The sequence below is a fragment of the Streptomyces flaveolus genome, assembly GCF_014648815.1.
Classification (GTDB): Bacteria; Actinomycetota; Actinomycetes; order Streptomycetales; family Streptomycetaceae; genus Streptomyces; species Streptomyces flaveolus.
Window position 1 is genome coordinate 1 of record NZ_BMRV01000003.1, and the last position, 54,159, is coordinate 54,159.

The 54,159-nt window shown below is 73.1% G+C and carries 57 protein-coding genes and 1 pseudogene (1 of these 58 only partly in view); 24 read left to right on the forward strand and 34 right to left on the reverse strand.

Annotation, left to right across the window (positions count from 1 at the left end):
• Both IEZ05_RS07585 and IEZ05_RS07590 read right to left on the reverse strand, forming a co-directional pair.
• On the reverse strand, window positions 1-765 hold a 765-nt coding region (locus tag IEZ05_RS07585), incomplete at its 3' end, for a maltotransferase domain-containing protein (RefSeq protein WP_189229236.1).
• 53 nt (window positions 766-818) lie between these two features.
• Window positions 819-1,139, reverse strand: a complete 321-nt coding sequence (locus IEZ05_RS07590) for a DUF5133 domain-containing protein (protein WP_189229237.1) — start codon at window positions 1,137-1,139, stop codon at window positions 819-821.
• 262 nt (window positions 1,140-1,401) lie between these two features.
• Here IEZ05_RS07590 and IEZ05_RS07595 point away from each other — a divergent pair, with 262 nt between their 5' ends.
• Both IEZ05_RS07595 and glgX read left to right on the forward strand, forming a co-directional pair.
• Complete coding sequence (locus IEZ05_RS07595; protein ID WP_189229238.1) at window positions 1,402-1,917, forward strand: pep a2; 516 nt, start codon at window positions 1,402-1,404, stop codon at window positions 1,915-1,917.
• The gene (glgX, locus tag IEZ05_RS07600; RefSeq protein ID WP_189229239.1) at window positions 1,914-4,061 is read left to right on the forward strand and encodes a glycogen debranching protein GlgX; all 2,148 of its coding nucleotides are present in this window, start codon (window positions 1,914-1,916) and stop codon (window positions 4,059-4,061) included. Before IEZ05_RS07595 ends, glgX begins: the two co-directional genes overlap by 4 nt.
• A gap of 10 nt (window positions 4,062-4,071) precedes the next feature.
• Here glgX and IEZ05_RS07605 read toward each other — a convergent pair whose 3' ends face one another.
• Window positions 4,072-4,875 (reverse strand): VOC family protein, encoded by an 804-nt coding sequence (locus tag IEZ05_RS07605; RefSeq protein WP_189229240.1) that lies wholly within the window; start codon window positions 4,873-4,875, stop codon window positions 4,072-4,074.
• Between the two features lie 227 nt (window positions 4,876-5,102).
• On the opposite strand from IEZ05_RS07605, the gene IEZ05_RS07610 reads away from it, so the two are divergent.
• Window positions 5,103-5,423, forward strand: coding sequence for an ANTAR domain-containing protein (locus IEZ05_RS07610; protein ID WP_189229241.1), 321 nt, complete (start codon window positions 5,103-5,105; stop codon window positions 5,421-5,423).
• 58 nt (window positions 5,424-5,481) lie between these two features.
• Here IEZ05_RS07610 and IEZ05_RS07615 read toward each other — a convergent pair whose 3' ends face one another.
• Entirely contained in the window at window positions 5,482-6,273 is a 792-nt protein-coding gene (locus IEZ05_RS07615; RefSeq protein WP_189229242.1) for an RNA polymerase sigma factor SigF, read from the reverse strand.
• A 401-nt stretch (window positions 6,274-6,674) separates the two neighbouring features.
• On the opposite strand from IEZ05_RS07615, the gene IEZ05_RS07620 reads away from it, so the two are divergent.
• On the forward strand, window positions 6,675-7,199 hold the full coding sequence (locus IEZ05_RS07620; RefSeq protein WP_189229243.1) for a hypothetical protein: 525 nt from the start codon (window positions 6,675-6,677) through the stop codon (window positions 7,197-7,199).
• 19 nt (window positions 7,200-7,218) lie between these two features.
• Here the strand turns inward: IEZ05_RS07620 and hemC are convergent, their stop codons facing one another.
• The 3 genes from hemC to IEZ05_RS07635 all read right to left on the reverse strand — a co-directional run bounded on the left by hemC (window position 7,219) and on the right by IEZ05_RS07635 (window position 10,113).
• Window positions 7,219-8,154 carry a hydroxymethylbilane synthase gene (gene hemC / locus IEZ05_RS07625; protein ID WP_189229244.1) on the reverse strand — a complete coding sequence of 312 codons (936 nt, stop codon included), beginning with the start codon at window positions 8,152-8,154 and terminating at the stop codon, window positions 7,219-7,221.
• 65 nt (window positions 8,155-8,219) lie between these two features.
• On the reverse strand, window positions 8,220-8,996 hold the full coding sequence (locus IEZ05_RS07630; protein WP_189229245.1) for an NPP1 family protein: 777 nt from the start codon (window positions 8,994-8,996) through the stop codon (window positions 8,220-8,222).
• Window positions 8,997-9,132: 136 nt separating this feature from the next.
• A complete protein-coding gene (locus IEZ05_RS07635; protein ID WP_189229246.1) occupies window positions 9,133-10,113 on the reverse strand; it encodes an ATP-dependent DNA ligase in 981 nt (326 codons plus the stop codon).
• A 380-nt stretch (window positions 10,114-10,493) separates the two neighbouring features.
• Between IEZ05_RS07635 and sigJ the strand changes: the two genes are divergently transcribed.
• The gene (sigJ, locus tag IEZ05_RS07640; RefSeq protein ID WP_189229247.1) at window positions 10,494-11,435 is read left to right on the forward strand and encodes an RNA polymerase sigma factor SigJ; all 942 of its coding nucleotides are present in this window, start codon (window positions 10,494-10,496) and stop codon (window positions 11,433-11,435) included.
• Between the two features lie 112 nt (window positions 11,436-11,547).
• Window positions 11,548-12,750: an NAD(P)/FAD-dependent oxidoreductase gene (locus IEZ05_RS07645; RefSeq protein ID WP_189229248.1), complete on the forward strand. Its 1,203-nt coding sequence runs from the start codon at window positions 11,548-11,550 to the stop codon at window positions 12,748-12,750.
• A gap of 105 nt (window positions 12,751-12,855) precedes the next feature.
• Here the strand turns inward: IEZ05_RS07645 and IEZ05_RS07650 are convergent, their stop codons facing one another.
• Complete coding sequence (locus IEZ05_RS07650; protein WP_268255181.1) at window positions 12,856-13,092, reverse strand: hypothetical protein; 237 nt, start codon at window positions 13,090-13,092, stop codon at window positions 12,856-12,858.
• Between IEZ05_RS07650 and IEZ05_RS07655 the strand changes: the two are divergent.
• Window positions 13,054-13,677, forward strand: a pseudogene (locus IEZ05_RS07655) (TetR family transcriptional regulator). The gene IEZ05_RS07650 and the pseudogene IEZ05_RS07655 overlap by 39 nt on opposite strands.
• A 25-nt stretch (window positions 13,678-13,702) precedes the next feature.
• Here IEZ05_RS07655 and IEZ05_RS07660 read toward each other — a convergent pair.
• On the reverse strand, window positions 13,703-14,815 hold the full coding sequence (locus IEZ05_RS07660) for an FAD-dependent oxidoreductase (protein WP_189229249.1): 1,113 nt from the start codon (window positions 14,813-14,815) through the stop codon (window positions 13,703-13,705).
• Window positions 14,816-14,887: 72 nt separating this feature from the next.
• Between IEZ05_RS07660 and IEZ05_RS07665 the strand changes: the two genes are divergently transcribed.
• From IEZ05_RS07665 to IEZ05_RS07680, 4 genes are all read left to right on the forward strand, one after another.
• Window positions 14,888-15,568: a TetR/AcrR family transcriptional regulator gene (locus tag IEZ05_RS07665; protein WP_189229793.1), complete on the forward strand. Its 681-nt coding sequence runs from the start codon at window positions 14,888-14,890 to the stop codon at window positions 15,566-15,568.
• 111 nt (window positions 15,569-15,679) lie between these two features.
• On the forward strand, window positions 15,680-16,060 hold the full coding sequence (locus tag IEZ05_RS07670) for a DoxX family protein (RefSeq protein WP_189229250.1): 381 nt from the start codon (window positions 15,680-15,682) through the stop codon (window positions 16,058-16,060).
• The gene (locus IEZ05_RS07675; protein ID WP_189229251.1) at window positions 16,057-16,524 is read left to right on the forward strand and encodes a peroxiredoxin; all 468 of its coding nucleotides are present in this window, start codon (window positions 16,057-16,059) and stop codon (window positions 16,522-16,524) included. Before IEZ05_RS07670 ends, IEZ05_RS07675 begins: the two co-directional genes overlap by 4 nt.
• A 60-nt stretch (window positions 16,525-16,584) precedes the next feature.
• Window positions 16,585-18,927, forward strand: a complete 2,343-nt coding sequence (locus tag IEZ05_RS07680; protein WP_189229252.1) for a SpoIIE family protein phosphatase — start codon at window positions 16,585-16,587, stop codon at window positions 18,925-18,927.
• Between the two features lie 25 nt (window positions 18,928-18,952).
• Here the strand turns inward: IEZ05_RS07680 and IEZ05_RS07685 are convergent, their stop codons facing one another.
• Both IEZ05_RS07685 and IEZ05_RS07690 read right to left on the reverse strand, forming a co-directional pair.
• Window positions 18,953-19,573: a DNA polymerase ligase N-terminal domain-containing protein gene (locus tag IEZ05_RS07685; protein WP_189229253.1), complete on the reverse strand. Its 621-nt coding sequence runs from the start codon at window positions 19,571-19,573 to the stop codon at window positions 18,953-18,955.
• A gap of 55 nt (window positions 19,574-19,628) precedes the next feature.
• Window positions 19,629-20,459, reverse strand: a complete 831-nt coding sequence (locus IEZ05_RS07690; RefSeq protein ID WP_189229254.1) for an aldo/keto reductase — start codon at window positions 20,457-20,459, stop codon at window positions 19,629-19,631.
• A gap of 107 nt (window positions 20,460-20,566) precedes the next feature.
• Here IEZ05_RS07690 and IEZ05_RS07695 point away from each other — a divergent pair, with 107 nt between their 5' ends.
• Window positions 20,567-21,631: a LacI family DNA-binding transcriptional regulator gene (locus tag IEZ05_RS07695; protein WP_189229255.1), complete on the forward strand. Its 1,065-nt coding sequence runs from the start codon at window positions 20,567-20,569 to the stop codon at window positions 21,629-21,631.
• Here the strand turns inward: IEZ05_RS07695 and IEZ05_RS07700 are convergent.
• The 4 genes from IEZ05_RS07700 to IEZ05_RS07715 are packed head-to-tail and all read right to left on the reverse strand — an operon-like array spanning window position 21,594 to window position 26,230.
• Complete coding sequence (locus IEZ05_RS07700) at window positions 21,594-23,003, reverse strand: glycoside hydrolase family 32 protein (RefSeq protein WP_189229256.1); 1,410 nt, start codon at window positions 23,001-23,003, stop codon at window positions 21,594-21,596. The genes IEZ05_RS07695 and IEZ05_RS07700 overlap by 38 nt on opposite strands.
• Window positions 23,000-23,854, reverse strand: a complete 855-nt coding sequence (locus IEZ05_RS07705; protein ID WP_189229257.1) for a carbohydrate ABC transporter permease — start codon at window positions 23,852-23,854, stop codon at window positions 23,000-23,002. Before IEZ05_RS07705 ends, IEZ05_RS07700 begins: the two co-directional genes overlap by 4 nt.
• Before the next feature lie 13 nt (window positions 23,855-23,867).
• Entirely contained in the window at window positions 23,868-24,824 is a 957-nt protein-coding gene (locus tag IEZ05_RS07710; RefSeq protein WP_189229258.1) for a carbohydrate ABC transporter permease, read from the reverse strand.
• Window positions 24,821-26,230, reverse strand: a complete 1,410-nt coding sequence (locus IEZ05_RS07715) for an extracellular solute-binding protein (RefSeq protein ID WP_189229259.1) — start codon at window positions 26,228-26,230, stop codon at window positions 24,821-24,823. The genes IEZ05_RS07710 and IEZ05_RS07715 overlap by 4 nt, the downstream gene beginning before the upstream one ends.
• 177 nt (window positions 26,231-26,407) lie before the next feature.
• Between IEZ05_RS07715 and IEZ05_RS07720 the strand changes: the two genes are divergently transcribed.
• Window positions 26,408-27,964, forward strand: coding sequence for a glycoside hydrolase family 32 protein (locus IEZ05_RS07720; protein ID WP_189229260.1), 1,557 nt, complete (start codon window positions 26,408-26,410; stop codon window positions 27,962-27,964).
• A gap of 89 nt (window positions 27,965-28,053) precedes the next feature.
• Window positions 28,054-29,031, forward strand: coding sequence for a TauD/TfdA dioxygenase family protein (locus tag IEZ05_RS07725; protein ID WP_189229261.1), 978 nt, complete (start codon window positions 28,054-28,056; stop codon window positions 29,029-29,031).
• Window positions 29,032-29,044: 13 nt separating this feature from the next.
• Here the strand turns inward: IEZ05_RS07725 and IEZ05_RS07730 are convergent, their stop codons facing one another.
• The 3 genes from IEZ05_RS07730 to IEZ05_RS07740 all read right to left on the reverse strand — a co-directional run bounded on the left by IEZ05_RS07730 (window position 29,045) and on the right by IEZ05_RS07740 (window position 32,158).
• A complete protein-coding gene (locus tag IEZ05_RS07730; protein WP_189229262.1) occupies window positions 29,045-30,547 on the reverse strand; it encodes a metallophosphoesterase family protein in 1,503 nt (500 codons plus the stop codon).
• Between the two features lie 110 nt (window positions 30,548-30,657).
• Window positions 30,658-31,413: a dienelactone hydrolase family protein gene (locus IEZ05_RS07735; protein WP_189229263.1), complete on the reverse strand. Its 756-nt coding sequence runs from the start codon at window positions 31,411-31,413 to the stop codon at window positions 30,658-30,660.
• 124 nt (window positions 31,414-31,537) lie between these two features.
• Entirely contained in the window at window positions 31,538-32,158 is a 621-nt protein-coding gene (locus IEZ05_RS07740) for an L-threonylcarbamoyladenylate synthase (protein ID WP_171990798.1), read from the reverse strand.
• A 196-nt stretch (window positions 32,159-32,354) separates the two neighbouring features.
• Here IEZ05_RS07740 and IEZ05_RS07745 point away from each other — a divergent pair, with 196 nt between their 5' ends.
• Window positions 32,355-33,884 carry a helix-turn-helix domain-containing protein gene (locus tag IEZ05_RS07745; RefSeq protein ID WP_189229794.1) on the forward strand — a complete coding sequence of 510 codons (1,530 nt, stop codon included), beginning with the start codon at window positions 32,355-32,357 and terminating at the stop codon, window positions 33,882-33,884.
• A gap of 170 nt (window positions 33,885-34,054) precedes the next feature.
• On the opposite strand, the gene IEZ05_RS07750 is transcribed toward IEZ05_RS07745, so the two are convergent.
• The 3 genes from IEZ05_RS07750 to IEZ05_RS07760 form a co-directional block, all read right to left on the reverse strand.
• Window positions 34,055-35,095 carry an NAD(P)-dependent alcohol dehydrogenase gene (locus IEZ05_RS07750; protein ID WP_189229264.1) on the reverse strand — a complete coding sequence of 347 codons (1,041 nt, stop codon included), beginning with the start codon at window positions 35,093-35,095 and terminating at the stop codon, window positions 34,055-34,057.
• 72 nt (window positions 35,096-35,167) lie between these two features.
• Entirely contained in the window at window positions 35,168-35,947 is a 780-nt protein-coding gene (locus IEZ05_RS07755; protein WP_189229265.1) for an SDR family NAD(P)-dependent oxidoreductase, read from the reverse strand.
• Between the two features lie 11 nt (window positions 35,948-35,958).
• Window positions 35,959-36,624, reverse strand: coding sequence for a TetR/AcrR family transcriptional regulator (locus IEZ05_RS07760; RefSeq protein ID WP_189229266.1), 666 nt, complete (start codon window positions 36,622-36,624; stop codon window positions 35,959-35,961).
• Window positions 36,625-36,782: 158 nt separating this feature from the next.
• On the opposite strand from IEZ05_RS07760, the gene IEZ05_RS07765 reads away from it, so the two are divergent.
• Both IEZ05_RS07765 and IEZ05_RS07770 read left to right on the forward strand, forming a co-directional pair.
• Entirely contained in the window at window positions 36,783-37,019 is a 237-nt protein-coding gene (locus IEZ05_RS07765) for a hypothetical protein (RefSeq protein WP_189229267.1), read from the forward strand.
• A 273-nt stretch (window positions 37,020-37,292) separates the two neighbouring features.
• Window positions 37,293-38,951, forward strand: a complete 1,659-nt coding sequence (locus tag IEZ05_RS07770) for a catalase (protein WP_189229268.1) — start codon at window positions 37,293-37,295, stop codon at window positions 38,949-38,951.
• Between the two features lie 33 nt (window positions 38,952-38,984).
• Here IEZ05_RS07770 and IEZ05_RS07775 read toward each other — a convergent pair whose 3' ends face one another.
• On the reverse strand, window positions 38,985-39,848 hold the full coding sequence (locus tag IEZ05_RS07775) for a fructosamine kinase family protein (protein WP_189229269.1): 864 nt from the start codon (window positions 39,846-39,848) through the stop codon (window positions 38,985-38,987).
• A gap of 92 nt (window positions 39,849-39,940) precedes the next feature.
• On the opposite strand from IEZ05_RS07775, the gene IEZ05_RS07780 reads away from it, so the two are divergent.
• Entirely contained in the window at window positions 39,941-40,264 is a 324-nt protein-coding gene (locus tag IEZ05_RS07780; protein ID WP_189229270.1) for a hypothetical protein, read from the forward strand.
• Between the two features lie 78 nt (window positions 40,265-40,342).
• Here the strand turns inward: IEZ05_RS07780 and IEZ05_RS07785 are convergent, their stop codons facing one another.
• Window positions 40,343-41,680 carry an SLC13 family permease gene (locus tag IEZ05_RS07785; RefSeq protein WP_229869601.1) on the reverse strand — a complete coding sequence of 446 codons (1,338 nt, stop codon included), beginning with the start codon at window positions 41,678-41,680 and terminating at the stop codon, window positions 40,343-40,345.
• A 251-nt stretch (window positions 41,681-41,931) separates the two neighbouring features.
• Between IEZ05_RS07785 and IEZ05_RS07790 the strand changes: the two genes are divergently transcribed.
• Window positions 41,932-42,459 carry a hypothetical protein gene (locus IEZ05_RS07790; protein WP_189229272.1) on the forward strand — a complete coding sequence of 176 codons (528 nt, stop codon included), beginning with the start codon at window positions 41,932-41,934 and terminating at the stop codon, window positions 42,457-42,459.
• A gap of 542 nt (window positions 42,460-43,001) precedes the next feature.
• On the opposite strand, the gene IEZ05_RS07795 is transcribed toward IEZ05_RS07790, so the two are convergent.
• Complete coding sequence (locus IEZ05_RS07795) at window positions 43,002-44,270, reverse strand: MFS transporter (RefSeq protein ID WP_189229273.1); 1,269 nt, start codon at window positions 44,268-44,270, stop codon at window positions 43,002-43,004.
• Between the two features lie 537 nt (window positions 44,271-44,807).
• On the opposite strand from IEZ05_RS07795, the gene IEZ05_RS07800 reads away from it, so the two are divergent.
• Complete coding sequence (locus IEZ05_RS07800) at window positions 44,808-45,833, forward strand: NAD-dependent epimerase/dehydratase family protein (protein ID WP_189229274.1); 1,026 nt, start codon at window positions 44,808-44,810, stop codon at window positions 45,831-45,833.
• Between the two features lie 72 nt (window positions 45,834-45,905).
• Here IEZ05_RS07800 and IEZ05_RS07805 read toward each other — a convergent pair whose 3' ends face one another.
• The 3 genes from IEZ05_RS07805 to IEZ05_RS07815 form a co-directional block, all read right to left on the reverse strand.
• Window positions 45,906-46,469, reverse strand: coding sequence for a hemerythrin domain-containing protein (locus IEZ05_RS07805; protein WP_189229275.1), 564 nt, complete (start codon window positions 46,467-46,469; stop codon window positions 45,906-45,908).
• A gap of 88 nt (window positions 46,470-46,557) precedes the next feature.
• Window positions 46,558-47,091, reverse strand: a complete 534-nt coding sequence (locus IEZ05_RS07810) for a DoxX family protein (protein WP_189229276.1) — start codon at window positions 47,089-47,091, stop codon at window positions 46,558-46,560.
• 132 nt (window positions 47,092-47,223) lie between these two features.
• Window positions 47,224-47,391 (reverse strand): hypothetical protein, encoded by a 168-nt coding sequence (locus tag IEZ05_RS07815; RefSeq protein WP_189229277.1) that lies wholly within the window; start codon window positions 47,389-47,391, stop codon window positions 47,224-47,226.
• A 284-nt stretch (window positions 47,392-47,675) separates the two neighbouring features.
• Here IEZ05_RS07815 and IEZ05_RS07820 point away from each other — a divergent pair, with 284 nt between their 5' ends.
• Window positions 47,676-48,317, forward strand: coding sequence for a GNAT family N-acetyltransferase (locus IEZ05_RS07820; RefSeq protein ID WP_189229278.1), 642 nt, complete (start codon window positions 47,676-47,678; stop codon window positions 48,315-48,317).
• 14 nt (window positions 48,318-48,331) lie between these two features.
• Here the strand turns inward: IEZ05_RS07820 and IEZ05_RS07825 are convergent, their stop codons facing one another.
• From IEZ05_RS07825 to IEZ05_RS07835, 3 genes are read right to left on the reverse strand one after another with little or no spacing between them, the layout of a single operon-like run.
• On the reverse strand, window positions 48,332-49,057 hold the full coding sequence (locus IEZ05_RS07825; RefSeq protein WP_189229279.1) for a metallophosphoesterase family protein: 726 nt from the start codon (window positions 49,055-49,057) through the stop codon (window positions 48,332-48,334).
• Window positions 49,057-49,353: a BON domain-containing protein gene (locus IEZ05_RS07830; RefSeq protein WP_189229280.1), complete on the reverse strand. Its 297-nt coding sequence runs from the start codon at window positions 49,351-49,353 to the stop codon at window positions 49,057-49,059. The genes IEZ05_RS07825 and IEZ05_RS07830 overlap by 1 nt, the downstream gene beginning before the upstream one ends.
• The gene (locus IEZ05_RS07835; protein WP_189229281.1) at window positions 49,350-50,048 is read right to left on the reverse strand and encodes a nucleotidyltransferase family protein; all 699 of its coding nucleotides are present in this window, start codon (window positions 50,046-50,048) and stop codon (window positions 49,350-49,352) included. The genes IEZ05_RS07830 and IEZ05_RS07835 overlap by 4 nt, the downstream gene beginning before the upstream one ends.
• Before the next feature lie 144 nt (window positions 50,049-50,192).
• Between IEZ05_RS07835 and IEZ05_RS07840 the strand changes: the two genes are divergently transcribed.
• Entirely contained in the window at window positions 50,193-50,492 is a 300-nt protein-coding gene (locus tag IEZ05_RS07840) for a hypothetical protein (RefSeq protein ID WP_189229282.1), read from the forward strand.
• A gap of 27 nt (window positions 50,493-50,519) precedes the next feature.
• Here the strand turns inward: IEZ05_RS07840 and IEZ05_RS07845 are convergent, their stop codons facing one another.
• Window positions 50,520-51,698 carry a PP2C family protein-serine/threonine phosphatase gene (locus IEZ05_RS07845; protein WP_189229283.1) on the reverse strand — a complete coding sequence of 393 codons (1,179 nt, stop codon included), beginning with the start codon at window positions 51,696-51,698 and terminating at the stop codon, window positions 50,520-50,522.
• A gap of 167 nt (window positions 51,699-51,865) precedes the next feature.
• On the opposite strand from IEZ05_RS07845, the gene IEZ05_RS07850 reads away from it, so the two are divergent.
• On the forward strand, window positions 51,866-52,279 hold the full coding sequence (locus IEZ05_RS07850; RefSeq protein ID WP_189229284.1) for an SRPBCC family protein: 414 nt from the start codon (window positions 51,866-51,868) through the stop codon (window positions 52,277-52,279).
• 142 nt (window positions 52,280-52,421) lie between these two features.
• Window positions 52,422-53,054, forward strand: coding sequence for a hypothetical protein (locus IEZ05_RS07855; protein ID WP_189229285.1), 633 nt, complete (start codon window positions 52,422-52,424; stop codon window positions 53,052-53,054).
• A gap of 57 nt (window positions 53,055-53,111) precedes the next feature.
• Here IEZ05_RS07855 and IEZ05_RS07860 read toward each other — a convergent pair whose 3' ends face one another.
• From IEZ05_RS07860 to IEZ05_RS07870, 3 genes are all read right to left on the reverse strand, one after another.
• Entirely contained in the window at window positions 53,112-53,501 is a 390-nt protein-coding gene (locus tag IEZ05_RS07860; RefSeq protein ID WP_229869602.1) for a peptidase M23, read from the reverse strand.
• Window positions 53,502-53,566: 65 nt separating this feature from the next.
• Window positions 53,567-53,941, reverse strand: a complete 375-nt coding sequence (locus IEZ05_RS07865; RefSeq protein WP_189229286.1) for an SH3 domain-containing protein — start codon at window positions 53,939-53,941, stop codon at window positions 53,567-53,569.
• Between the two features lie 136 nt (window positions 53,942-54,077).
• Window positions 54,078-54,159, reverse strand: the final stretch of a protein-coding gene (locus IEZ05_RS07870; RefSeq protein WP_189229287.1) for an MBL fold metallo-hydrolase. 761 nt of this gene lie beyond the right edge of the window; 82 of the gene's 843 nt are visible here — the last part of the coding sequence; the start codon falls outside the window, past its right edge; the stop codon is at window positions 54,078-54,080.

Sequence of the window (54,159 nt, forward strand, 5' to 3'; positions counted from 1 at the left end):
GCGGCCCTTGCGGAAGGTGGTGCCGATGGGGTGGACCGGGGGCAGGTAGACGACGTCGAAGCCCATCGCGGCGATCGCGGGCAGCCGGCGGGCGGCGGTGCGGAACGTGCCGTGGGGCTGGTCCTCGGTGCCCTCGGAGCGGGGGAAGAACTCGTACCAGGAGCCGTACAGGGCGCGTTCCCGCTCGACCAGCAGGGGCAGCGGGTCGGAGGTGGTGACCAGCTCCCGCAGCGGATGCCGGGCCAGCACCGCGTCCACCTCCGGCGTCAACGCCGCCGCCAGCCGGGTGGCCACCGGCAGCGTGTCGTCGCGCAGCACCGCCGCGGCCGCCAGCACCACGGCCCGACCGGAGTCCTTCGGGACGCCGGACGCGGCCCTCCGGTACAGCTCGGCGCCCTCCTCCAGGACGAGACCGGTGTCGATGCCCGCCGGGATCTTGATCCGCGCCTGGTGCTTCCAGGTGGCGACCGGATCGCTCCAGGCCTCCACCCGGTAGGTCCACCGGCCCGGCGCACCCGGGGTGACCTCGGCGCCCCAGCGGTCGCTGCCCGGGGCCAGCTCCCGCATCGGCGTCCACGGACCGGACCGGCCCTCGGGGTCCTTCAGCACGACGTTGGCGGCCACCGCGTCGTGTCCCTCGCGGAACACGGACGCGGTGACCTCGAACGTCTCGCCCGCCACCGCCTTCGCCGGGCGCCTGCCGCAGTCCACCACCGGGTGGACGTCCCGGACCGGGATACGCCCGATCGTCACGGTCGCGCTCATCCGTTCTCACCTCCGCCGTGCTCGAGGCCGGGCTCGGGGCCCGGCCGGATGGGTCAAGCTGCGCCGGAGGGGGTCTTCCGCCCCGACGGGGAGAGCCGGTCCACCGCCGGCGGGCCACGCCGGGCCGCTCGGGCGGTACGAGGCCGCTCGTTCTGCTCCTGCAAATAGGTGACCAGGTTCGTCCGCAGGTACCGTTCGGCGGCATCCGCCGCCTCGCGCGCGCACCGCTTCCCCATGAGCACGCAGAGGGTGTAGCCGGCGTCCTCGAAGGTGGCCCGGACGCGCACGTCCGCGGGGGACGCGAGCATCATCCGTTCCCAGGCGCGGTAACGCCGCAGCTGCCGGGCGACTTCTGTCTTCGCAGGAAGCAGCATGGCCGGTCACCTTCCGTGACGGTCCGGTACGGACGATCCAATTCTTCACACATGGTGCACGGACGGTGACCTCCCGTCTTGTTGGATCTTCAACTGCTTTTTCGGCCGACATCGGACATCCGCCGCTCGTGTTGCACGAATGGACTACTGCTCCCACTCTGGAGTGACTCAGAAGCGACCATTGCTCACGCTTCGTGTACGGGGAGCCCGTCCACCGAGGGACGAGGAGAAGCGAGAGCTTTCGCGGTGAGGAGCCACGACGATGAAGACCGCAGTGCCCTGCTACTACCACCTCGACGTGGAAGTCAGCCCGGAACGGGTCGGACAGGTCAGGCGCATCCTGGCCGCTCACCTCAGGTTCTGGGACCTGGAGAACCTCGTCGAACCCGTCTGCTCGGGCGCCGAGATGCTGCTGCGGGCGATCGACGAGCATGCGAGCGACAAGAACACGTCGATCGAGATGTGGTGGAACCGCCACCACCTCATCACGGCCGTAGGGGGCAACGACCACGCGCTCCGTCCCGACCAGGACCTGCGCACCTGTCTGCAGCACCTCGCCGCCAACAGCGACGGCTGGGGCTGCTGCGCCACCGACACCGGGGCCAAGGTCATCTGGTTCTCGCAGCGCGCCCGCGCAGGCGAACGCGTACCGCTGGTGCCGACGGCCCCGGAGCCGATCACCCAGGAGGGGCTGGAATTGCCGCGCGAGATCATGCCGGTGGGCCGTGTGGCCGGACCGGGCAGCACCACCCACGGCGTGCTGGAGGAGGCCCGGTGACCCGCGCCAGGCCGAACTGGAAGGGGTCGCCCGTGTGGAGCGGGCACCCCTATCCACTGGGAGCCGCCTACGACGGACAGGGCACCAACTTCGCGCTGTTCAGCGAGGTCGCCGAACGCGTCGACCTCGTCCTCGTCGACGACGACGGCACCCACAGCAGCATCCCGCTGCCCGACGTCGACGGCTTCGTCTGGCACTGCTACCTGCCCGGCGTCGGTCCGGGGCAGCGCTACGGCTACCGGGTCCACGGTCCGTGGGCCCCGTCCGTCGGCCACCGCTGCAACCCGGCGAAGCTGCTCCTCGACCCGTACACGCGGGCCGTGGACGGGATGGTGGACAACCACCCCTCCCTCTTCGAACGGGCCCAGGGCAGACCGGACCCGGGCGACAGCGCGGGACACACCATGCTCGGCGTGGTCACCGACCCGTTCTTCGACTGGGGCGACGACCGCCCGCCGCGGCGCCCGTACTCGGAGACCGTGATCTACGAGGCCCACGTCCGCGGCATCAGCCGCACCCACCCCGACGTGCCGGACGAACTGCGCGGCACCTACGCCGGGTTGGCGCACCCGGCGATCGTGGACCATCTGACCTCCCTCGGCGTGACCGCCGTCGAGCTCATGCCGGTGCACCAGTTCGTGCACGACGGCGTCCTGACGGACCGGGGCCTGTCCAACTACTGGGGCTACAACACCATCGGCTTCTTCGCTCCGCACAACGGCTACGCCGCCCTCGGCACCCGCGGGCAGCAGGTCACCGAGTTCAAGTCGATGGTCAAGACCCTGCACGCGGCCGGCCTCGAGGTGATCCTCGACGTGGTCTACAACCACACCGCCGAGGGCAACGAGAAGGGCCCCACCCTCTCCTTCCGCGGCATCGACAACGCCTCGTACTACCGGCTGGTGGACGGTGACTGGCAGCACTACTACGACACCACCGGCACCGGCAACAGCCTGCTGATGCGGCACCCCTACGTACTCCAGCTGATCATGGACTCGCTGCGGTACTGGGTCACCGAGATGCACGTCGACGGCTTCCGCTTCGACCTCGCGGCCACGCTCGCCCGGCAGTTCCACGAGGTGGACCGGCTCTCGGCGTTCTTCGACCTCATCCAGCAGGACCCGGTGATCAGCCGCGTCAAACTGATCGCCGAGCCCTGGGACCTCGGCGAGGGCGGCTACCAGGTCGGCAACTTCCCGCAGCTGTGGTCGGAGTGGAACGGCATGTACCGGGACGCCGTACGCGACTTCTGGCGCGGCGAGGAGCACACGCTCGGCGAGTTCGCCTCCCGGCTGACCGGCTCGTCCGACCTGTACCAGCACAGCCGGCGCCGCCCCCGCGCCAGCGTCAACTTCGTCACCGCGCACGACGGCTTCACCCTGCGCGACCTCGTCTCGTACAACGACAAGCACAACGAGGCGAACGGCGAGGACAACCAGGACGGCGAGAGCCACAACCGGTCCTGGAACTGCGGAGCCGAGGGGCGGACGAAGGACCCCGCCGTGCTGGAGCTGCGCGGCCGCCAGCAGCGCAACTTCCTGGCCACGCTCCTGCTCTCGCAGGGCATCCCGATGCTCTGCCACGGCGACGAGCTGGGCCGCACCCAGCGGGGCAACAACAACGCCTACTGCCAGGACAACCAGATCTCCTGGATCGACTGGCGGCTGGGGGAGGAGCAGCGCGCGCTGCTGGACTTCGCCCGGCGCGTCATCGCGCTGCGCGCCGCCCACCCCGTCCTGCGCCGGCGCCGCTACTTCCGCGGCGAGACGGTGACGCACGCCGACCAGCCGCTGCCCGACCTGGTGTGGCTGCTGCCGGACGCCCGGGAGATGAGCGACGACGACTGGCAGCGCTCCGACGCCCACGCCGTCGCCGTCTTCCTCAACGGCGACGCCATCGCCGAACCCGACCCGTGCGGCCGGCCGGTCGTCGACGACTCCTTCCTGCTGCTGCTCAACAGCCACTGGGAGCCCGCCCGTTTCCGGCTGCCCGACGCCGCCTACGGCGAGCGCTGGGCGACCCTGATCGACACCGCCGACCCGGAGGGCACCCCCGACGAGGCGGAGTGCAAGGCGGGCACGGTCCTGACCGTCGAGCCGCGCAGCCTGGTCCTGCTCTCGCGCCCGTCCCGCACCGGCCGGTGAGCCGGTGGGATCAGTGTCCGAGGCGGCGCGCGGTGACCGTGAACTGCGCGCCGTCGGCGTCCCGGAGCACGGCCTCCTCATCGCTCAGCGCCAGCACGCTGCCGCCGTGCCGCTCGGCGGCGCGGGCGCAGGCCGCGACGTCGTCGACGGCGAAGTGCACCTGCCAGTGCGGCCGGATGGCGGGGTCGGGGGCGGCGCCCAGGGCGCCCGACTCGATGCGCGCCACGACGTCGCCCTGATTGCGCAGCACCACCTCGTCGCCCTCGTACTGGACCTCGCAGCAGCCGGTGCCCGACGCCCAGTCGAAGATCTCGCCGTAGAAGATGGCGGCGTCGAACGCGTCACGGGTGTGCAGCCGGATGAAGGCGGGGCGCGAGGTGCGCCAGGTGTCCCAGTCCGAGAACAGCTCGCCCTCCCAGATCCCGAAGGTCGCGCCGTCCCGGTCGGCCAGCAGCGCCGCCCGGCCGGGCGGCAGGGAGATCGGCCCGACCGCGGCCGTGCCGCCGCGCTCGGCCGCCCGCGACACGGCCTCGTCCGCGCTGCGCACGGCGAAGTACGGCGTCCACGCCACCGCCATCTGCCACATCGCGGCGACCGCGGCGATACCGGCGACCGGCACCCCGTCGGCGAGGGCGATCCGGAAGGGCTCGCCCAGTTTCGCGGGCCGCCACTGCCAGCCCAGCACGGCGGAGTAGAACTCCTCGGTGGCCTTGAGATCGCGGCTGGTCAGACTCACCCAGCACGGGGCCCCGTACACGGATCGGGTGGAGACGATGCTGTCCGTACCGGAGGGGGAGGGCATGTCGTGGTTCATGGCAGTCGCGTCCTGGTCTCGTCCACCGGCAGTCACCGGTTCCACACCAGTGTCCGACCGGAACGGCGGGGGGCGCCTGTCGAGTACCCCGGCGGCGCCGCCGAAACGGTGGCGGGTGCGCCCCGCACGGCCCAGTGGCGCGGGGTGGCACATGTGACCACGATGGAGGCGTCGGAGCGGTACCGCGCGGCACGAGCGGCGGTGACACGCCGGATCCGGAGGTGACCATGCCCACGGACGGGGGCCCGGACCAGATATTCCGGCTGCAGGAGCAGATCCGGCAGCTGAAGGAGGCGGTCGTCTCGCACGCCGTCGTCGACCAGGCCATCGGGATGATCGTCGTGCTCGGCCGGGTGACGCCGGACGAGGGATGGGCCGTACTGAAGGAGGTTTCCCAGCATACGAACATCAAACTGCGCAGCGTGGCCGAACTGATCCTCATCTGGGGGCGCACAGGAGTGATGCCGGCGGAGATCCGGATCGCCCTGGAGGATGCCCTGGACCGTCACGGCCCGACGCAGATCCCCGGCGCTCCGCCGCACCGGTGAGATCGCGCCGGGGTGAGATCGCGCCGGCGGGACTGGCGCCGAGGCAGTCGCGTGCAGGTCAGCGGGCCTCCGCGAGGATCTCCTCGCGGATCCGGTCGAAGCAGCCGCTGAGCAGCCGTGAGACGTGCATCTGGGAGATGCCGAGCTGTTGCGCGATGCGGCTCTGCGTCATTCCGCCGAAGAAGCGCAGGTAGAGAATGGTGCGCTCGCGTTCGGGCAGCGCCTCCAGACAGGGGCGGACGGCCACCCGGTCGACGACCGTGTCGAAGGCCGGGTCCGGACCGCCGAGCGCGTCCCCGAGGGCGTACCCGTCGGTGCCCGGCATCTCCGCCTCCAGCGAGAGGGCGGAGAAGCACTCCAGCGCCTCCATGCCGGTGCGGACCTCGACCGTGGTCAGATGCGCGTGCTCGGCGATCTCCTCGATCGTGGGCGCGCGTCCCGGCGTGGTCTGTGCCAGCTCCTTCGTGGCGCGGCGCACCCGGTTGCGCAGGTCCTGGATCCGGCGCGGCACGTGCAGCGTCCACATGTGGTCGCGGAAGTGCCGCTTGATCTCGCCGGTGACGGTGGGTACCGCATAGGCCTCGAAGGCGTGGCCGCGTGCGGGGTCGTAGTGGTCGACGGCCTTGACGAGTCCGAGGGCCGCCACCTGGTAGAGATCGTCCAGGCTCTCGCCGCGCCCGCGGAAGCGGACGGCGATCCGCTCGGCCATGGGGAGCCAGACCTGGATCAGTTCGTCCCGCAGCGCCTTGCGTTCCGGGCCGTCGGACAGTCCGGCGAGCCGTTCGAACGCGGCGGCGGTGTCGGGGGCGTCGTCGTGCGGGTGGGGCTTGGTTCTGCTGGCGATACGCATGCGCGCGCACCTCCCTCAGCAGGGGTGCCGGGTGGACAGAACACCGGGGTGCCGGACGCGCCGGGTCCCGCGGACATGCCTCCTGTCCGAAGCACTGACAGGGGCTTTCCCTGCCGGACCGATTCCAAAACAAGTCCTCATATATAGGGACATTAAGCCTTGTGGGCGCAGAACGCTCGCCCGAACGGCCGCGTCGGCGGTCACCGGAGGGTGCCGGTGCGCAACGTGATGTGCGGCACGCTCGCTGTGATCGTCCGGCGGGCGTGCGGCGGATAGTTCCTGCGCAGCGCTTGATCACCGATCACAGGGTGCGAAGCCCCTGGCCACAGCGCATTCCGCTCATTTGACAGTGCACTGAGCACACGGATAGGAAGCAGCTTCGGGAAGTCGAGAGGTGCGCTGTGTACGAGCCGAACGTGGTCGGGGACTGGCAGGAGTACGACGAACATGCCGGTCTGCGGGTCCGCGTCCACCGTCTGGAGGCGGCCGAGCCACCGCGTGGCCGCGACGACGCCGCCGAGGGCCTGACGTACTTCAGTGTCCGGGTGACCGTCGAGAACCGGGGCGGCCGGCCCTTCGGCATCCACCTGGAGGACGGGCAGATCGATGTGCGGACCGGCCCCGACGGCGAGGGCGCGTTCCTCGACTGGCGCAACTCGCAGTTCATCGAGGGCTTCGACGTCCACCCGCTGCGCCGGGCCACCGCCGTCCTCTACGCGGCCGCTCCGGAGGCGAACCTTTCCCAGGTGGACGTCCAGGTGCAACTGCGGGTGGACGAGGAGTGGGCCGACCGCCGGCTGTGGACCGGCGGGCTCGGGCTGCACGAGCCGGCCACCGGTTCCCTGTCGGGCACGGTGCGGGACGACGGCCTGGCGCACCAGGTGAGTGCCTTCCTGCGGGACCAGGCGGAGGAGGGCACCGCCTGATCCGCCGGCCGGCGGCGCCTCAGTGCGCGATGCCGTCGATCACTTCCCGGGCGCCCTGACGCAGCAGCGCCACGGCGACCGACGTGCCGAGCGTGGCCGGGTCGAGCCGGCCCGCCCACTCGTGGGCGTTCAGCCGCACCTTGCCGTCGGGAGTGAACACGCAGGCCCGCAGGGCGAGTTCCCCGCTCCGGTCCACCCGGGCGTACCCGGCGATCGGGCTGTTGCAGTGCCCCTGGAGCACGTGCAGGAACATGCGCTCCGCCGTGACCTCCCGATGGGTGTCCGGGTCGCCGAGTCCGCTGACCGCGTCGATCAGCTCGGCGTCGTCCTCGCGGCACTGGAGGGCGAGGATGCCCGCGCCGATCGGCGGCATCATCGTCTCGGTGGAGAGGACCTCGCTGATCACGTCCGTGCGGCCGATGCGCTCCAGACCGGAGACCGCGAGCAGCAGGGCGTCCGCCTCGCCGGCGGCCAGCTTGGCCAGCCGCCGGTTGGCGTTGCCGCGGAACGGAACGCACGTCAGGTGCGGGTGGGTGGCCGCCAGTTGGGCGACCCGGCGCACCGAGGAGGTGCCGATCCGGGTCCCGTCCGCAAGCTCGTCCAGGGTGAGCCCACCGGGGTGCACGAGGGCGTCCCGGATGTCGTCCCGCTTCAGGAACGCGGCGAACACCGTGCCCGCCGGGAGCGGCCGGTCGGCGGGCACGTCCTTGACGCAGTGCACCGCGAGGTCGGCCTCGCCCGACAGCAGCGCGGCGTCGACCTCCTTGGTGAAGGCGCCCTTGCCCTCCACCAGCGACAGGTCGCCGAGCCACTTGTCGCCGGTGGTCTTCACCGGCACGACCTCGGTGCGCACGCCGGGGTGGAGGGCCGCCAACTCGGCCCGGACGCGCTCGACCTGAGCGAGGGCCATGGGGGAGTCGCGGGAGACGATACGGATCAGTTCGGGGGCGGACATGCGGACACGATAGTGCCCTCGGGGGCGTGAACGCCGCGCGGTTCGCCCGACTGCCGCTCCTCCCGTCAGGCGTAGGGGTCGAAGGGGATGCCGGAGGGCTGGGCCGCCGCCAGGTGGGAGGCGAAGCTGCCGTCCTTCAGGCCGAAGTGGGCGCTGCCGAAGTCGTACGCGCTCAGCTTGTCGCGCAGGCCGGCCGGATAGCCGTTCCAGCCCACCAGGGCCGGGTACTGCCAGCTGCCCCTGTGGTTCTCCGGCGGCTCGTCGCCCGAGCCGGCGAGGCGGAAGCAGTGGGTGCTGATGCCGTCCTTGTGGTAGACGATCTTCGGGTGCGTGCCGTCGAAGCGGACCGCCGACCGTGCGTACACGCCGAACGAGCCGTGGTTCGAGGTCGAGACGTACTCGACGGTGCCGTCCCGCACCCACACCACCACGTGCTCCCAGTCGTGCCGGTGGCCGCCGAGGGAACTGCCGGGCAGCGCCTGGTCCTTCTCGAAGTAGAGGCCGTACAGGTAGGCGCACCAGCCGTGGTCGCACTTGGCGCGCGAGTAGCTGTTGGTGTTCTCCAGGTCGGAGGCGTCCCGGCAGTTTCCGTTGAGGGCTCCGGTCGGGTTCAGGCCGCCGTTGACCGTGCCGTCGGAGCCGATGGCCGGCGTGGGGTAGCAGCCGTCGGTGTCGTAGTCGAAGGCGGGCTGGTAGGCCCGTTCCAGGCTGTCGGCGTTGCCGGGCAGGCCCGGCGGCGGGGCAGCGAAGGCGGTGGCGGGGAAGGCGACGACGAGGGCGAGGGCGCCGAGCGGGGCGGTGAGCCATCTCCTGCGGCGGGTTCGGGCGGTACGCGACGACACCGGGTCCTCCTGGGGGTCCGGGTGCAGCCCAACGACTGTGGGGGGAAAGGGAGTTCAGGGTCCCGTCTTTTCCCTTCCGCGCCAAGAGGGCTCGGGCGTACCGGTGGTGAAGGGCAGGCGAACGCACGCCCGCGCGTCACACCGTGTCGTCCGGGAGATCGGCGGCCGACTCCTCGGGCGCCAGGTCCGGGCGCAGCCTCAGCCAGGACGGCTGGCGCAGCATCCCCTCCCGGGTGCGGGTGCTGTAACGGACCTCGCCGACCAGCCGCGGGACGACCCAGCGCGCCTGAGGCAGCCGCGGCACGGGGTCGAAGGGGCACACGTCCGTCGCGGCGGCCCGCAGCAGTGCGGCCAGCTCGGTGCGCTCGGTCTCGTTCCAGCCGGTGCCGACCCCGCCGACGTAGCGCAGCCGGCCCGCGGCGCGCTGGCCGACGAGGACGGCGCCCGGCAGACCCGTCAGCCGCCCTCTGCCGGGCAGCCAGCCGCCCACCACGACGTCCTCGCTGCGCATGTTGCGGATCTTGATCCAGGCCCGGGAGCGGACACCGGGCTCGTACACCGAGTCGATCCGCTTGCACACCAGGCCCTCCAGGCCGTGCTCGCGGGTGGCCCGCAGGGCCTGTTCGCCGTGGCCGACCAGCGCGGCCGGGGTCGACCAGGACGGCCCGACGAGACCGAGCTCCTCCAGGTGCCCGCGCCGGCGGGTGTAGGGCAGGCGGAGCAGGGACCGGGAGCCCAGGTGCAGGGCGTCGAACAGCACCAGGTGCACGGGTACCTTCGCCGCCCGGTGCGCGGCCCGGCCGGGCGCGTGCGCGAGCCCCATGCGGGACTGGAGCAACTGGAAGTCGGCGCGGCCCTGTTCGTCCAGGGCAAGCACCTCACCGTCCAGCACGGCGGGCGTCGAGCCCAGCGCGGTGCCCAGCGGCCCCAGTTCCGGGTAGGCGGCCGTGATGTCCTGGCCGGAGCGGGCGCGCAGCAGCACGCTGCCGTCGCCGGGCAGGTAGACCACCACCCGCTGGCCGTCCTGCTTGGTCTCGTAGGCCCAGCGGACGTCCTGCGCGGCGGACGGCAGGGCGCCGGAGGTGGCGAGCATGGGTGGGATCAGCGGCAGCTCCACGGGTCAGTTCTCGACGCGCCCGTGCGCCGTCACGCGCGTTGTCCGCCAGGTTCGCCTGAACGGCGCCGGGGGCGGGCAGGATCCGGTCGGCGCCCGCGTCGAGCACGGGGCGGGACCAGCGAGTGGGCCCGCCCCGCGCCGGCGCCTTCCGGAGTCGCGACGGGGGACGACGCGGGGCGGCGGTGTACCGGCGAGGACTTGGGCGGCCGGCGCGCGCACCGGGCGGGGCCGGCCCGGTCCTGCCGTGTGGGCCGGAAGCCTGCCGCCTGTGCGGAGGCGGTCGGTCCGCCGGGCACCCCGGCGCTCGGTGCGATGCGTCGGACCCCGGCACCGGAGGCCACCCAGGGTCACCGCCCGGTACGTACCGTAGGATCGCGCGCATGGCCCTGACCACGAGTGACGTCGACCGGTTCCAGGCCGCCAGGCCCCGGCTGGAAGCCATCGCCTACCGGCTGCTCGGCTCGGCCGGCGAGGCCGAGGACGCCGTGCAGGAGACGTTCCTGCGTTGGCAGGCTGCCGACGTCGAGCGGATCGACGTGCCCGACGCCTGGCTGACCAAGGTCCTCACCAACCTCTGTCTCAACCAGCTGACTTCGGCACGCGTCCGGCGCGAGACGTACGTCGGGAGGTGGCTCCCCGAGCCGCTGCTCGCCGGGGACCCGATGCTCGGCCCGGCCGAGACCGCCGAGCAGCGCGAGTCGGTGTCGTACGCCGTCCTCGTCCTGCTGGAACGCCTCTCGCCCAACGAGCGGGCGGTCTACGTACTGCGCGAGGCCTTCGACTACCCGCACCGGGAGATCGCCGAGATCCTCGACATCACCGAGGCCGCCAGCCAGCAGATCCACCATCGGGCCAAGAAGCACGTCGGGGGCGGCAAGGCGCGCACCGAGATCGACGAGGCGGCAGCCCGGAGGATCGTCGAGGAGTTCCTGGCCGCGGCGACGAGCGGACAGACCGAACCCCTCGTGCGTCTGCTCACCCAGGACGCCGTCTCCGTCGGCGACGGCGGCGGGAAGGTCCCGGCCCGGGCGAAGGCGTTCGAGGGCGCGCTCGCGGTCGCCAAGTTCCTGCGCGGCCTGTTCACGCCCAGCGACGCCAAGCGGGCCTACATCGGCGGTGCGCCCGGCATCTACGCCACGACCGCCAACGGCGAACCCGCCGTCGCGGCGGTCGTGGACGGCCGGGTCGTCGGGATCACGTGCCTGGAGGTGACCGCGGAGGGCATCGTCGCGCTCCGCAGCCAGGTCAACCCCGACAAGCTCGTCCGTGCGACGGAGCAGTGGGCCGCCGCGGACCACGGGGACCCGCTGTACACCCTCTGAATTCGTGTGACGTGCTTCACACCCCGATCCTGTCAGGAAACGCCGGGCTGTCCGGTTCAAGGGGCGAAACCGCGCAGAGAGCGGCGGAATCCTCGCAGACAGGAGCAGGCCCATGCAGCACCGCATCGTCGTCCTCGGAGCCGGCTACACCGGAACCGTCGCCGCCGGCCGCCTCGCCAGGCGGCTGCACAGCGAGGACGTCACCATCACCCTCGTCAACCCGGAGCCCGACTTCGTCGAGCGCATCCGACTGCACCAGCTCGCGGCCGGCCAGGACCTCAGGCCCCGGCCGTTCGGCGAGATGTTCGCGGACACGGGCGTACGGCTGAAGCTCGCGAAGGTCACCGCCGTGGACGTGGACCGCAGGACGGTGACGGTCACCGCCGCCGACGGCTCCGGGCAGGAGGAACTGGAGTACGACACTCTGGTCTACGCCCTCGGCAGCGGCTGGAACGACGGGGGCGTCCCCGGCGTCGTCGAACACGCCCACGAGGTCTCCAGTCGCCCCGGTGCCCTCCGCCTCCGCGACCGTCTGGCCGCCCTGGACGCCGCCCGGCCCGTGGTCCTGGTCGGCGGCGGCCTGACCAGCCTGGAGGCCGCGACCGAGATCGCCGAGGCCCGTCCGGACCTCGACGTCGCCCTCGCCGTACGCGGCGCCCTCGGCGACTGGCTCTCGGAGAAGGGCCGCGCCCACCTGCGGAAGGTGGTGGACGGGCTCGGTATCACGGTGCACGAGCACGCCACGGTCACCGCCGTGGAGGCGGACGCGGTGACGACGGCCGACGGCCGGACCGTCCCCGCCGAGGTCACGGTCTGGACCACCGGCTTCGCCGTTCACCCCATAGCCCAGGCCACCAGGCTGGAACTCACCGACCGCGGACAGATCGTGGTCGACGCCACGATGCGCTCGGTCTCCCACGAGGACGTCTACGCCGTGGGGGACGCGGCCATGGCGATCGGCCCGGGCGACAAGCCCCTGCGGATGTCCTGCGCGTCCGGCGTCCCCATGGCCTGGCAGGCCGCCGACGCCATCGCCGCCCGTCTCACCGGCACCGACGTCCCCCACGTCTCGATCCGTTACTACCAGCAGTGCATCTCCCTGGGCCGCAAGGAGGGCTTGATCCAGTTCGTCACCGCTGACGACCGAGCGGTCGAGCGCACCCTGACGGGCCGCGGGGCCGCCAGGTACAAGGAACTGATCTGCAAGGCCGCGGCCTGGGGCGTCGCCAACCCGACCATGGGCATGCCGTCCCGGCGCCGGCGGGTCGTACGACCCGCTGTCCGGTTCCCGGCACCGGCCAGGCCGGCGGCCTGAGGCCGCCGACTCCGGGAGTCGTGCGACCACGCCGTTCCACGTCGGTGAGCAGCGGGAAACGGCTGAGACGGGCGCCGGTCGCCACACGGACCGGCGCCGTCGCCGTCAGTGCGCGGAGGCGGCCTCCGCCTCGACGCCACCGTCCGACGCCGTGAGCGTCACCCCGGCGGCGGGACGGTGCCTCGGGACGAACGAGGCGATGACGAAGGCGAGCAGGGCCGCACCGGCGCCGATGCCCATGACCACCCTGAAGGCGTTGCGGGCAGGGCGGTACGGGCGGAACAGGTCAGCGCGACCCGGCAGCTGATCCTGACCACGGCCGAGCGGCTGTTCGCCGAGCACGGGTGTACGCGGTCTCCAACCGCCAGGTCGGCGAGGCCGCCGGGCAGGGCAACAACGCCGCGGTCGGCTACCACTTCGGCACGAAGGCGGATCTGGTCCGCGCCATCGCCCAGCGGCACTCCGAGCGCGTCGAGGAGCTGCGGGCCCGGCAGCCGGCCGCGCTCGGCGACGCGCCGGATCTGCGTGACTGGGTGGACTGCCTGGTGCGCCCGCAGTTCGACCATCTGGCGGCACTGGGCAGCCCGACCCGGTACGCGCGGTTCTGTGCCCAGGTCATGACCGACCCGGCGCTGCGGCAGATCATGGTCGACGAGTCACGCGGCTCCTCGTCGCTGCGCGAGATCATCGCCGGACGGAACCGGTGCATGCCGGCGCTGCCGGACGGTCCGGGCCGAGCGGGGCGACATGGCGCGCCACCTCATCGTGCACACGGCGGCCGAGCGGGAACGCGCCCTCGCCGAAGGGCGTCCGACCCCTCGCGCCAGCTGGCGGGAGGCGGCCGACGGGCTGGCCGACGCGATCGTGGGGATGTGGCTCGCGCCCGTCACGCCCCGGCGCGGGGAGCGCAGGGACGCCCGGCTGTGACAGGGCGTGAAGCCTCGGGGTTCTTTCAGCCCTGGAAGAAGGCGAGCATCTTCCGGGCGGCGTCCGGTGACGTCAGCAGATCCTGCATTCTCGCGGACATCCGGGCGGCAGCGCCGGTGCGTTCGAACATCTCGCGTTCGTATTCCTCGACGGCGGCGGAAAAGTCGTCCGGGTGCGCGGCCAGCGCCAGGCCGAGCAGTGCGCCGTCGAGCAGCGCCATGTTGGCGCCCTCTCCCACCGGCGGCATCAGGTGCGCGGCATCGCCGAGCAGCGTGACGCCCGGCGTCGACGGCCAGGTCAGACCGGCCGGGAGAGTGAAGATCGCCCGCGGCACGATCGTGTCGTCGCAGGCCGCGATCAGCGCGGTGAACCGCGAGTCCCAGCCGGGGAGCAGGTCGATCAGCCGCTCCCGGGCGGCGGCCGGGTCGTCGAACGGAATCCCGCTGGTGGCGAACCAGTCCTCGGCGGTGTCGTAGAAGCTGATGCCGATGCGGACGCGGCCGTCACCGTTGCGCTGCGCCGCCAGGGACATCCCGTTGCCGAGCACCCAGTAGTTGCCGCGCCCGAGCATCGCCGCGAGGTCGGGGTGCGTGCGGTCGATGTCGGGAATGCCGACCTCGACGACGTTCTGGCCGATGTGCACCGGACGCGCGTCGGTGAGCAGCGCGCGCACCCGGGACTGCGCGCCGTCCGCGCCGACCAGCAGGTCGTACGGCGCACTGCTGCCGTCGGCGAAGTGCACCAGGCCCTTGTCGGTGGAGGCGGAGGTGAACGCCTGCCCCCAGCGCACCGTGTCGGCGGGGAGGGAGTCCAGCAGCAGGTTCCGCAGGTCGGCGCGGTCGACCTCGGGCCGGTCGGGCGGGGCGTCGTCGGGGGTGTCCTCCTGGAACAGCAGGGTGCCGTCCGGTTCGAGAAGGCGCATGTCCTGGCCTTCACCACGGGCGATCGCGAAGAACTGGTCGAGCAGACCGGCCTCGCGCAGCGCCCGCTGTCCGGAGTGGATGTCGAGCATGCCGCCCTGACCGCGCGCGTCGCGTGACGCTTCCCGTTCGTGGACGACGGCCTCGATGCCGTGCACGTGCAGCACGCGGGCCAGAGCCAGGCCGCCGAGGCCGGCTCCGATGATGGCGATCGTCATGATGGCTTCCCCTCCCGATACACCGTACGAGTCGATACAGCGTATCGGACGATGCTGTGTAGGGTGAGCGGCATGTTGGTGTGGGAGAGGCCGGAGCCGCCGAATCGACCCGTGCCGGCCCCGCTGAGCCGCGACCTGATCGTGCGGGCGGCGATCCGGCTCGCCGACGCGGACGGCCTGGACGCGGTGTCGCTGCGCAAGGTGGCCGCCGCGCTGGGCGTCGGGCCGATGCGGCTGTACGGCTACATCACCAGCAAGGAGGAGCTGCTCGACCTGATGGTCGACGCCGTCCACGGCGAGATCCGGCCGGTCGGAGACGGGTGGCGGGAGGTGCTCCTGTCTCTTGCCGAGACCACGCGGCACGCCGTTCACGAGCACGAATGGCTCGCCGACCTCCTGGGCGGCCGGCCCCAGCTCGGGCCGAACGCGCTGGCCACCGGGGAGACCGTGGTGGCCGCACTGGGAGGCATCGACGTGGACGCCGTCATGCCGGTGGTCGGCGCGGTCAACGCGTACGTGATCGGCGCGGTGCGCCGGGAGATCGCCGAGCGACGCGCCGAGCGGGCCACCGGGATGGACGAGAAGCGCTGGCAGGCCTCACTCGGGCCCTATCTGCAACGGACCCTCGCCACCGGCCGGCTGCCGGCGCTCGCCCGGGTGGTGCACGACGCCGCCCACCTGGACGCCGACCACACCTTCCGGATGGGCCTCGACTTCGTGCTCGACGGCATCGAGGCCCGCATCGCGCGATGACGCCAGGCCGGGGACAGCATGCTCGCCACCGTCGCCCACCCTCGGGCACCGGCGGCACCCCCGTTTCTACCGTCCAGTACTATCGCGCGGCAGGCCCCCAGAGGAGGAACCGTGTCACGGTCCGAACGCTCACCCCTGCTGCTCGCCGGCCTGCTGGCCACCGCGGGCGTCGCCCACTTCGCCCAGCCCCGCCCCTTCGACGCGACGGTGCCGCGCAGCCTGCCGGGCACACCCCGGGCATGGACGTACGCCAGCGGCGTCGCCGAACTGGCGCTGGCCGCCGGCCTCGCCGTTCCCCGTACCCGCAAGGCCGCCGCGCTGGCCACCGCGGCCTTCTTCGTCGGCGTCTTCCCCGCCAACGTCAAGATGGCCGTCGACTGGCGGCACCGCCCCGCCCCCCAGAAGGCCGCCGCCTACGGCCGGCTGCCCGTCCAGCTGCCGCTCGTGCTCTGGGCCCGCAGCGTCGCCAAGGACTGCGAGGGCCGGTCGTGAGCCGCCTTCCCGCCGTCGGTGACACGGTCGACGACTTCACGCTGCCGGACGAGACCGGCACCCCGCGCCGCCTGTCCGAACTGCTCGCCGACGGGCCGGTCGTCCTCTTCTTCTACCCCGCCGCCATGACCCCCGGCTGCACGGCGGAGGCCTGCCACTTCCGCGACCTCGCCGCCGAGTTCGCCGCGGCCGGCGCCCGGCCGGTGGGCATCAGCGGCGACCCCGTCGAACGCCAGCAGGAGTTCGCGGGGCGTCACACCCTCGGCATGCCGCTGCTGTCCGACACCGACGGCACGGTCCGCGAGCTTTTCGGGGTGAAACGCGGACTCAGCCTGGCCCCCACCAAGCGGGTCACCTTCGTCGTCGGGCAGGACCGCACCGTGCTCGAGGTCGTCCGCAGTGAACTGCGCATGAACACGCACGCCGACCGCGCCCTCGCCGCGCTGCGCGCTCACCGCGGGTAACCCACCCGACCCACCGGCCTGCGGTTGAAACCGGTTCGCATGGGGTCAATCCTGGACGCTATGGAGCATGCCTCCGCCGTGGCGACCCTGGACGCCCGCGGCACACTGACGGGGTGGAGCGAGGGCGCCCGGCGGCTGACCGGCTATCCGGCCGAGGAGGTCGTCGGGCGGCCCGCGCGGGACCTGCTCGCCCGGGAGGAGCCGCCCGGAGCCCTCTCGACGCTGTCGGGCACGGCCGTGCTCCGCCACCGCGACGGCTCGACCCTGACCCTGTCCCTGCGCGGCTGCCCCCTGCTGGGGGCGGCCGGCACACCGTACGGGTACGCGGTGACCGTCTCGCCGCCCGACGAGCGCACCCTTCTGCTGACCGGGGAGACCTTCCAGCAGGCGTCCCTGGCGATGTCCGTCCACGACATCCGGCAGCGCTATCTGCGGGTCAACGACACGGCGCAGCGGATGCTGGGTGCGCCGGAGGAAGCACTGATCGGCCGGCAGCTCCCGGAGGTCATGGAGGAGATCGACGCCAACGGGTCGGGATTCCTGCGGCACCTGCGGCAGGTCGTCGACACCGGCCGGTCCGCGCGCTACGAGACCCTCACGCCCGCCTCCTCCCGGCTCGGCGAGCACGCCTGGACCATCGAGATGTGGCCGCTGCGCGACGCGGCCGGTGACGTGGCCGCCGTGGCCGTGGCGGGGTTCGAGAGCACGGAGCAGCACCGGACCCGGCAGCGGCTGGCCCTGCTGAACGAGGCCGCGACCGCGATCGGCACCACCCTGGACGTGGTGCGCACCGCCGAGGAACTGATCGACATCCTCGTGCCGCGGTTCACCGACTTCGCCAGCGTCGACCTGCTCGACTGGGTCCTCGGCGCGGACGAACCGCTCGCGGTGCCGGCCGAGGACATCGTGCTGCGCCGAGTCGCCCACGAATCCGCCGCCCAGGGGCTTCCGAGGCCGTCCGTGCGTCTGGGCGACACCGACGTGTACCCGTCCTGCTCCGCGCCCGCGCGGGCGCTCCGGGAGGGCCGGCCGGTCCTCACGGGCCCGGGAGACCCGGACTTCGACGGGTGGATGCGGGTGCGCAACGAGCAGGTTCCCGCCAACCGGCCGTTCCGCGACCGCGTCAGCTCCACCCTGGCGATTCCGCTGCGGGCCCGCGGCACCACCATGGGCGTCGCGACGGCGATGCGCGTCACTCCCCGGGACGCGTTCGCCCCCGACGACATCGTCCTGGCCGAGGAACTGGCCAGCCGGGCCGCCGTCTGTATCGACAACGCCCGCCGCTTCGCCCGCGAGCGCTCCACCGCGCTCGCCCTCCAGCACAGCCTCCTGCCCAAGGGCCTGCCCGGCCAGTCCGCTGTCGAAGTGGCCCACCGCTATCTGCCCTCCGGCTCGGCGGCCGGCATCGGCGGCGACTGGTTCGACGTGATCCCGCTCTCCGGCAGCCGGGTCGCCCTGGTCGTCGGCGACGTCGTCGGCCACGGCATCCCGTCCTCCGCCACCATGGGCCGCCTGTGCACGGCCGTCCGCACCCTCGCCGACGTGGACCTGCCTCCCGACGAGCTCCTCACCCACCTCGACGACCTCGTCGCCCACCTCGCCGCGGACGGTGGCGCCGACGAGGTCGCCGAACTGGGCGCCACCTGCCTCTACGCCGTCTACGACCCCGTCACCAGCTGCCTCGCCCTCGCCTCCGCCGGCCACCCCGCGCCCGCCCTCGTGCTCCCCGACGGCACCACCCGCCTCCTCTCCGTCAGCGCCGGGCCACCGCTCGGTGTCGGCGGACTGCCCTTCGAGGCGACCGAGGTGATCCTGTCCGAGGGCTCCGTCGTCGCGCTGTACACCGACGGTCTCCTGGAGGACCCCGACCACGACATCGACCACGCCACCACGGAGCTGTGCCGCGCGCTGACCGCTCCCGCGAACTCGCTGGACGCCCTGTGCGACAGCGTGCTCAAGGCCGTGCTGCCGGCGGAACCCGGCGACGACGTGGCTCTACTGCTGGCCCGCACCCGGGCGCTGGGCACGGACCAGGTCGCCACGTGGGAGGTCACCCCGGACCCCGCGCACGTGGCAGGCGTCCGGCGGTCCGTCACCGAGCGGCTGGCGGCATGGGGGCTGGACGAGGCGGCGTTCGTCACCGAACTGGTCGTCAGCGAGCTCGTCACCAACGCGATCCGGTACGGCGAACCGCCCGTCCAGCTGCGCCTCATCCGCGACCGCACGCTGATCTGCGAGGTCTCCGACGCCAGCTCCACCTCGCCGCATCTGCGCCGGGCCCACGCCTTCGACGAGGGCGGCCGGGGGCTGCTGCTGGTCGCTCAGCTCACCCAGCGCTGGGGCAGCCGCCAGACCGGCGTCGGCAAGACCATCTGGGCCGAACAGCCACTGCCCCCGGAGTGAGACGCCCCGCCCCCTGTGCCTTCCCCTATGCCCCGCGCCCTTCCGCGGCGACCCTGGCGAGCGTCCGGCCGGTCCGTGCCGACCGCGCCCGCCGGGGATCGGGGGTGCCGTGCCCCCGGGCCCCGCCGCCGCCCGCTGTCTTCACGAGGAGCCACGCCTCCTGCTCGTCCCCGTCCTTCGCGCCGCGGAACCGGGTCAGCGCGTACTCGCCGCGCAGCTTGGCGCCGCGCAGCCGAAACCTGGCGTGCCCGCGCGCGAGCGACTCCCCGAAGTCGACCGGCCGCCCCTCGCGGTCGTGGCTCAGCGGTTCGTACGTGCCGCGGTCCCAGACGATGACCGTGCCGCCGCCGTACTCGCCCTCGGGGATCACGCCCTCGAACTCCTCGTACTCCAGCGGATGGTCCTCCGTGGGCACGGCGAGCCGTTTGTCGCTCGGGTCCGCCGACGGCCCCTTCGGCACCGACCAGGACTTCAGCACGTCGGCCACCTGCAACCGGAAGTCGAAGTGCAGGGTGCTCGCGTCGTGGATCTGCACCACGAAGCGGGGCCGGCCGCCCTCGGCGGGCGCCCGGCGGCCCGCGGGCTCCGACGTCCGGCCGAAACGGCGCTTGCCGCGGTACTCCCGCAGCCCGTTCTCCTCGCCCACCTGCGGCTCCTTCCCGGCCTCGCGAACCGACCGATGCCGGGTACGGGTACCCGCGTCAGAACTCCTCGTGCACCTCAGGGTCCCCGCCGATCCGCCGGTGGGAACGGTCGGCGACGGCTTCCATCTGGGCGTCGTCCAGGGTGAAGCCGAACACGTCGAGGTTCGCGCGCTGCCGCCCGGGATCCGACGACTTCGGGATCGGCACCGCGCCGAGCTGAGTGTGCCAGCGCAGCACCGCCTGGGCCGGCGTCACCCCGTGCGCCTCGGCGACGGCGGCGACGGCCGGGTCGTCGAGCAGGTCGCTGCCCCGGCCCAGCGGGCTCCAGCTCTCGGTGCGGACGCCCTTGCGCTCGTGCAAGGCACGCAGTTCGTCCTGCGGGAAGAGCGGGTGCAGCTCGATCTGGTTCACGGACGGCAGGACCCCCGTCTCCTTCTCCAGCCGCTCGATGTGCTCCGCCGTGAAGTTGGAGACGCCGATCGAGCGCACGAGACCGTCGTCGCGCAGCTTGATCATGGCCTTCCAGGAGCCCACGTACCGGTCCACGCGGGGCAGCGGCCAGTGGATCAGGTACAGGTCGACGTACTCCAGGCCGAGCCGGGCGCGGGACTCCTCGAACGAGGCGAGCGTCTCCTCGTAGCCGTGGTGCCGGCCGGGCAGTTTGGTCGTCACCACGATCTCCTCGCGGGGGACGTCGCTGCCGACCACGCCCCGGCCGACGCCGGTCTCGTTGCGGTAGTTCGTCGCCGTGTCGATCAGGCGGTAGCCCGTCTCCAGGGCGTCGCGGACCGCCCGCTCGGCCTCGTCGTTCTTCATCGGCCAGGTGCCCAGACCCAGGGCGGGGAGCGTGGTGCCGTCGTTGAGCGTGTGCGTCGGGATACTGATCACTGCCGGACCTTCCCTTGACTGTTACGACCGTGTGCCGCCCGTCCAGCGTCACGGATAGGGTGGGCAATGATCAACCGGACGGGGCGGGACGAGGGCGGCCGACGGGCATGGACAGCGCCGAGCAGAAGCGCACGACGGGGACGGGTCGTCCCACGTCACGGGATGTCGCCCGGATCGCCGGGGTGTCGCACACCGCGGTCTCCTTCGTGTTCAACGGCCGGGCCGAGGGCAATCTCTCGCCCGCCACCCAGGAGCGCATCCGGCAGGCCGCCGCCCAGCTCGGCTACCGGCCCGACCCCCTCGCCCGGGGCCTGCGCCGCCGCCGCACGGCCGTGATCGGCATGGTCACCGACCAGATCGCCTCCTCGCCGTTCGCGGGCCGGCTGCTGCGCGGCGCCATGGAGACCGCCTGGGACAGCGGTCATCTGGTCGTGACGGTCGACTCGGGCGGCGACCCGGCCAAGGAGGACGCGGCCGTCGCCGAGCTCCTCGACCGGCGCGTGGACGGCATCGTCTACGCGGCCATGTCCCTGCGCCGCGTCCGCGTCCCCGAGGGCCTGCACCGCACCCACGCCGTGCTGGCCAACTGCCTGCCCGAGGACGGCTCCCTGCCCGCCGTCGTCCCCGCCGAACGCGCCGGGGGCCGTACGGCGGCCCGGCTGCTCCTGGACGCGGGGCACCGCCGGCTGGCCGTGATCGGCGGTCTGGACGACATCGCCTCCGTCGAACGGCTGCGCGGCTTCCGGGACGCCCTGCGGGTGGAGGGCGTCACCGTCCCCAAGGAGTGGGTCGTCCGTACGGGCGGCGAGATCTCCGGCGGCCACGAGGGCGCCCTGCGGCTGCTCGACTCCGTTCCGGCCGACCGGCGGCCCACGGCGGTCTTCTGCTACAACGACCGGGTCGCGGCGGGCGTCCTGCACGCCGCGACCCGGCTCGGTATCGACGTCCCCGGCGAGCTGTCCGTGGTCGGCTACGACGACCAGGAACACATGGCCGCCTTCCTCTCCCCGCCCCTCACCACGGTCGCGCTGCCGCACCGGGAGATGGGCGAGGCCGCCGCGCGGCTGCTCCTGGAGGCCATCGACACCGGACGGACCCCGCCGGCCACCGTCCGGCGCGTCGCCGGACCGATGGTCAGCCGCGCGTCGGTGGGCCCTGCGCCCACCCGGTGACCTCGGCGCCGGCTCCCGTGACGACCAGTTCCCGTACGTCGTCGGGCCCGCGGTAGACACGTTCGGTGACCATGGCCCGGTCGTCGGCGAACAGCTCGTACAGCGAACCGTCGACGAGGATCCGCACGGTCAGCTCCGCCCCCGGCGGCACTCGCACCACGACCGGCGCCGTGCCCTCGGCCCCCGTTCGCGGCCAGTCGCCCCGGTCCAGGGTCACCGTGCCCTCGGCCGGGTCGACCCGCACCGTCAGCTCCGCGCCCGACGCGGACCGCAGCAGGCTCACCGTGGTGCCCTCGCGGGCGGTGACCGTCAGGTCGTAGGCCTCCGGGAGCGCGGTCCGGGCCAGGGTGGTGACGAACGGGTCGGCGGCGCGCAGCAGGTCCAGTTCCGGGGCCGGGGCGACCCGCAGCGACCCGTCCCCGGGGTCGACGTCGACGACCCGGGGCGCGGTGAGGACGCCCGCCCACCCGGCGCGCTCGGCCGAGTCCCGGTCGCGGGCCTCCCAGGACCAGCCCCACATCAGCGTCCGGCCGGTCTCCTGGAGGACGGCGGGCGCGTAGAAGTCGCGACCGTGGTCGAGGCGCCCGGCGTGCCGCGCCGCGAGGCACAGCCCCCCATCGCCGTCCGGCTCCAGACGGCCCGTCAGGTACCCGGTGGAGTGCGGGTCGCCGTCCCACAGCGACACGACCAGCACCTGTTCCCCGGTGCGGGCCGTGAACAGCTGGGGGCACTCCCAGCCGACCGCCCCGTCGCCGAACGCCTCGGCGGCGAGGGGGTCGTGACCGTCGAGCAGGACGCCGGCGAACCGCCAGTCGGTCAGGTCGTCGCAGTCGTACAGCAGGACCGAGGGCGTGCCGTCGGCGTGCCCGGCGCCGACCAGTGCGTGGCGCCGGCCGCCGTGCCGGAACACGAACGGGTCGCGGAACATCACCACGTCGAGACCGGCTGGTGGCCCGCCGACCACGGGCTCGGGCACCGGCCGCCACGCGGTCAGCGAGGCGTCCCGCGGATCGGCCGCCCGGGCCAGGCAGATCGTGCCGAGCCCGGTGTGCTCACGGTCGATGCCGGTGTACACCGCCGTCGGCACTCCGCCGTCGTCGACGACGCAGCCGGACCAGCAGCCCGCCTCGTCCGGGCCGCCCGGCGTCGGGGTGAGCGCCAGGGGGTGGTGCTCCCAGTGGGCGAGGTCGGCACTGGAGGCGTGGCCCCAGTGGACGTTCGCGTGCACCGGGGCGCCGGGGTTGTGCTGGTAGAACAGGTGGTACCGGCCCCGCCAGCGGAACGGCCCGTTGGGGTCGTTGATCCAGTTGGCGGGCGGGCGGACCCGGAAGCGCGGGGCGTGCGGGTCCTGCGGGGGAGCGACGAGGCTCAACGGTTGACTCCTGCGGAGGTGATGCCCTCGCGAAGGGGGCGCTGGCCGACGAGGAACACGGCGACTGCGGGGATCATGGACAGCACGACACCGGCGAGGACCACCGAGACCGACCCGGTGCCGAGGTTGCCCTGGAGGGACACCAGGCCCAGCGGCAAGGTGTAGTTCTGGCTGGAGGTCTCGAGGATCAGCGGCCGGAAGAACTCGTTCCAGTGGTAGTTGAAGGCCAGGACGCCGACGATCGCGAGGCCGGGTGCGGCCAGCGGGGCGTACACCGACCGGAAGGTCCGCCAGGGGCCCGCGCCGTCCAGCATCGCCGCCTCGCCCAGGTCCTTGGGCATGCCCAGGAAGTACTGGCGCATCAGGAAGGTGCCGAAGGCGGTCGGGAACGCCGGGACGATCAGCCCGAGCAGGGTGTCGGTCAGGCTCATGGACTTCAGCACCAGGAACACCGGCACGACGGTGACCTGCAACGGCACCATCATGGTCGCCAGCACCAGGCCGAACAGCGGCTTCTTGAACCGGAACTCCAGGCGCGCGAAGGCGTATCCCGCCAGGCCCGCCGTTACCATCTGGCCGGCCGCGATCAGCGCGGTCACCAGGGTCGAGTTGAGGGCGAGCAGCCACACGTCGAGCTGGTCGAACACACCGCGGTACGCCTCGGCCGACGGGTCGGCCGGGATCAGTCGCGGCGGCAGGTCGAACGCCTCGGCGGGCGTGCGCAGCGAGGTGGAGACCGTCCACAGCACGGGACCGAGGGTCAGCAGGGCGCACACGGCCAGTGAGGCGATCCGCGCCCAGGGCGCGAGGCCGTGGCGCGCACGCAGGAGGGCCGTCGTTGCTTGACTCATGGGGCTCACCGGCTCACTGGTAGTGGACGAAACGCCGGCTGAGCCGGAACTGAAGGGCGGTGACCGCCATGACCAGCACGAACAGCAGCACGCCCACCGCGGACGCCTCGCCGAACCGGAGCTGCTCGAACGCGGTCTCGTAGATCACCATCACGACGGTGCGGGTGGAGTCGCCGGGCCCGCCGGCGGTCAGGACGTACGGCTGCTCGAAGACCTGCAGCGCGTTGATGATGCCGACCACCGACGCGACGAGCAGCGTGGGGGACAGCAGCGGCAGGGTGACGGCGAGGTGCTTGCGCAGGCCGGTCGCGCCGTCCAGGGAGGCGGCCTCGTGGATCTCCTTGGGGATGTTGTTCAGGCCGCCGACGAACAGCAGGAACGAGAAACCGAACTGCTGCCAGACGTAGACGAGGACCACCGTCGCCATCGCCGCGTTCTCGGAGGTCAGCCACGGCACCGGCGCGATCCCGACCAGCCCGAGCAGCCAGTTGACCACCCCGAAGTCCTGGTTGAAGAGGTACTTCATCACCACCGAGATGGACGCGGCGGACAGCACCAGCGGGAAGAAGAACGCCGAGCGGAACACCGACCTCAGCCACACCGGCATCCGCCCGTTCACCGCGAGCGCCAGGACCAGCGCGATCAGCAGTTGCAGCGCGACGGCGAACACCATGAACACGAGCGTGTTGCGGAAGGAGACCAGCACCGTCGCGTCGCCGAACACCTCGCGGTAGTTGGCCGCTCCGGCGAAGGACGGAGACTCGATCACGTCCCAGTGGAAGAGGCTGAGCACGACCGAACCGGCGATCGGCACGACCGTGAAGACCACGATGCCGACGATCGTCGGCGCCAGGAACAGCGCGGCCAGCAGCCGGGTGCCGCGGGAACGGGCCGTGCGGCGCGGCACCGTCGGGGCAGGCGCCGCGGGCCGGGGCCGGGGCCGTACGGCCGGTGTCCGAGTGTTCGTCATACGTCACGCTCCATGGCCTTCTCCAGGTCGCCCTGCATCCTGCGCAGCGCCGGACGGACCGCGCCCGGGGACGCCAGGGCGGCGCCGGTGTGCTTGAGCAGCACCTGCTCGACCTCGGCGACCTGCGGCGGCGCGGGGATCGGCCCGGTGTCGGGGAACCGGTCGAGGGTGTCGTAGAAGACCCGCCAGTTGGCCGGGCCGGTCTCCCGGTAGCGGGTGCCGGTGAGCATCGAGCGGCGCGCCGGGGTGGTCTGGTTGCCCCGGAACAGCCGGGTCAGGGTGTCCCGGCGGGCGGCGTACTTGATGAACTCCCAGGCCGCGTCCTGCTTCCTGGAGGTGCGCAGCAGCGCGTAGCCGGCCGCGCCGAACTGGTGGCGGTGGGTGCGCCAGCGGGGGAAGTACTGCACGTCGTAGCCGGCCGGGTCCGTGCCCGCCAGGTGCAGGCCGCCCGACCAGAAGCCGCCCGCGGGGGTGACGCCGACCCGTCCGGTGGAGAACACGCCCACCAGGTTGCTGCCGTTGCCGCCCTCCGGACGGGTGCACAGGCCGTCCTGGATGAGCGAGGCGAGATAGTCGTACACCTCCGTCACGCGGTCGTCGGTGGCCTGCGGGGTGGTCCAGCGGTACCCGCCGCCGCGCCCGCGCCGCTGTGCGGCCGGGTAGAAGGCGTCCCACAGCCAGGAACCGCCGGGCGCCCTGGACTCGTCGAGCAGGTTGGTGCCGTTCGCGAACAGCCACGGGACCACGCCGCCCCACAGCCGGTTGGTCCAGAAGTACGGCGTGAAGTGGGAGTCGCTCGACCGCTTCATCCGGCGCAGCAGCGCGGTGAAGTCGTCCCGGCTCCAGTCGGCCGGCGGGAGGTCCGCGTCCGCCCGCTCCAGGACCTGCCGGTTGAGGTAGACGTCGGCCGCGTTGAACTCCACCGGCAGCTGGTAGAGGCTGCCCTCGTACATCATCGACTCCACCAGCGAGGGGTGGACGTCGGCGAAGTACTCGCGCAGTTCGTGCGCGTCCCGCTTCACCCAGCGGTCCAGCGGCACTCCGAGGCGCCGCGCGAACAGCTGCACGCCCTCGGTGGCGACGTAGACCAGGTCGGGAGCGGTGCCCGCCGCGATCTGGGTGAGGATCTTCGCGAAGAAATCCGACCAGTCGACGGCCTGGACGGCGTTCACCCGCAGCGGGATGTCGGGGTGGAGTTTCCGGAAGCCCTCGCGCAGGGCGCGTACGGCCGCCGGGTCGAAGGCGGAGCCGGGGGTGGCGACGACCAGGGAGCCGTCGTCGCGGCCGGGGATGTCGGCTCCGGTGAGCCGGTCCCAGCTCGCGGCGGTGCCGGCCAGGGCGGCGGCTCCCGTGCCGTAGGCGCCGTAGCGCAACAGCGCCCGGCGAGTGAGGTGCGAGGTGGTCATCGAATGGGCCTAACCCGTGTTAGTCGAGGTGCGATGCCCAGATGATGAGAAGCGTGGAGCGGGCCTGTCAAGAGGCGCGTTCGCTTGACCTTTAACGAGTTAGGTCTACAGTCCTGGTTCCACGTGAGCCTGTTTCCGAGCCGCTCTCGCACCACCGACGAGAGGAACGACGCAGTGATGCGTGGAATGTCCAGGAGAGCTCTGTTCGCCGGGTCGGCCGCCGGCGCGGCGGCCGTGGTGCTGCCCGCGCCCCCGGCCGCCGCCGGGCCCCGGCTGAAGCCCGCCGCCGGCTGCGGCCGCTACCGCGCCGCCTACCACTTCACCGTCCCCGACCAGTGGAAGAACGACCCGCAGCGCCCGGTCTGGATCGACGGCGAGTACCGCTACTTCTACCTGTACAACCCCGACTACTTCGCCGGCGGCACCATGGCGGGCACCGCCTGGCGTCTGGCCACCAGCACCGACCTGGTCTCCTTCACGGACCGCGGGATCGCGGTGCCGAAGGACACCACGCCGAACGGTGACGTGTGGTCCGGCTCGGCGGTGGTGGACACCCACGGCACGGCGGGCTTCGGCGCGGGCGCGGTCGTCGTCCTGGCCACGATGTCGCCCGACGACGGCCCCACCTCGCAGGCCCAGTACCTGTACCACTCCACCGACGGCGGGCGCACCTTCACCCCCCACGGCACCGATCCCGTGCTGCCCAATCCGGGCGTGCGCGACTTCCGCGACCCCAAGGTGATCCGCGACGAGGAACGCGGCCGGTGGGTGATGGCGCTCGCCGAGGGCACCAAGGTGGGCTTCTACCACTCCGCCGACCTGAAGCGCTGGACCTACGCGGGGGGCTTCACCGAGGAGGGCCTCGGCGTCCTGGAGTGCCCCGACCTGTTCCGCATCACCGCCGACGACGGTACGGCGAGATGGGTGCTCGGGGTGAGCGCCAACGGCAAGGCCGCGGGGCTGCCCCACACCTACGCCTACTGGACCGGCTCCTTCGACGGCAGCGCGTTCACCGCCGACGCCGACGCCCCGCAGTGGCTCGACCACGGCTTCGACTGGTACGGCGCCGTCACCTTCGAGAAGCGGGACGCGCACGGCACGATCGACGCGGGCGGGCGCTACGCCATCGGCTGGCTGAACAACTGGGACTACGCGAACACCACGCCCACGATCGACACCGACGGCTTCAACGGCACCGACTCCATCGTCCGCGAGATACGCCTGAAGCGTGACCCGGCCGGCACGTACTACCTCGCCTCGCGGCCGGTGACCGCGCTCGACGCCCACGTCTCGCGGACCGTACGGCTGGGCGACCTCACCGTCGACGGCACCCGCGTGCTGGAGTACACGGGCACCGCCTACGAGCTGACCTGCGACATCACCTGGGACCGGCTGACCGGCGCCGGCGTGCAGCTGCGCCGCTCCGGGGACGGCGGCCGCCACATCGACGCCGGCGTCTGGGCGGACTACGCCTTCCTCAACCGCCGGGGCGCGGTGAACCCCGACGCCTCCGGACGGTGGCAGGAGAGCCGCACCCCGTTCGACCCGTCCGCCCGCACCGTACGGCTGCGCGTCCTGGTGGACCACACGTCCGTGGAGATGTTCGTGGACGACGGACGGTACACGCACTCGACGGCGGCCTTCCCGTACCTGATCGACCGCGGGCTCGCCCTGTTCACGGCCGACGGCGAGGCGGTGTTCCGGAACACGGTGATACGGGAGTTCACCGTCTGAGGGCCCACCGGGGCCCTGTCGCCACGTCGGGCGAAGACTGCCACGATCTCTGCTGGAGCCGCATCGGACGACCGACCAACGGAGCGCGCATGACGACGGACAGGGCCACGGCGGAACACGCGGCGACGCGGGCCGCGGGCATCGAGGTGAAACCGGTCGCCGGGCACATCGGCGCCGAGATCGGCGGCGTCGACCTGGCCGCCGGTCTCGACGAGGCGCAGGTCGCCGCGATCCGCGCGGCGGTGCTGCGCTGGAAGGTGGTGTTCTTCCGCGACCAGCGCCTCGACCACGCCGGACACGTGGCGTTCGCGCGCCGCTTCGGGGAACCGGTCGTCCTGCCCCGGCGCGGAAAGGCGTCGCCCGCGGACCACCCGGAGATCGAGACGACCGCCGACCGGCTGGAGCTGGGCGGGCGGTTCGGCATGGAGCACGACGAGTGGCTGCGCCGCCGGCGCCACACGCTGCTGCGCGGCTGGCACTGCGACCACGGCGCCCGTGTCGATCCGCCCGCCGCCACCGTCCTGCGCGCCGAGACCGTCCCGCCGTACGGCGGCGACACCACCTGGTCCAACCTGGCCGCCGCCTACGCCGGGCTGTCCGCCCCGGTACGCGCGTTCGTCGACGGCCTGCGGGCCGAACACCGCCTCGGGGTGGGCTACCAGCCCCGGCCGGGCGACGACGCCTACGTCCGGCACCTGCTGGACCACCAGACCGCGACGGTGCACCCGCTGGTCCGCGTCCACCCGGAGACGGGGGAGCGGGTGCTGTTCGTCAACGGCTACTACGTCGAGCAGATCGCCGGGCTCTCCCGCCCCGAGAGCGCGGCGGTCCTGGAGATGCTGCTGGAACAGGCGACCCGGCCCGAGTACACGGTCCGCTTCCGCTGGGAGCCCGGCAGCGTCGCCTTCTGGGACAACCGGGCCACCATCCATCTCGCCCCCGCCGACCACGCCCACCTCGACCACCCGAGGACCATGCACCGGGTGATGCTCGCCGGTGAGGTGCCCGTCGGCGTGGACGGCACCGCGTCGACGCCGCTCACCGGCAGCGAGCCGGGACGCTGGTGACCGGCGCGCCCGGTCACACGAGCGGGATGGTCACCTCGTCCTCGACCGGCGGATCCACCTCCTGCGTCCGGTTGCCGGTGGCGGCGTAGCAGCGCAGCCGGACCGCGTCCGGGGAGACGTCCAGACGCAGGAAGCACTTGAAGAAGGGCGGGCTGTACGTCGCCGAACCCGGCGAGAACACCTGCGTGTAGATCTTGCGCACGGGCAGCCGGAACCGCTTGCGGCGATCGGGGCGGCTCCCGGTGCCCAGCAGCCCGGCGACCAGCCGCGTGCGCCGGGTGACCCGCGCGGTGGGGCCCGGGGCGCGGGCCGGGCGGATGCCGAGGCGTTCGGTGATCACGGCCGTCGCCTCGGCCTCCGTCAGCGTGAAGAAGCGCCGCAACCGCAGCCGGCGCCCGTACAGCCCGCTGTAGAAGGCGAGGGAGTCGCCGCGCAGCGGATAGCAGCGGAAGTCGTCCTCGGTGACACCGGCCACCGAGACGCGGGGGATGGTGTGGGTGGCGTGCATGAACGCACCGCCGCCGCCCGCGACCACGTACTGGATCGTGCGGCCGTCCACGTCGACCGGATACCGCTGGTAGTTGTGGATGTCGCCGCCGATCGCCGCGACATAGCGGTGGGCCGGGTCGCGGACGACGTCGTCGACGGTGCCGCCGCCCTCGATGGCGCACGGACGGTGCTCGCCGTCCACGTACAGGGGCGAACCGGTGACCAGGATCTTCGGGCGCGGCCCCCGGGACACCTCGCGCAGCCAGGCGCCCTGTTCGGCGTCGAGGGTGCCCAGCAGTCCCGTGTCGATGCCGACGATCCGCACCGGGCCGGCGTCGATCGCCCAGTACGGTCCGGGCTGGACGGCCTGCTGGGCGGGCGCGGAGCGCATATTGCGGGCCTCGTCCAGGTGCCGGCCGTCGTCCGGGCGGGGACGGTGCCACAGCCGGGAGCGCAACCAGGCCCGGGTGAGGGGACGCGGGGCGGGTTCGGGCGGCAGGGGCGGGGCGTCGTCGCAGAAGACCCGCATGAAGCCGCCGAGGTCCTCGTACCAGTCGTGGTTGCCGGGTATCGCGTAGATCGGCGCCGGGTAGTCCCGGTACGGGCGGAAGAATTTCGTGCCGTAGTCGTCGGCGCTGCCCACCGGGTAGATCACGTCGCTGGCGAGCACCGCGAACCGGGTGTCCCGTCCCTCCTTCAGGAGCCCGGGCACGACCGCGTACTGAGGATCGTCGCCCTCCCCGGTGTCGCCGATGACCAGGAACGAGAAACGATCCGGGTCGTCGCGCCGGACGACCTTGTCGGCCGGCGCCCCGGCCGCCGCCCGCTGGGCGACCCAGCGGGCGCGGGTACGGCCCGTGGGGTCGCCGAACAGGGAGGCCAGCACGCCGTTGCGGGCGGCCCACAACATCTTCGGGCTCAGCCAGGACAGCTGCTCGGTCCGGGCCGGCATGAGGGCCCGGTAGGCGCCGTGTTCAGCGGCGCCCCAGCCGGCGCCTTCGGCGGTATCACGTGAGGAGTCAGACACCGGGGAACGGTAACAACCGGCCGGACGAGGCGAGGAGCGGGGGAGCGGCGGCAACTTCCCACCACTCCCGGGGGATTGACGCGCAGGAGGGTCCTCCTGGCCGGCGAGGGTCAGAGGGTCCGCTTCAGCAGGCCGAGCAGCTCGCCCCAGTGCCGCTCGGTCGCCTCCGGGTCGTACGCGGCGGTGTCGGCCTGCGTGTAGCCGTGGTGCGCCCCTGCGTAGACCTCGCAGCGGTGGCGGACGCCCGCTCCGGTCAGGGCGGCCTCCAGGCGCTCCTGCTGCTCGGGAGGCATGCCCGGGTCCCGGTCGGCGTGCCCGAAGTACAGCTCTGCGGTGACGTCCCCGGCCACCAGGTGCGGGCTCTGCGGCCCCTCGGTCGCCAGGTTCCCGCCGTGGAAGCCGGCCGCGGCGGCAACCCGGTCCGGGTACGTGCCCGCGGTGCGCAGGGCGAGCGCGGCGCCCATGCAGTAGCCGGTCACGCCCACCGGGCCGTCGGCGACCGAGGGGCAGTCCGCGAGCCACCGCAGATAGGCGCCCGCGTCCCGCATCGCCCGGTCCGGCGTGAGCGACTTCATGATCGGGCCGAGGTGCTGGAAGATCTCCGGGCGCGCGCCCGGGTCGATGAACTCGGGGAGCTCGACGACCGGCGCCCGCCCGTGCCGGTAGAACACGTTCGGCACCAGCACGGTGTATCCCTCGCCGGCCAGCCGGTCGGCCATCGCCCTCAGCTGCGGGCGCAGCCCGAAGGCGTCCATGTACAACAGGACCGCGGGACGGGCGTTCCCGTCACCGGGGTGCGCGAGGTAGGCGTCGGCGGTTCCGTCGTCGGTGGGGATGTCGACGGCGTTGCCCTCTACGGCGGTCATGGCGGGGCTGCCCTCTCGGTCGGATCTCGGCGTCCGGTCCGCCGGGCGGCCGGCGGATCACGGCCATCGTGGCACGCCGGCCCACGGGGTGCGGTGCGCGCCCCCGGGGCCGGCGGCCGGCCCGCTACTCGAACCGCGTGGTGTCGCCGGCGCCCCGTCGCACGATCTCCGCCTCCCCGCCGGAGAAGTCGACGACCGTGGTCGGTTCGGTGCCGCACTCCCCGGAGTCGATCACCGCGTCCACCACGTGGTCGAGGCGGTCCTTGATCTCCCAGCCCTGCGTCATCGGCTCCTCCTCGTCGGGCAGCAGGAGCGTGCTGGACAGCAGCGGTTCACCGAGCTCGGCCAGCAGCGCCTGGGTGACGACGTGGTCGGGGATGCGCACGCCGACGGTCTTCTTCTTCGGATGCTGGAGCATGCGCGGCACCTCCCTCGTCGCGGGCAGGATGAACGTGTAACTGCCCGGGGTGGACGCCTTGATCGCCCGGAACACGTCGTTGTCGATCTGCACGAACTGACCCAGCTGCGCGAAGTCCTGGCACACCAGGGTGAAGTGGTGCCGGTTGTCCAGGTGCCGGATCGAGCGGATGCGGTCGGTCCCGTCGCGGCTGCCCAGCCGGCAGCCCAGCGCGTAACAGGAGTCCGTGGGATACGCGATCAGCGCGCCCGCGCGGACGCTGTCGGCGACCTGGGCGATGCTGCGCGGCTGGGGGTTCTCGGGGTGCACGTCGAAGTACTTCGCCATTCACCGAGCTTATGCCGCCCGCGCACCCCGACCGAGCACACCCGGTCGACGCCACGACGCCACGACGCCACGACGCCACGACGCCGCGCAGGCCGCGCGGGCCGGGCCGCCGCCCGCGTGCTCCGCGCCGTGGACGAGCATGCGGTAACGTCCCCGGCCTGGACCGGAAGTGAGGCGAGGCGAGGAGAAGGCCGACGTGGCGGGCCGCGAGGACGGGACACGGCAGCGGAACGCGAGGACCGGCGGGCACGCGGGGTGGGCGGAGGAACTGCTCGGCCATCTGCGGCCGGCCGGACGCGACGTGAGCAGGGTCGTGACCTGGCTCGCCGGAGCCGTGGACGCGGCCGTGACGCTCCAGGACGGCACCGGCCGCCTCCTGGCCGGGACCCCTGCTCCGCTGGACCAGTACCTGGTCGCGGACATCACCACCGGCCGGATCGCCTCCGCCGCCCTCGAGGACCGGGGTCGCCACCTGCGCCTGGTCCGGGTGGAGCGGGCCCACCCGGCACCGGCCGCCGTCCTCGCGGTGGCGCGCGACCTCCCGTTCGACCGGCGGGCCGCCGACATCGTCACGCACACCGCCCAGGTGCTGGAACTCCTGCTGGCGGAACACGAGTCCACCGCCGCCGGACAGCGGCTGCGGCGGGCGACCTCCGACCTGCGCCTGGCCATCCTGCAACTGCTGATGGTCGAGGACACCGTCTCCGCGCGCCGCGTGGCCGCCGGACTCTGGCCCGGCCTCCTCGACACCGACACGGCGTGCGTCTACGTGGTGGAGAGCGTTCCCGAGGAACGCGACCGCCTCGCCGAGGAGTGCCTGTCGGCGACGGGAGAACGGGCCCTGGTGGTGCGCTGCCCGGCCATGGACGGGCACGTCATCGTCCTGACGCCCCGCGACGCGATCGGCGAGGCGCTGCGCGCGCTCGTCGGCCGCACCCCTGGCGTCTTCCTCGGCGGCAGCGCCCGGCAGAGCCTCGCCCGCACCGCCGTCGCGTACGGGCAGGCCGTGAGCGCCCTGGCCGTCGCCCGCTTCCGTCCCGGGAAGGCCGCCGTGTACGCCGAGCGGACCCGCCCCGAGCGCCTGATGGACCCGGCCGCGCTGGGGGACTGGACGGCCCGCGTGCTGCGCCCGCTCGACGGTCTGCCGCACCACACCCGTGCCGAACTGCTCGCCACCACCCGGCTCGGCCTGGAGTTCACCGCCGTCAACACGGCCAAGGTCCTCGGCGTCAGCCGCAACACGGTCCGCGCCCGCATGGACCGCGTCGAGGGCCTGCTGCGCACCGACTTCACCGACCTGACCGTCCGCGCCGCCGTCCACCTCGCCCTGAACGCCCAGGCCGCCCTCGCGGCGGGCCCCGACCAGAACGCGGCCGCCCCGGGCCGGGCCTGCCTCACCGACCTGCTGGCCGGACCCGCGCTGCGCACCTGGGCCGGTGACCTGCTCGGCCGGCTGGAGCCGGACGCGCGGAACGTGCGCCGCACACTGCGCACCTGGATCGCCGTCGGCGGCAACGCCGAGCGGGCTGCCCGCAGGCTCGGCGTCCACGCCCAGACCGTGCGGGAGCACGTCCGCAGCGCGGAACCCGTCCTGGAGCGTCAGCTGCTCGCCGCCGGCAGCGACCTGTACGAGGTGGTACTGGCCCACCTGGCCCTGGGAGACCTCGACCAGCCGAACCTGCACGGGACGAAACCGGGCCATCCGGACTCACCCGTGCACAGGTGAGTCCGGATGGCCCGGCAGTGGGCACCGAGACGATTCACAACCGGCCGACTGTCCACATACATTCGACGGGCCGCGGGGGCACGACCGGAACGGGGGACCGGTCGCGCCCCCTTGCTGCGTTCGCCCGGGGCCCGCAGCGGCCGGGAGACCCGGCGGACGGGCGGGTCCGGTCAGCCGTGCGGGAGGATCACCGCGCGTCCCTCGACCTGACCCTTGTGGAGCCGCTCGTAGGCGAGCGGGGCGTCGTCCAGGGAGTACGTCTCGGTGTGCACCGACACGGCACCCGACCGGGCCAGGTCCAGCACCTCGATCAGCTCGCCGCGGCTGCCCCAGTAGGGGGCGCTGACCGACACCTCGAAGGGCAGCAGGCCGAAGCCGACGGGAAGCGACCCGCCGCCGATGCCGACCAGGGTGACATCGCCCTCGACGGCCGCGACGGCGCCGGCGGTCTGCACGGTCGGCGCCACCCCGACGAAGTCGAACACGGCCTCGGCACCAAGACCGCCGGTGATCTCGCGCACCGCGTCCGCCGCCTTCGCGTCGGACAGCACCGCCTCGTGCGCGCCCACCTCACGGGCGAGGCGCAGCTTGTCCTCGCTGACGTCCAGGGCGACGACCCGGGCGGACGTCAGGGCGCGCAGCAGCTGGATGGCGACGTGGCCGAGGCCGCCGGTGCCGATGACCACCGCCGTCGAGCCGGGGACCAGCTTGGGCAGCGACCGCTTGATCGCGTGGTACGGCGTCAGCCCGGCGTCCGTCAGCGGCACCGCCGCGACCGGGTCGAGCCCGTCCAGCGGGACCAGGTGCCGCGGGTCGTCGATGAGCAGGTACTCGGCCATCGAGCCGGGCCGGCCGAGGCCCGGCGGGCGGATGCCCAGCTCTTCGGCGCGCAGGCAGTAGTTCTCCTTGCCCTCCGCGCACTTGGCGCAGGTGCCGCAGCCCCAGGGGCCGTACACGGCGACCGCGTCGCCCTCCGCGAGGCCCGTCACCCCGGCGCCCAGCGCGGCGACCGTGCCGACGCCCTCGTGGCCGAGGGTGAGGGGAAGCTCGTACGGGAATCCCTCGGCGGGCCAGCTCATCACCGCGATGTCGGAGTGGCACACCCCGGCGGCGGTGACCTTCAGCAGCACCTGGCCGGGGCCGGGCTCGGGGTCGGGGACGGTGACCACCTCGGGCGGGGCCCCGATGGTGCGGTACTGCAGTGCCTTCATGGTCGAACTCCTTTGTTCTGTCCCCCGTTGTTTTGTTCTGTCCCCCGTGCTGACCCTGTGCGCGACGCGGGATCAGACGGCGGTGTAGGCGCCGTCCACCAGGTGGTAGCTGCCGGCGACGAAGGACGCCCGGTCCGAGAGCAGGAAGGCGATCAGCTCGGCGACCTCCTCGGAGCGCCCGAGGCGGCCGGCCGGGTGCAGGGCGACCAGGCCGTTGTAGGCGGCCTCGTCCATGGACTTCAGCAGCGGGGTGTCGATGAAGCCGGGGCCGACCGCGTTGACGCGGATGCCCTGGGCGGCGTACTCCGCGGCGGCGGCCTTGGTCAGCCCGACCACACCGTGCTTGGCGGCGACGTAGGCGGGGGAGCCGGCGAAGGCGACGGAGCCGAGGATGGAGGCGACGTTGACGATGGCGCCGCCCTTGCCGGCGGCCTGCATGGCGGGCAGTTCGTAGCGCATCGAGTAGAAGACGCCGTCGAGGTTGGTGCGCACGACGCGCTGGTAGGCCTCGATGTCGTACTCGCCGGTCGGGGCGCTCGGGCCGCCGATGCCGGCGTTGTTCACGGCGAGGTCCAGGCCGCCGAAGGTGTCGACGGCGAAGCGGACGGCGGCTTCCACGGACTCCGGGCGGGTCACGTCCAGCTCGACGGCGGCGGCGCGGATGCCCTCCGCCGTCAGGTCGGCGGCGGCCTTCGCGGCGCCCTCGGCGTTGTAGTCGGCGATGACGACGTTCGCCCCGCCGGCGCCCAGGCGGCGGGCGGTGGCCAGGCCGATGCCGGACGCGGCGCCGGTGACGAGGGCGGTGCGGCCGGTGAACTCGGGGGCGGCGGGGGTGGTGCCGGTGGTGCTCATGATGCCTGCTCTCACTCTTCGGTGGTGCTGTCGGGGACCGCGGCCGCGGCCTCCGAGGTCAGGGCGTCGTAGGCCCGCTCCACGAGGGCGGCGAGGTCTGCGGCTCCCGGGTCCTCCTCGGCACCGCGCGCCCACAGGCGCAGGGCGGCGACGAGGACTCCGGCGGCGGCGTCGACGATCGCGGCCGGGCGCACGTCCCGGGCGTCGTCGGTGCCGAGCCGGTCGGCGACGATCCGGATCGACTCCTCCTGGGCGTCGACGCGGATGCGCTGGTAGGCGGCGAACAGATCGGGCTCGCTGTCCACCAGGGACAGCAGCCGGCGCATCCGGGGACGCACGTGCCAGGCCGGGTCCTCCCGGTCGGCCAGCCAGTCGCGCACCGCCCTGCGATAGGCGAGCAGGGGCGGCTCGTCGGCCGGACGGAGGCGCAGCAGTGCGTTGATGCGGTCACCGTCGCGGCGGACGAAGTCGAGTGCGGCGTCCTCCTTGCCGGCGAAGTGCCGGCTGAACGTGCGGCGGGTGACGTCCGCCCGCTCGGCGATGGCCTCCACCGTGGTCCCCGCCGGCCCCTGTTCCAGGATCAGGTCGCAGGCGGCGGTGGCCAGTGCGTAGCGGGTCTGCCGCGCCTTGCGCTGCCGCCGGTCCTCGGGGGCGGTGGGGGGCTTCGCTGCCGTCATGTCTCCGAGCGTACACCTGGAAATGTCCCAATGGGACATGTGACCCGGTGGGACATCACTGTGCCCGTGGTGCCGGCCCCGGCGACGTCGTGTGCCCCGGCGCGGCCCGGGTACCCGGCCCCGGACCCCGGAACGAACCCCTCGAAGAGGAGGCCCGCATGACCAGCGGTACGGAGACCGGCGGCGTGACCGGCACGCAGGACAAGGACTACAACCTCATCTGGTACGTCGAGTCGTGCCTGAACAACGCGCTGCGCCTGGAGACGTACATCCAGGACGCCGAGCGCAACAAGGACACCGAGGTCGCGGAGCTGTTCCGCAAGGCGCAGGCGGACAGCCGCAAGGGAGCCGAACTGGGCAAGGCGCTGCTGCGCGCCCGCCTGAACGGCGGCTGACGACGGACCCGCCACCTCCCGGGCCCGGACACCACCACGACACGGTGACCGGGCCTTCGGCATGCCGCGGCCCACCCGGCACCCGCGCGCCGCGGACCCGGGCCTCGCCCTGTCGCACCGGCCCGCACGACACCGTCACCGAAGCTGCGCAAACTGGGGTGTGACGGACACCCCGCGCCCGGGTACCCGGGCCGCCCATGTGCGCGGCCGACGGCCGCCTCGCAGCTCAGGGCCGCGTCCCACGGCGGCCACGAGTCGAAGGAGCCCACGATAATGACGGACGTATCGAGCCAGGGACCCGGCCCGGGCGACGACCGGAAGGTGCTCACCAACCGACAGGGACACCCCGTCCACGACAACCAGAACCAGCGCACGGTCGGTGCCCGCGGCCCCGCCACGCTGGAGAACTACCAGTTCCTGGAGAAGATCAGCCACTTCGACCGGGAGCGCATCCCCGAGCGCGTGGTGCACGCCCGCGGCGTGACCGCGTACGGGTACTTCGAGGCCTACGGCGCCTGGGGCGACGAGCCCATCGACCGCTTCACCCGGGCCAAGCTGTTCCAGGAGCGGGGCAAGCGCACCGACGTGGCCGTCCGGTTCTCCACCGTCATCGGCGGCCGCGACTCCGCGGAGACGGCCCGCGACCCGCGCGGCTTCGCGGTGAAGTTCTACACCGAGGACGGCAACTGGGACCTCGTCGGCAACAACCTGGGCGTCTTCTTCATCCGGGACGCGATCAAGTTCCCGGACGTCATCCACGCCCTCAAGCCGGACCCCGTGACGTTCGAACAGCAGCCGCGGCGCATCTTCGACTTCATGTCGCAGACACCCGAGTCGATGCACATGCTGGTCAACCTGTTCAGCCCGCGCGGCATCCCGTCGGACTACCGCCACATGCAGGGCTTCGGCGTCAACACCTACAAGTGGGTCAACGCCGAGGGCCACACCGTCCTGGTCAAGTACCACTGGATCCCCAAGGCGGGCGTCCGCAGCATGACCGAGGAGGACGCGGCCAACGTCCAGGCGCAGTCCCTCGGCCACGCCACCAAGGACCTCTACGACGCGGTCACGCGCGGGGACTACCCCGAGTGGGAGCTCCAGGTCCAGATGATGGACGACAACGACCACCCGGAGCTCGACTTCGACCCGCTGGACGACACCAAGGTCTGGCCCGAGCAGGAATTCCCGCCCAAGCCCGTCGGCCGGATGGTGCTCGACCGGATGCCGGAGAACTACTTCGCCGAGAACGAGCAGATCTCCTTCGGCACGGGTGTCCTCGTCGACGGCCTGGACTTCTCCGACGACAAGATGCTCGTCGGCCGCACCTTCTCGTACAGCGACACCCAGCGCTACCGGGTCGGCCCCAACTACCTCCAGCTGCCCGTCAACCAGGCCAAGAACGCACAGGTGCGCACCAACCAGCGCGACGGCCAGATGACGTACCACGTGGACGGCGGCGGTGAGAACCCGATCGTCAACTACGAGCCGTCGATCACCGGCGGCCTGCGCGAGGCCCAGTACCCCACCCACGACGATCAGGGGCCGGAGATCCGCGGCCGGCTCACCCGCAAGCGCATCCCGCGCACCAACGACTACCTCCAGGCCGGGCAGCGCTATCTGCTCATGGAGCAGTGGGAGCGCGACGATCTGGTGGCGAACTTCATCGACCTGCTCTCCCAGTGCGACCGGCCGGTCCAGGAGCGCATGGTGTGGCACTTCCTGCTGGTCGAGAACGACCTCGGCCTGCGGGTCGGCGAGGGCATCGGCATCAGCCCGCAGGACGTCAGGCACCTGGAGCCGCTGGCGAGTCAGGACCTCACCGACGAGGACCGCGAGCGCCTGGCCAACCTCGGCAAGAACCCGCCGCGGGACGTGGAGGGCCTGACGATGACCCACTGCGTCCCAGACGAACGGCACGTCGTGACCCGCTGACGACGACCGTCACCGCACGGGCCGCCCTGCCGCTCACCCGGCCAGGGCGGCCCGTGCCGCGGCCGCGGCCTGCTCGGCGTAGCCGCGGCCGAACAGCACGGCGTGCACCAGCAGCGGGAACAGCTGGTGCACGCCGACGCGGCCCGCCCAGCCGTCGGCGAGCGGCGCCGCCTCGTCGTACCCCGTGAGGATCCGGTCCAGGTGCGGGCAGCCGAAGAGGCGCAGCATCGCCAGGTCGGTCTCCCTGTGCCCGCCGTGCGCCGCCGGATCGATCAGCCGGACGTGCCCGTCGGCGCCCCACAGCACGTTGCCGTTCCACAGGTCGCCGTGCAGGCGCGCGGGCGGCTCCGCGGGTCCCGCCAGCTCGGGCAGCCGCTCGCATACCCGCTCCACGTCGGCCGCCTCGGCGGCCCGCACGGTGCCCGCGTCGACCGCGCGGCGCAGATACGGCAGCACCCGGTGCTCGGCGTACCACCCCGGCCAGGCGTCCCCCTCGACGTTGCGCATCGGGGCGAGCCCGATGTACGCCTTCACGGACCCGCCGGGCGGCGGAGACCCGAACGCGGGCGCCCCGGCGGCGTGCAGGGCCGCCAGCTCCCGGCCGAACCCGGCCGCCGCCTCCTCGCTCGCCGGTCCCTGCACGACCCGGTCGGTGACCAGCCAGTACGCGTCGTCGCCGTGCACCGCCGGGATCCGGACGGCGCCCGCGCCGGCCAGCCAGCGCAGCCCCGCGGCCTCGGCCCGCGCCGCCCCGGCGCCCTCCCCGCGCTTGACCATCACCGTGCGTCCGTCGTCGAGGTCCACTTCGGCGAGCGTCCCGGACAGCCGGCGCTCACCGGTGACCGTCCGGCCGGTGAGCCGGGCGGCGGCGGCCGACGGCGAGAGTGCGCGAGACATGGCGGTCAGACTACGGCCGGGACACCGCCGACCCGGTGAAAAACGCTCACGGCGCCGAGGGAACACCCCGGGGGCGGGGGAGCAGTGGGACTATGACCAGTTCAGCGTTCCACCGCACCATCGTCCTGCCGGCCCCCGTGTGCGAACAGGCCGCACAGCATCTCGAGCACGCGGTCCAGAAGGCCATCGACGGCGCCGCGACCCCCTGGCGCGCGTTCCGCGGTGCCGACGGCGACGACTTCGCGTTCTCCGTCCCGGTGGTCGAGCAGGCCGCCGGCTGTCTGCTGGTGCTGGCCGCCGAGAGCGCCCAGAGCCTGCGCCCCTCCGCTCTGCGCGCCCTGATCACCGTGGCCCTGCACCTGCGGGACGCCGCCGAGGCCGTACGGCGTCCCACCCTCACCGGCGGGGCGTGGTGAACGCGGGGTGATCCGGCGAACGCGGGCGTGATCCGCCGGGTGCGGGTGCGGGTGCCGGTTGCGGGGTCTCGGGCGGTGTCACGGTCCGACGAGGCGCAGCATGCCCCACAGTGCCACGGTCGAGACGGCCAGCGTGGCCGGGACGGTGAGCAGGCCGAGCCGGGTGAACCGGCCGAGGTCCGCCTCGACTCCGTGCCGGTGCAGGACACGCCGCCACAGCAGGGTGGCGAGCGAGCCGACGTAGGTCAGGTTCGGGCCCAGGTTCACGCCGATCAGCACGGCGAGGACGGGGCCCGGTCCGGCGGGCGCGGTCAGGGGGAGCAGCGCCAGGACGGCCGGCAGGTTGTTGATGAGGTTGGCCAGCACCGCGGCCACCGTCGCCACCCCCAGCAGCGCCGTCAGCGAATGACCCTCGGGCAGCAGGTGCCCCAGCCCCGTGGCCAGGCCGCCCGCCACCACACCCTGCACCACGACGCCCAGGGCCAGCACGAACAGACAGAACCACGGGGCGGCGGCGCCGACCAGCTCCCGGGGTGTGACATGCCGCCGGGACAGCGCCCGCACACCGAGCACCAGGACCCCGGCCAGCGCCGCCCAGGCGGGCTCCAGCCCGGTCGGCGAGGACACGGCGAAACCGGCCAGGGTGAGGGCCAGGACGACGACGGTGAACCGGGGGACAGCGGGCTCCGGGGCCGCAACGGGCGGCCCGTCGCCGGGACCGGAGGCGGTTCCCGGCTTGGCGGCGGACGCGGGGACGGGTGCGGGGAGGGTCGCGGGCACGGACAGGTCGGCCCGGAAGAAGCGCCGGAACACCACGTACTCGACGGCGATCGCGGCCAGCCAGGGCAGTGACATCAGCGCGGCGAACCGGGTGAAGCTCAGCCCACTGGCCGTGAACGCCAGCAGGTTGGTCAGGTTCGAGACCGGCAGCAGCAGGGACGCCGAGTTCGCCAGGTGCGCCGTGGCGTACACGTGCGGGCGTGCCCGGGCGCCCGACCGGGCCGCGGTGGCGAGGACCACCGGGGTGAGCAGCACGACGGTGGCGTCCAGACTGAGTACGGCCGTGACCGCGGCCGCCACCGCGAACACCCCCGTCAGCAGCCGTCGCGGACTGTCGCCGCACCGGCGGGCCACCGCGGCGCCGACGGCCTCGAACAGGCCCTCCTTCGCGCACAGGTACGCCAGCATCAGGACCAGGGCCAGGAAGCCGACGACCGGCAGCAGCGTGCGCGTCTGGTCCCAGGCCTCGTGCGGCGTGACGAGGCCGAGCGCCACGGCCAGCGCGGCGGCGGGTACGGCGGCAGCGGCCTCCGGCAGTCCCCGGGGGCGCAGCACGGCGAAGGCCAGGACGGCGAGCAGCAGGACGACCGAGAAGGCCTCGGGGACGAGGGCGGTACTCAGGGGGTTCTCCTCCACACCAGCGACCGGGCGGGCACCCGGTGATCGGCAGGGTCCAAGGATGACACCGCTCGGTAAGGACGGGTCACGTCCGGCAGGGCGGTGGCGGGCCGGATGTGTCCGAGGCCACGCCGTGGAGGACGCCCGGGCCATGTCCCGCGCGGTGCGTCGCGGGCTACGGTTTTCGCGGGCTTCCCGTCCCAGGGCCCCGGGTCCTCGCGACGACCGGGGCCCCTGTCCCCACGACGAGCAGTTCGGACGGTCCGGCAGTGCAAGCAGATCTCTCCCCCGTGATCGCGGCGACCACCCAGTGGCTCACGTGCGCCTATCCGGCGTCCGGCGGCGCGCTGGCCTCCGCCCTGTGCGAGGCGCAGGCGCGGCAGGCCGTGACGGTCGCGGCTCGGCTGCGCTACCCCACGCCGATGGACGCCGCGCTGATGTCCATGTCGGGCCCGGGCGGGTCCGCCCGCCTCGACTGGATCACCGGGGTGGACGGCACGCCGGCCGCCGACATGGACGCGTACGCCTGGCGGACCTGGGTGGACGAGGTCGTGACGAGCTGGGCGGCCTGTCTGCTGACCGACCCGGAGCTGGCCGCCCTGGCCGTGTCGGCGCTCGCCGAGGCCGGTCCGGCCGCCGGGACGGCGGCCGAGTTCCGCCGCCTGCTCGCGCCCGACGAGAGCGACCGGCGGGCGGCGGCACTGCTGCGCCACCCCGACCTGCTCGCGTCCGTGGCGGAACTGCACCTGGACGAACTCATCGACCGGCTCGGCCTGGGCCAGGCACGGGTCGCCTGACCGGCGGTGGGGCGGGGTGCGTGCGGCGGCCTGTGCGGGTGCCTCCGGTGGTGGGGCGGGGTGCCTGCGGCGGCCTGTGCGGGTGCCTCCGGTGGTGGGGCTGGGTGCCTGCGGCGGCCTGTGCGGGTTCGGTGGGGGTGCGGGTAGCGCGGTGCGTGGTCTTGTGGGTCGGGGCCGCGCCGGGGGGTGTCCGTCCTCGGAACGGCGCGGAATCGGTCGGCCACAGAAGTACTCGGCGCGGACGCGCCAACCGCTGCGGGCGGACACCCCCCGACACGTCCCCTTCTCGCCGTACGCGGCTGACCGCCGTCGCCACTTCGCGCTCCGCTCAGCTGCGGGCCGCTGTCCGGCTCACTGCGGACCGCCGCGCTACGCCGCCGCGGACCGCTGCCCATGCCCCGAGCGTGGGGGAGGCACCCCGCTAACGCCGGGCCACGCGACCCACCCCGCCCCGCCTCAGCGCCGGGCACCCCGCAACACCGGGCCACGCGACCCGCACCAGCGCCGGGTGCCGAAACAACGTCGGCCTCCGCCCCGCAGGGTCACGCCGCCGTCCCCAGCGCCGCCCGCGTCGGCGTCTCCGGCGTCGCCGAGGTGGCTGCCCCTACCAGCACCGCCCCCGCGGGCCTGCGGGCACGCAGTACATACCCCGCCCCGATCGTGGCCGCGATGATCAGGCCGCCCGCCACCAGTGCGCCACGCGCCCCCGCCAGTTCCATCAGCAGGCCCAGCACCGGCGGCCCGCCGAGGCTCCACACCGTGCCGACGCTGCCCCACACCCCGAGCACCCGGCCCCGCAGGTGCGCGGGCGGGTCGGTCTGCAGGACCGCCGTGCCCGCGGTGTCGGAGACGGACTCCACCACTGCCATCGGCAGCACCATCACCAGCAGGACGGCCAGTGACGGCGACAGCCCGGCCACCACCTGCAGCAGACCGCCCGCCGCCGCCAGCGCGCCCACGACCCGCACCGAGGGCCGGCGCAGCCGGGCGCCCAGGACCGCGCCGATGATGCCGCCGACCGCCAGGACGGTGGAGACCGTGCCGAACGAGCCCGCACCGCCCGCGAGCGGCCCGGTGACGAGCACAGCCAGCGTGAGCTGGTAGTTGCGCCCGAAGACGGCGCTGACACCGGTCACGCCGGCCAGCGCGAGCAGCCGGGGGCGGCGTACGAAGAAGGCCAGGCCCTCCCGCACGCTCATGCCGCGGTCCGCGTCACGCCGTTTCCGCGCGGTGCGCACCGCCGTCCCGGCCGCCCGGACGGCCCCGCGGGCGGGGCGGAGGAAGGGGATGACCGACGCCACGAACAGGAACGACAGCCCGTTCGCGGCGTAGGCGGCGGCCGTACCGAGGAAGCCGACCGTCACACCGGCGAGTGCGGCGCCCGTGAGGCGGCCCGCCTGGTGGACCAGCGCGCCCACCCCGATGGCGGACGGAACGTCCTCGGGCGGGACCAGGTCGTTGCCCAGCAGGGAGCACGCCGGGCCGTCGACCGTGGCGATGACGCCGGTGACGGCGGCCAGCACCATCAGGGAGGCGATGTCGAGGCGGTCCAGAGCAACCAGGAGGGCCGTCGCGAACGCCACCGCGCCGAGCAGCGCCTGACTGACCGCGGCGGTCAGTTTCCGCGGCCAGCGGTCGACCGCCGCGCCGCCGAAGACGCTGATCAGCAGCGCGGGCGCGGCCTGCACGGACATGGACAGGCCCGTCGCGGCGGCGGACCCGGTGATCTGCAGGACCAGCAGGTTCTGCACCGTGAGCTGCATCCACGTGCCGGCGTTCGACACGAAGTTCGCGACGGACCACCAGCGCATGCTGCGGTACCGCAGGGAACGCCACGGTGAGCGGGACGCCGACTCGGACGGAGCCCGCGCAGGGGCCGGCGGAGCGGGGGGTGAAGAGGAAGACACAGTGCGCCACTCGAAGGCGAGTCGTAAGACCCGGAAGGGACAGGAACACGGGAGTGAGGACGCCGGCTGCACTGCGCGGCCACCCCGATGAGCCGGGACACGGCGCCGACCATCGTGGCAGAAGGGGCGGCCGAGTCGATGTCGGCCGACCGTGCGACGCCGGTCCTGCGAACGCCAACGGGCCGAGCACGCGGGCTACTTGGGCGCGTGAGTGTGGTTGATCACAGGGTCCGGGCTGTTCGGAGTGTCCGCCCCCGGCACTCGTGACCACCGCCACAGCGACCGCTCCCGGGCCCTGCGCCGCGCGTCCGTGATGCGTGTGACGACGGTGTACCGGAGGGGCACGGCAGGCGTCAGAGCATGAAAGCGACTCGGTGGGGCACCCGGGGCAGGCTCGTCACGCGGTCCGCCGGCGCAGCGCGGAGGAAGGACGGTCTCCTCATGATGCCGATGGCGACGTTCACCCCGTACGACAGGGCCCGAGCCCCGTGGGGCAGGGCCCTGGTGACCGGCGGTGCCGGCTTCCTGGGATCCCACCTGTGCACCCGCCTGCTGGATTCGGATGTCGAAGTCGACTGTCTGGACAACCTCTCCACGGGGCGTGCCGAGAAGGTCGCCCATCTGGCCGGCCGCCCCGGGTTCCGCTTCCTGGAGCGGGACATCTCCGAGCCCGGCTGCGCCCAGGCCCTCACCGGCCCGTACGACCTCGTCCTGCATCTGGCCGGCCCCCCGACCCCCGCCGCCTGGCCGGAGCGGCCCGTCGAGCTGCTCGACGCGGGCAGCCTCGGCACCCGTGCCGCGCTGGGCATCGCGGCACGGGACGGCGCGCGGTTCCTGCTCGCCTCCTCGCCGCCCTGCCTCGCGGCCGGGCCGCAGCACGCGGATCCGGGCCACGACGCCGACCCGGTCGGCCCGCACAGCGCCTGGGCCGAAGCCGTCCGGTTCGCCGAGGCCCTGGTCGCCGCGCACGCGGGCGCCCACGGCTCGAACGCCGGGATCGTGCGGCTCTTTACCGGCTACGGGCCCGGCATGCGGACCGACGACGGCGGGATGCCGGCCGCCTTCATCGAGCAGGCGCTGGCCGGGCAGCCGGTCACCGTCGCCGGGGACGGCAGCCTCACGCACCCCCTGTGCTACGTCGACGACATGGTCGACGGCGTGCTGCTGGTCGCGGCCGGCCGCTCGGTACGGCCCGTGGACCTCGGGGGCGACGAGGAACCGACGGCCGTAGAGATCGCACGGCGCGTGATCGAGCTGACCGGCTCCGACTCGCCGCTCGTGTTCGTCGACGCGCCGGGCGACCGGCCCCTGCCGCCCCGCCCGGTCACCGGCTTCGCCCGCGAGATCTTCGGCTGGCTGCCGGCCGTGACCTGGCAGGACGGCCTGGAACGCACCGTCGCGGCGTTCCGGGACCGGCCCGAACCGGTGCCGACGACGGTGACGAGGGAGCGCGCGGGGGAGCGATGAGCGCCAGGAGGACAGAGGAAGGGGGCCCGTGGACGACGGGCCCCCTTCTTCTGTCCTGCGTCCTCGTGTACGTCAGCCGGACTTGCCCCGGCCGGTGAGCGCGTCCCGCACCCGGTCGACCATGCCCGCGCCCGGTGCCAGAAGCTTGTTCATCGGGGGCTTGTCCGGGGCGGAGGGGTGCGGCCGCGTCGGCGCCGTCTTCTTCGCCTGCCGGACCTTGTCGCCCAACCGATCCAGGGCCTCGGGCGGACACGCGTCGCGGAGCCTCGGGAAGAGGTTGCCCTCCTCGTCGGCGACATGGGCGCGGATCTCGCTCATCAGCTTGCCGATCAACCGGTCGAACTCGGCGTCGTCCGCCTTGCAGCCCTCCAGGTCCTTCATGATCTGTTCGGCCTCGGCGTGGTCCTCGAGCTCCTTGTCGGCGAGGGCGCCCCCGTTCGGCACGTGCTCGCGAACGGCCGGGTAGAGGTAGGCCTCCTCCGCCACCGAGTGCCGGATCAGCTCGATCGTCGCCTGATCGGCGTACAGCTTGCGGTCCTTGTGGCCGGCCGGCAGCGCCTCGATCTTTCCGAAGAGCTCCTCGACCTCGCGGTGATCGGTCGTCAGCTCGTCGATGACGTTTCCACCGTGTCCCATGTTCCACCTTCAGTCGGTTCGTGACGGTCGGGGGACGGGCCCGCCACGGGCGCCGGGTCCCCTCGCGGACGCTTGTGCCGACGCCCGTTCAGCAGCCCAGCCTGGAGCGGACGCTGCCGGCCGCCGCCGCGGGACGTGCCGCGGCCCGGACCGAGCGCTGCACCGTGTGGGCCTCGTGCCGCAGTCCCTTGGCGGCGTGCCGGCCCCGCCACATCAGCGAGGGCGCGCCCCCGGTGTCGTCCGCGGCGATCAGCAGGCCGCCCATCATGGACAGGTTCTTGAGGAAGTGGATGCGCTGCTGGGCCCGGTCGGCCGGATCCTCCGCCTCCCAGAAGCGGTGCCCGGCCAGCGTGGTGGGCACCAGGGTGGCGGCGATGGCCAGTGCGGACAGCCGGGGGAACTTGCCGAGTCCGAGCATGATGCCGCCCACCACCTGTACGGCACCGTTGAGCCGTACGAGTTGTTCGGTGCTCTCCGGCAGTGCGGCCACGCGGTCGGTCACGGGCCGGGTGACGGGTTCGGCCACCGGCGCCACGTCCTGGGGACGGCGCACGGAGTGCAGGCCGCCCGCGACGAACATCGAGGCGAGCATCGGCCGGCCGGCCATACGCAGAAGACTCATGACGCTCTCTCCAGGGTTGCCAAGGGTGTGGTGTCTACCGGGATCATCAGGTGCCCCGGCCGGGGGGCGCCATTCGGCGCCGCGTGCGGACCAGACGGCCGTCGCCACCGCCGCGTACGGGTTTCCCGCAGGTCACAGGCTGGTGCGGATCCGCGGCGACAGGGTCTTGATCATGGTGTTGGTCCAGCGCATTTGGCGCAGCGTCTGCGGGTGGCGGGCGGAGGCGAGGTCCAGGAGGCCGCCGTCCCGTGACGCCTGGGCGGCCTGGGCGAGCATCTCCCGGTGCAGTGAGGTCTCCACGGCGCCGAAGCGCGGTTCCGCGGGTCGCGAGCGGTGTCACGGTCCGTCTCCACCAGGCGCCCGCCCCGTCGGAGGAGCGGCCGGGTCAGCCGGTCGGGGGAGGCGTTCGCCTGCCACCCGCACAGGTCCGCCGGGCCCAGCCTGCCCCGGTTGATCCGGTCCGCCGACTCCTCCATGCAGGCCTCCACCCACGCTCCGTCCCACTGGCGGGCGCCGGGTACCCGCTCGCGGCCGACCGACGCGCAGGGGTTGTGGGAGCGCTCCCAAGTGGGCAGGATGCTGCGGTGACCTCGACTGCCGCCGTACGCCCCTACCGTCCCGCCGACGCTCCGGCCCTCGACGACATCTGCATCCGCACCGCCCACAACGGCCGCGACAGCCGGCCCGTCTACGCCGACCCCACCGTCCTGCCCGTCATCTTCGCCGCCCCCTACGTCCACCTCGACCCGGACCTGGCCTTCGTGCTGGACGACGGGCAGGGCCGGGCCGTGGGCTACATCCTCGGTACGGCGGACACCCCGCGCTTCGCCGAGGAGTTCCGCGCGAAGTGGCTGCCGCGGGTCGCCGACCGCTATCCGGCGCCGGACGGGCCGCCCGGTACCCCGGACGAGCTGATGGCCACCCTGCTGCACGACCCCGAGCGCATGATCGTGCCCGAACTGGCCGACTATCCGGCCCACCTGCACATCGACCTGCTGCCCGAGTGGCAGGGCCGCGGACACGGACGGGAGCTCATGCGCACCTTCTGGCGGGCGCTGCGCGAGCGCGGGGTACCGTCCGTCCACCTGGTCATGGCGACGGCCAACGTGCCCGCCCGCGCCTTCTACGACCGTCTGGGCTTCCACGAGGTCCGGGCGGCCGGCCTGGACCCCGCGGACGTCACCTGCCTGGGGCGGACGACCGAGGACCGCGCCGGCGGTTCCTGAGCCGCCGAAGGGGCTCAGGCGGCGCCCAGCTGATAGACGTTGAAGGCCCGGCGGATCACCGGCTGGGCCACGTTGCGCACCCGCACCCCGCCCGACGTCATGCCGTGCTCCGTGCCCAGGTGCGCGTGGCCGTGCACCGCGAGGTCCGCCCCGGCCGTGTCGATCGCCTCGGCCAGGAGATAGCTGCCGAGGAAGGGATGGATCTCCGGCGGCTCACCGGCCAGTGTGTCGGCGACGGGGGAGAAGTGCGTCAGGGCGACCCGCACCGCGCAGCCCTGGTCGTCCAGTTCCTTGAGCGCGGCGTGCAGGCTGTCCGCGGAGCGGCGGGTGGTACGCACGAACTCCTTCATGACCGGCTCACCGAACTCCCCGGCGCTGCGCCCCACGAAGCCGCCGCCGAACCCCTTGGTGCCGGCGATCCCGACCCGGTTCCCGGCACACTGCACGACCGTCGCCTCGCCCTCCAGGACCGTCACACCGGCGTCCTGGAGGATGGCGGTGACCTTCTCGGGCTGCTCGTCGTGGTGGTCGTGGTTGCCGAGGACGGCCACCACCGGCACCGGCAGACCGCGCACCTCCTGGGCCACCACCCGGGCCTCCTCCGGAGTGCCGTGCCGGGTGAGGTCCCCGGCGAGCAGCAGCAGGTCCGCGCAGTCGGGCAGGGTCTCGAAGGCGGGCCGCAGCAGTCCCTGGCTGTCGAGGCCCATGTGGATGTCTCCGACGGCGGCGACGCGGATCATCACAGCTCCTCGGCGTGGTCGGGGCGGGTGGTCTCGGCCACCACGACGTCGCTGTGCACGGTGACCCCCGCCAACTCCTCGCGCACGACCCGCAGCAGCGTCTCGCGGCACTGCGCGGAGGGCACCGTGCCGGTGACCGCGACGGCCCCGGCCCGGATCTCGGCCCGCACCCCGAGCTCGCCGAGCTCTTCCGCGGCGAGCCGCTCCTGCAGGTGGGCGACGCGGTACTCGACGTTCTCGGTGGCGGGCGTGGGGCCGCTCGCGGCGGGCCCCTGGTGGGCGACGGGATCGCTCATCGGTGCTCCTCCTTCGCGGGGGAGGCCAGGGAGATGATCTCCAGCCGTTCGAGGATGAAGAAGAACGCGGCGGGCATCGGAGCGTCGCCGCAGTCGCGGCGCAGCTCCTCCCAGTCGATCTTCTCCCGCAGTGTGCGGGCGATGGGCAGCACCGCCCCGAAGTCGCAGTGGTGCTCCGAGAAGGCGGCCAGCAGACCGCGCAGCAGGTCGGTCGGCGACAGGACCGGCATGAGCACCGAGTCGACGGAGAGTTCCTGGGCCCGGTCCAGCAGTTCCGCCGTGACCGGCTGGTGCGCCAGCTCGAAGATGAGGTCGACCTGCTGTCCCAGGCAGTTGGCCTTCAGCAGCCAGTCCTCGGGCGGCGTGTAGACCTCGAGGCCCGCCTCGCGCAGGGTGCGGGCGACGGCTTCCGCGTCCTCGGGCCGGATGCAGAAGTCGACGTCGTGCTGGAGATTCTGGGTGCCGCCGTGCGCGTACACGGCGACACTGCCGGCGAGGGCGAACGGCTGCCCCTCCCTCTTCAGGATCGCGCCCACCTGCTTGGCGGCCTGGAGGATGGCCTGGTTGCGGTCGACCGGAAGTTCCTCACGGAGTCCGTCGTCACGGCCGGCCGGCCGGGGGTCCCCCGCCGCCGGACGAAGCTCGGAAACACCGGCGCGCCGATCGAGAACGTGATCGTCGGCGGGCTGCGTCATCGTTTTCCCCTCTCCGGGCTGTCGCCTTCCACGGACCGGACCGGCCGTCACGCCGTTGCGGGTACCCGGCGCGGCATCACCGACACGAGGCCCTACCGCTCGCTTGCCCGGGAGTGCCCGGCAGATTCCGGGCACCCGGACGTCATGAACGAGCAGCAGCAGGACGATACGGACCGCCGGACCGTCGAGCGGCTGGTGGCGGCGTGGCTGGACGAGACCGCGCGGCACGACCCCGCCGCGGCCCGGGAGGCCCGCGCCGGCTGGGAACGAGGCGCCCTGCCGGAGCGGGCCGCGCAGGACCTGGCCACCTGGGTCACCGCGCGGATCACGGACACCGGCTTCACCGAGGACGAGGGACCGTACGTCGAAGGGTCCGTGCGCATCAGCCCGTCGGACAAGGACACCGTGCGGGGCTGGCTGCGGGCCCACGGCCACAGCGTGTGACGCGCTCGCGGTGAGCGCCCCCGGGCGTCAGTCGGCCCGGGGCCGCCACTCGAACATCAGGAGGGTCGCATCGTCCCGCAACCGCTCGTCCTGGGTGTCCAGGATCGAGTGGATCAGGCGGCGCATCGACTCCGGCGCCAGCTCCCCGCCCGCCGTGGCCCGGATGACGTAGTCGGCGAACCGTTCGAGTCCCAGCAGCTTCGCCTCCCGGGTGCGCGCCTCGATGACCCCGTCCGTGTAGACGAGCACCCGGTCCCCGGGCTCCAGACGGATCTCGTGCGTCTGGCGCGGCTGGGAGGTGAGCTGGGACGGCACGCCCATGGGCGGGTCGGCGTCGCGCTCCATGGCGTCGGTGATCAGCCGGTGGTCGCGTATGAGGATGGGCGCCGGGTGGCCGCAGTTGCACCACCGGAGCACGCCGGTGGCCAGGTCCAGCTGGGCGATGAACGCCGTGCAGAACTTGTCCGGCAGCCAGCGGGAGAGCGTGTCGTCGACGGACGCCACCAGCTCGGGCAGGTCGGCGCCGTTGCGCCGGGCGTTGCGGCAGGCGGCCAGCGAGACCGCGCTGGTGAGCCCGGAGGCGAGGTCGTGCCCCATCGCGTCCAGGACCGTGACGTGCAGCGTCGTCTCGGTCAGCGAGTGGTCGAAGGCGTCGCCCCCGATCTCGTACGCGGGCTCCAGGACGGCCGTCGACACCACCTGGCCGTCGCCGATGGTGCGGGGCGGCAGGAAGGCACGCAGCATCTCGGAGGGCAGCTGCATCCGCTCGGTGCGGGTGCGCCGCACGTACGAGTCCTCGTAGGCCCGTTTCGAGGTGATCATCATGGCCAGCAGCGAGGCGAGCGCCCTGCCGCGGGTCAGCGAGGCCGACGTGAGAGCCGCCTGGCTCACGGCCAGGACCCCGAGCCGCTCCGCGCCGTCCAGCAGCGGGTACCAGGCGATGACCCCGCCCGACTCCGCCTCCTCCACCCGCAGCGACTGCGTGCGGTAGGCCCAGCCCGCCAGCGATCCGTCGACCGGTACCGCCGAGGGGACATCGGTCTGCGGGACGAGGTGTCGCTGCTGGAGGTCGACGAGGTAGACCACGGCGTGCTGCAGCCCGAGCGCCTTGGAGCAGCGGGCCACGGCGGTGGCCAGGTCCAGCGTCAGGTGCTCCGGGTCGGCGAGGAAGTCCAGCAGCGCGTCGCTCGCCTCTGACGTCGACACCTCGTCTCCCCTCGTCGAGTGACCGCCGGGTCGGGCGCACTGCGCAGCAGTTTCGCACCGTGCACGGGGACGCGCGCGGCGAGCGGATCGGCCGCGGGACGCTTCGGCCGCGGCAGACCGGGCACGCGGTCCGTCGGACGACCCCGAGCGACGAGGAGTGGTGCCCCATGACCGAGTACGAGCGTTCCCGCACCATGCCCGCACAGCCCGAGCAGGTCTTCGACCAGGCCGCGAACGTCGGTCAGCTGGACACCTGGCTCCCGCGGGAGCTGCACGTGGAGGTGGAGGAACCGCCCGCCGTCACCGTCCACGAGGACCGCAGCGACCAGGACACCTCCGCGCTGCTGAGCGCCCGGCCCGAGCAGATGCGGCTCGAATGGGGCACCCGCGCCCAGGGCAGCTACGCCGGCTGGCTGCAGGTCGCCGGCCTCGACGCCGGGGCCAGCGAGGTCACCGTGCACCTGTCGTTCTTCGACGGCAGTCACGACCCGGGCGAGCAGGCGGTGGCCGACGCCCTCGACACCAGCCTGCGACGCCTGGAGGAGCAGGTGCGGCTGCGCACCGACAACGCGGCCGGCTGACCGGCGCGACCGCCGCCGCTGTTGCCCGGCGGTGACAATCGGGACGAATCCGTTGCGGAGGAAGAGGGCAACCCATCGCGGTCATGTCGGGTCGTACAGGGGGAAACACCGACCGACACCGATGAACCGACATGGGGGACACATGCCCGTCCGCACCCGAGGAGTCCGTATCGCCGCAGCCGCACTGGCGGCCGGCGCGGCGGTGGCCGTCGCCGCCGTCCCGGCCACAGCGGCCACGCCTGGCTCCGGTACACCCGGCTCAGCCGAGCCCGCCTTCCTGGAACCGTCCGAACTGCCGCCGCACCCCGCCTCCGGCTGGTACGCCGGACCCGTCACCGCCGGGCAGCCCGACCCGCTGCCGATGTGCGTGGGCGAGGCGCTGCCGTCCATCTCCTCCCACCGCCGGTACTGGACCGAGTACGACACCGGCGCCCTCCAGGTCACCGTGGTCGAGCGCAGCACGAAGCGGGCCAAGGAGTTCGCCGCCCTGCTCCGCGCGGACCTCGACGACTGCGCGCGCAAGGTGATGGAGCAGTACCCCGACATCACCGCCACACAGAAGTACTACGGCCGGCTGAACGTGGAGGACGGCGCCCACGTCTACGGCGTCCACACGGTCTCCTCGTGGGGTTCCTCCGACATCGGCCTGTTCTCGGTCGGCCGGGACGGCACCACCGTGACCGTCGTGCAGTGGGGTCAGATGGGCACCTTCGAGCACGCGCAGGTGGCCGACTTCAAGTCCACCACCGTCACGGCCGTGAACAAGCTGTACTGACACGCGTGGGGCGGGCCGGTCGTCCCGGCCCGCCCCACCCCGTGCTCCGGCGTCCCGTCAGCAGTCCGGCACGCCGGCGATCTTCTCGCCGCCCCGCAGGTACAGGTTGTTCACCCAGGCGATGTCACTGCCCGCGAACTCCTGCACCGCGGTCCACCAGCTGTTACCGCCGACGGCCGGGTCGTACACGTACTGCCCCCGCTGCTGGCAGACGGCGTCCAGCCAGTAGTGGGAGCGGACCGCCAGCACGTTGGAGGCGGTGGTCGGCCGCTGGCGCAGGTTGACGTCGGCGGCCCAGATGTAGACGTCGGTGAGCGACGGGTCGCCGCCGCTCACCGTGGCCGGGGCGGCCTCGGCCGTGGCGGCGAGCGCCCCGGCGGTGAGCGTGGCCGCCGCCAGCACGGTGGCGGAGCGGCGCAGCAGTCGCTTCATGTGTGTGTCCCCCATGGTGTGGTCCCCCAGGTGATCGGTCGGTGTGCGGGCCCGGCGGGCCCGGTGGCGGGCCGTGCCGGTCAGCAGGTCGCGGAGGCCGGCAGGTCCCCGTACGCGTCGCCCTTGAGGTAGACGGCGCTCACATAGCCCTCGACGAGCTTCACCCAGACGTTGTTGGTGTAGCCGTTGTCGCTGATGGTCTCGCCGCGGGTCCAGCAGTACGCACCGCGCGGCTGGCCGGCCGCGACGGAGCCGACCTTGTCGTAGGAACGGGCGGGCCCGGAGCGGACGTTGACGGTCTCGTAGGGCTCGACCGCGTACGGCGCGGCCAGGACCCGGTCGCCGCCCCGGCCGGTGTCGGAGGCCGCGAGGGCGGTGGTGGCGGTGAGCGGACCGAGCAGCGCCAGCGCCCCGGCCCCGACGAGCGCGACCCTGGTGAACGGGCGAACGGTCATGAGTGATTCCCCCTGTCCTGATGTGCCGCCCTGGGATGGTTGGCCGTCGGACGGCATCCGGTGTGCACTCAGCACTGTAGGGAGAACCGGCGCGCGGGGGTCCCTGACAAGTGTCAGGGACCCGGCGGTGCCCGCGCTACGTCACGACGGGCGGCCCCCCGCCCGGACGGAAGGTCGCCCGCTGACCGTGCCGGCAGTGCACGATCCGGTCCGCGAGG

Bases quoted from the DNA above. Each gene is read 5' to 3' on its own strand.
- IEZ05_RS07590 (WP_189229237.1), bottom strand. From the start codon at position 1,139: ATGCTGCTTCCTGCGAAGACAGAAGTCGCCCGGCAGCTGCGGCGTTAC.
- IEZ05_RS07595 (WP_189229238.1), top strand. From the start codon at position 1,402: ATGAAGACCGCAGTGCCCTGCTACTACCACCTCGACGTGGAAGTCAGC.
- IEZ05_RS07605 (WP_189229240.1), bottom strand. From the start codon at position 4,875: ATGAACCACGACATGCCCTCCCCCTCCGGTACGGACAGCATCGTCTCC.
- IEZ05_RS07610 (WP_189229241.1), top strand. From the start codon at position 5,103: ATGCCCACGGACGGGGGCCCGGACCAGATATTCCGGCTGCAGGAGCAG.
- IEZ05_RS07615 (WP_189229242.1), bottom strand. From the start codon at position 6,273: ATGCGTATCGCCAGCAGAACCAAGCCCCACCCGCACGACGACGCCCCC.
- hemC (WP_189229244.1), bottom strand. From the start codon at position 8,154: ATGTCCGCCCCCGAACTGATCCGTATCGTCTCCCGCGACTCCCCCATG.
- sigJ (WP_189229247.1), top strand. From the start codon at position 10,494: ATGGCCCTGACCACGAGTGACGTCGACCGGTTCCAGGCCGCCAGGCCC.
- IEZ05_RS07645 (WP_189229248.1), top strand. From the start codon at position 11,548: ATGCAGCACCGCATCGTCGTCCTCGGAGCCGGCTACACCGGAACCGTC.
- IEZ05_RS07660 (WP_189229249.1), bottom strand. From the start codon at position 14,815: ATGACGATCGCCATCATCGGAGCCGGCCTCGGCGGCCTGGCTCTGGCC.
- IEZ05_RS07665 (WP_189229793.1), top strand. From the start codon at position 14,888: ATGTTGGTGTGGGAGAGGCCGGAGCCGCCGAATCGACCCGTGCCGGCC.
- IEZ05_RS07680 (WP_189229252.1), top strand. From the start codon at position 16,585: ATGGAGCATGCCTCCGCCGTGGCGACCCTGGACGCCCGCGGCACACTG.
- IEZ05_RS07695 (WP_189229255.1), top strand. From the start codon at position 20,567: ATGGACAGCGCCGAGCAGAAGCGCACGACGGGGACGGGTCGTCCCACG.
- IEZ05_RS07705 (WP_189229257.1), bottom strand. From the start codon at position 23,854: ATGAGTCAAGCAACGACGGCCCTCCTGCGTGCGCGCCACGGCCTCGCG.
- IEZ05_RS07710 (WP_189229258.1), bottom strand. From the start codon at position 24,824: ATGACGAACACTCGGACACCGGCCGTACGGCCCCGGCCCCGGCCCGCG.
- IEZ05_RS07715 (WP_189229259.1), bottom strand. From the start codon at position 26,230: ATGACCACCTCGCACCTCACTCGCCGGGCGCTGTTGCGCTACGGCGCC.
- IEZ05_RS07720 (WP_189229260.1), top strand. From the start codon at position 26,408: ATGCGTGGAATGTCCAGGAGAGCTCTGTTCGCCGGGTCGGCCGCCGGC.
- IEZ05_RS07725 (WP_189229261.1), top strand. From the start codon at position 28,054: ATGACGACGGACAGGGCCACGGCGGAACACGCGGCGACGCGGGCCGCG.
- IEZ05_RS07735 (WP_189229263.1), bottom strand. From the start codon at position 31,413: ATGACCGCCGTAGAGGGCAACGCCGTCGACATCCCCACCGACGACGGA.
- IEZ05_RS07740 (WP_171990798.1), bottom strand. From the start codon at position 32,158: ATGGCGAAGTACTTCGACGTGCACCCCGAGAACCCCCAGCCGCGCAGC.
- IEZ05_RS07750 (WP_189229264.1), bottom strand. From the start codon at position 35,095: ATGAAGGCACTGCAGTACCGCACCATCGGGGCCCCGCCCGAGGTGGTC.
- IEZ05_RS07755 (WP_189229265.1), bottom strand. From the start codon at position 35,947: ATGAGCACCACCGGCACCACCCCCGCCGCCCCCGAGTTCACCGGCCGC.
- IEZ05_RS07760 (WP_189229266.1), bottom strand. From the start codon at position 36,624: ATGACGGCAGCGAAGCCCCCCACCGCCCCCGAGGACCGGCGGCAGCGC.
- IEZ05_RS07765 (WP_189229267.1), top strand. From the start codon at position 36,783: ATGACCAGCGGTACGGAGACCGGCGGCGTGACCGGCACGCAGGACAAG.
- IEZ05_RS07770 (WP_189229268.1), top strand. From the start codon at position 37,293: ATGACGGACGTATCGAGCCAGGGACCCGGCCCGGGCGACGACCGGAAG.
- IEZ05_RS07775 (WP_189229269.1), bottom strand. From the start codon at position 39,848: ATGTCTCGCGCACTCTCGCCGTCGGCCGCCGCCGCCCGGCTCACCGGC.
- IEZ05_RS07780 (WP_189229270.1), top strand. From the start codon at position 39,941: ATGACCAGTTCAGCGTTCCACCGCACCATCGTCCTGCCGGCCCCCGTG.
- IEZ05_RS07795 (WP_189229273.1), bottom strand. From the start codon at position 44,270: ATGCGCTGGTGGTCCGTCGCGAACTTCGTGTCGAACGCCGGCACGTGG.
- IEZ05_RS07800 (WP_189229274.1), top strand. From the start codon at position 44,808: ATGATGCCGATGGCGACGTTCACCCCGTACGACAGGGCCCGAGCCCCG.
- IEZ05_RS07805 (WP_189229275.1), bottom strand. From the start codon at position 46,469: ATGGGACACGGTGGAAACGTCATCGACGAGCTGACGACCGATCACCGC.
- IEZ05_RS07810 (WP_189229276.1), bottom strand. From the start codon at position 47,091: ATGAGTCTTCTGCGTATGGCCGGCCGGCCGATGCTCGCCTCGATGTTC.
- IEZ05_RS07825 (WP_189229279.1), bottom strand. From the start codon at position 49,057: ATGATCCGCGTCGCCGCCGTCGGAGACATCCACATGGGCCTCGACAGC.
- IEZ05_RS07830 (WP_189229280.1), bottom strand. From the start codon at position 49,353: ATGAGCGATCCCGTCGCCCACCAGGGGCCCGCCGCGAGCGGCCCCACG.
- IEZ05_RS07835 (WP_189229281.1), bottom strand. From the start codon at position 50,048: ATGACGCAGCCCGCCGACGATCACGTTCTCGATCGGCGCGCCGGTGTT.
- IEZ05_RS07840 (WP_189229282.1), top strand. From the start codon at position 50,193: ATGAACGAGCAGCAGCAGGACGATACGGACCGCCGGACCGTCGAGCGG.
- IEZ05_RS07850 (WP_189229284.1), top strand. From the start codon at position 51,866: ATGACCGAGTACGAGCGTTCCCGCACCATGCCCGCACAGCCCGAGCAG.
- IEZ05_RS07855 (WP_189229285.1), top strand. From the start codon at position 52,422: ATGCCCGTCCGCACCCGAGGAGTCCGTATCGCCGCAGCCGCACTGGCG.
- IEZ05_RS07860 (WP_229869602.1), bottom strand. From the start codon at position 53,501: ATGGGGGACACACACATGAAGCGACTGCTGCGCCGCTCCGCCACCGTG.
- IEZ05_RS07865 (WP_189229286.1), bottom strand. From the start codon at position 53,941: ATGACCGTTCGCCCGTTCACCAGGGTCGCGCTCGTCGGGGCCGGGGCG.